The organism is Vibrio sp. SCSIO 43153, from assembly GCF_023716625.1.
GTDB lineage: Bacteria > Pseudomonadota > Gammaproteobacteria > Enterobacterales > Vibrionaceae > Vibrio > Vibrio rotiferianus.
Window position 1 is genome coordinate 1,553,967 of sequence record NZ_CP071856.1, and the last position, 56,671, is coordinate 1,610,637.

Sequence of the window (56,671 nt, forward strand, 5' to 3'; positions counted from 1 at the left end):
TGGCATGATCAGCGCACGACCGTTATAACGGCTAATATCGCGAACGGTATCTTTTAGAACTTCACCATCGCGTAAGTGAACGTGCCAATCGTCAGGACGAGTAATAGTCAGTGTTGTCATTAATTGCTCCCACCATTAAAAAGTTATGTTTGGAGCCTAAACGCTGCATTTACCTCAAGAGCAAACGCTTGCGCTTAGGCGACAGGATGATAGAGGAATTGCAGCTCTATTTCACCCCATTTTTCACATTTCTTTACGGTAGGAGCTCAGTTGGTTACTTCATCGTCAACCAAAGCGCGTGGATTGTGCCGGGTAGGAAGAAGAAGAAAGTCAGGATTAGGTTGATGAAGAAGTCTTTCTCGAGACCTTTTTCCATGTAAACCGCCACTGGCGGAAGGAAGATACAAAGTAGAATTAGAATCAGTTTATTAGTATCCATGGTCTATGCTCCGGATAGATTATTTATAGTGTCAAAAAGTTGGCGAATTATGTGCTCTATATCACATCTTGGCAATCCTAGTTTCGTCAATACTATGCAAATTTATGGGACTCCATTCATAAAAAGAAGTTCTTCCACCTGCAAAGCAAGTGTCATATCGGGTGACTGACGAAGGTGCGGTTATAAATCGATATTTTATAGAGGCTTGGGTCATAACTGTTATAAGGATATGATAGTCCAATAATGAGAAAGTACCTGTAGGAAGAAGGCTATGTCGCAATCAGTTTTGTCCCAAATTAATGTTTTTCCAGTCAAATCCGTCGGAGGCGTTGCGTTATCTTCCGCTTGGGTAGAAAAACAAGGATTGAGTTTTGATCGTCGATTTATGATTGCGACGTCAGATGGCTCAATGGTGACAGCTCGAAAATTCCCTCAAATGGTGACCATCAAGTCCGCGCTGTTGCCAGACGGAGTGGTGTTTACCAGTCTTGGCGAAGAGCCACTAAAGATTTGCTATCAAGATTTCAAAATGCAGGAAGCACCTGCAACGGTTTGGAAAGACAGTTTTACGGCATATACCACAACTGACGAAGCAGATGATTGGTTTAGCAAAGTATTAGGTCTTCGCGTCGAGTTACTTTTTACTGGTGAGCAATCAAATCGCATAAGAGAGAAACTGGGTCACAACGTCAGCTTTGCCGATGGCTATCCAGTACTTGTCATCAGTGAGGCATCACTGGAAGAATTAAACCGCAGAAGCTCTGAGCTGCACTCAATGGATCAATTCCGAACCAACCTTGTGGTATCTGATACCAAGCCATTTGAAGAAGACTCATGGAAGCGTATTCGCATTGGCGAAGTGGAATTTGAATCAGTAAAACCATGTGAGCGATGTATTCTAACTACCGTTAATACTCAGCGAGGCACATTTCGAGAAAGCAAAGAACCACTGAAGACATTGCAAGAGTTTCGTGCAAACGAGCGTGGGGGCGTGTTCTTCGGTCAAAACCTTGTTGCTCTGAACGAAGGCATTATTCGTTCTGGTGACAAAGTTGAAGTGCTGGAATACAAAGAGCCAGAGTTCTATCCAGACAACTCTCCTCAGCGAATGACGCTAACTTGTGTCGAACGAGAAGAAATCGCACGCGACTTTGTCACCTTGTGGCTTGAGCCAAGCAAAGGTCAATTACCAACGTACTTACCGGGACAGCATTTACCTATTGAAGTGGATATAGACGGTAAGAAAGTAGGGCGTCGTTATACGCTGTCATCTAGCCCGTCTCGCCCGGGACGCTACGCAATTTCGGTGAAACGTGTTTCTGGTGGGCGCGTATCCAATGCTTTGCTTGACAACCTACAAGTGGGGGATGTTCTGGAAGCGGAAACGCCAGATGGTCAATTTCATCTAAAAGAGCATTCTGTTCAGCCTCTATTGCTGTTGTCTGCTGGTAGCGGCGTAACACCAATGCTGTCGATGGTTCGTTACTTGGCTGATCACAACCAACTCGATGATGTGGTGTTCTACCATCAGTGCAGCAGCGAGATTGATATTCCATGCAAAGATGAGTTAAACGAGTTAAAGCGCCAACACCCGGGGTTGGATGTAAAGATCTGCTTAACGCAACCTGCGATAGATTGGTTTGGTCTTAAGGGGCGAATCAGTCTATCTCATATAAAACAGATCAAAGATGTTGAACAGCGCCAAGTGTTTGTTTGTGGTCCTGACGGCTTTATGCAAAAGGCGAAAAACCTATTGCTTAAGAAGGGGCTCCCAGAAGGCAATTATCATCAAGAAGCATTTGGTGTTGCAGCGACAAAAGCTAAGCCAGAGAAAGGTGTTGAGATTGAATTCAACGGCTTTAAGTTGATGGGTAACAACCAACAAACGTTACTTGAACAAGTTGAGAATGCCGGTAAAAGTATTACCAATAGTTGTCGTGCGGGCTTGTGTGGTGCTTGTAAGGTTCAATTAGAATCAGGACAGGTAGAGCATCCTGACGTGCCTGCACTGAGCGCAGAAGAGCGCGCGATGGGGAAAGTGCTCGCGTGTTGTGCTATTCCGGAAACGGATGTGACGCTAACAGACTAACGTTGTTGAGCATAAACACTGCTTGTAACAAGCAAACAAAAACGCCGCTAAATTAGCGGCGTTTTTATCTATAGCAGAACGATTTAAAAACGAATCGTTGATGTGCACGATCGTGATTTAGTCGTAGATCGTTGGGATCGGCTGACGCTTGTGCTGAGTCATTTTGTAGATAGCCACAAGGCGATCGCTGACTTCTTGAGATACTGGCTTGCCTTCTAGGAAGTCATCGATTTGTTCGTAAGTTAAACTCAGAGCATCTTCATCAGCTTTTTGAGGATCAAGCTCTTCTAAGTCTGCCGTTGGTACTTTCTTCACGAGTTGCTCAGGCGCACCCAATGTTGCTGCAACTTCGCGAACTTGACGTTTGCTCAAGCCGAATAGTGGGGCCATATCGCACGCGCCATCACCGAACTTAGTGTAAAAACCAGTGATGTTTTCTGCTGAGTGATCAGTACCAAGAACCAAGCCACCAACGTAACCAGCGATTTCGTATTGAGCGACCATGCGTGCACGCGCTTTTACGTTACCCTTCACGAAGTCCACTTTTGCAGCATCCGTTGGAAGAAGGTCTGTTCCTTCAAGTGCGACGTGAGAAGCGGCATGGAGACCATCGACACCAGCTTTAATGTTTACTGATACAGAGTGCGTTGGTTGGATGAAAGAAAGTGCGAGCTGTGCTTCATCTTCGTCTTTCTGTTCGCCATAAGGCAAACGAACAGCGATAAACTGGTAGTTGTTGTCACCAGCTTCTTCGTTTAGTTGGTCTACAGCCAGTTGAGCCAAGCGACCACATGTCGTTGAGTCAACGCCACCGCTAATGCCAAGAACAAGAGACTTACAGCCTGCTTCTTGCAATTTACGCTTAATAAAAGCGACACGGCGTTCAATTTCGAAATGCGGATCGATAGAAGGGAGTACTCGCATTTCATCGCGGATGGATTGTTCCATTTAGGGTTCCTTTTCCTGCAAATATGTACGACACCAAGTGAGTGTGAATAAATTCATACTGTCGCAGGCGTTTATAGTTCACAAATGGCGATAAACCATGCAGTTGATGTCTATAAACGTCGCTTTAGTGTCAAAAAGCTCTAAAGATTAGTAGTATCATACCGAATTCATCGGATTAGAAAACTCTCTTCAACCAGGTAATCACCGGATATGAAAAAAATCGCCGTTTTTGGCAGCGCATTTAACCCACCAAGCTTAGGTCACAAGAGCGTGATCGAGTCACTGAGCCACTTTGATCTTGTGCTACTAGAACCAAGCATTGCACACGCTTGGGGCAAAAATATGTTGGATTACCCAATTCGGTGCAAACTGGTTGATGCCTTTATTAAAGACATGGGGCTTTCTAATGTTCAACGCTCAGACCTTGAGCAAACTTTGTACCAACCAGGACAAAGTGTGACGACTTTTGCGTTATTAGAAAAAATTCAAGAAATCCACACGCAAGCCGATATAACTTTTGTCATTGGTCCTGATAATTTCTTCAAATTTGCTAAATTTTACAAAGCAGAAGAAATTACGGAACGTTGGACTGTGATGGCTTGTCCAGAAAAGTTGAAAGTCCGAAGCACTGATATTCGAAATGCAATCAACCAAGGTGAAAGCATAGACCGTTATACGACGATTTCGGTCAAGCGCATGTTGATTGATGAAGGTTTATATAAGACAATGCCGTTCGGTAAATAAGAGGTCTTAGATCTATGTTCAGAGCGATTTTAGTGAGTACATGCTCCTTGCTTGTTATAAGCCAGGCGTATTCTGCATGTAACTACGAATCGGATCGCTCTGTTGTATTTGCCGATAATACGATGTCAGTGTGCGAAGAGCTCTTTGATAGTGTCGGCGTGTTAAGTTCCGATGCTCTGAGGTGGTATAAGCCGAAAGTCCTTTTGGATGAGCCTATAGAAAGTTATTGGGAACAATGGGCCATCAAGCCGGAAGATACTCCAATATTGACCCAAAGCTTGGAAAAGAACTACTTTGGGTTAGGTGTTTGGATGCCTGAAGAGCTGAGAGACTTTGAAAGAGACATGACGACAGAAGAATGGCTAAAAAGCCATGGGTTGATGTTTAGTGTCGGTTTTGGAGACAAAGGGGATGGAGAGCCTCGAATGAGATTTGATTATCGATGGCATGACTATTATGACGCCAATTGGATGATGCAAATCGAAGTCCCTTTCTGAACCAATAAAAAAGCGTGCCAAGTGCACGCTTTTGAATTTCTTTGGTTACAGTTTCTTGCCTAATAACAGTTCACTTAGCTGATCACATTGCTGCTCACTGCCGTCAAACAAATCCTCAACTACCTGCCTTTTCTTAATGCCAGAAAGCGTTCTCTTTCGAGCTTCTCGTACCAATAGAGCAAGATGGAGTTCCTTTAATGCCTGATCTTTACTCTGCGGGCTCCATTGCTTCAAGGCTTCGCTTACTTTAGATGTGATGATTTTCGGCTCAACGTCGAGCACTTCATGCTTGATAATGCGCAGTAGATCATTGTGAAGTGACGTTTCTGCGTCACATACTTGTATTTTCTCAAGTGCGGCTTGAAGCAGAAGAGAACGCTCAACAAAACCAGCCTGCGGAGCAAAGTTATCTCGCAAACGAACAGAGAAATCGCAACGAATAACAATACAGTTTGGAAAATAAGTGATGGAACTCAAACATCCTTGAGGAATCCAAAAAGAGTTACCCGGCTCAATGGCATACTCATGTTTACCTAATCTGATGGTTGCGAGCCCTTCAACAACGGTTAACAAGCTGTGTTTTAACGCCTTCTTTCGAGCTGTTGTGGTGAGAAGGGAGTATGATTCGTTGTGAAATTCAATCGCGTAGTTCATTAGAAAGACCTGAGTTTTCGGGGCGCTAAGGGTAACGCTAAACCCCCCAAATGCCAACCAGATATAAAGGCAAATTGGGGGATTATCTTGTGATGTTACTGGTATGACCATGTTAAAAGTATGGGGAGAAATGCTGCGGGCTTGCAAAACTCCGCGTAGAATGTGCCAGCTTTTTTTGAAATGTAGTGAACAATGACTTCTAATACAGATCCTTATTTTGAAATTCGTCCATACAATGACGAAGAAATTCCAGCAGCGCTGGACCGCCTGATCAAAGACGATGAGTTTATCAGCGCGATTTTAAACCACCGTTTTGCAGACAAAGCGGCGTGGTTCAAAACACTCATGAGTCCGATTATCCGTGTCTACTTAAAAGCGAAGTGGAGTAAACTGGATTCTGTGGAAGCCATTCAGCTAGAAGTAAAGAAATACCTTCAAGATACGTTGGATACAACGACTGATGGTGTCACCTTCTCTGGTTTGGATAAACTGGACAAAAACACATCTTACTTATTTGTTTCTAACCACCGTGATATTGCGATGGACCCTGCGCTCGTTAACTATGGTTTACATCAAACGGATCATCGTACTGTACGTATCGCGATTGGTGATAACCTGCTAAAGAAACCGTGTGCTACAGAGCTAATGAGACTGAATAAGAGCTTCATTGTTAAACGCTCAGCCAAAGCCCCGCGCGAAATGATGAAAGCACTTGGCCAGCTATCAGGCTACATCAAACACTCTCTAGATACTGGCAACTCTATTTGGATTGCCCAAAAAGAAGGCCGAGCTAAAGACGGTAATGATTTCACCGACCCAGCGATCTTAAAGATGTTTCATGTTGAAGGTCGTAAGCAAAAAATCAGCTTTGGTGAATACACTCGTTCATTGAAGATTGTGCCAGTATCAATTTCATATCAAAACGATCCTTGTGACATTGCGAAAGCCAAAGAGCTGTATGAAAAAGCAGAAAACGGTAGCTACGAAAAAGGTGAGTTTGAAGACATTGAAAGCATCATCCAAGGTATCGTGGGTTACAAAGGTAAAGTGCATGTCGCATTTGGTGATGTAATTGACCAAGAATTTGAGACGCCAGACGAGTTAGCAAACGAAATCGACCGCCAAATTCACAATAAATATCGAGTATTCCCTATCAACCTGCTTGCTGCAGGGTGTGAAGATGAGAGTGTTACAGATGACGTCAAGTCTCAACTAGCAGCAAAGCTTGAGATGTTACCAGTTGGTGCCCAGCGTTTTCTCGTAGCAAGTTACGCGAATCCGGTTAACAATAAAGAGGCTTAGTCGGTTAGCCGAAATTGACCAGTTCAGAGGAACGAGGTAAATAAGAACTTAACATAGGCGTGTTATCTATAGGTTCTTAGCTATAGGTTCTTAGCTCGTTCCTCACATCAAAGTCTAAAAACACCTCATGGTGCGACCGCGCCGCCTAAGTTAAGCGTCGTAGGCCATTTAGATATTCGATTACCACCTAAGAAAATATTACCCTTAACTGTCATAGTATCGGGAAACTCTCTTAGCGCAGACCCTCCAATATATAGGTTACCTTCCACGACTAAGCCTTCTGGTAATGATTCGATAGGCGTTCTGATTACGCTGAGGTCACCCTTAACTTTGAGCCTATTAGGCAATCGCTTTAGTGGTGTGTCGGTTAAGTTTAGGTAACCGCCTAATTTGACGCCTTTAGGCCAACTCTCAATTTGACTGCCTAGTAGGTTGGCATAGCCCTTAATGGATACGCCGGGCATCACTTTCTTCAAACTACTGTTTGTCGCTTCTAAGCTTCCCCCAACGTCGAGGCCTTTGGGAAGTTTAGTTATAGCGGTTTTAGATATGTTCAAGTTGCCTTTGACAACAAGGCCACTTGGCAAAGATGAATATGGCTTGTTTCTTAAGTCGATATTGCCATAGTTATCAACGTGATTGAGCTTACTGTATGAATCGAGTTCATAGGAATTTGCTGCCAATGGACATAGTAGGCAAATTGTGAGAAGAAAGCCGCGAAACATATTATTTGAACCAAGTGGCAACAACATACTTGAAAGAATAACTAAATCACGAGATATCTGCTAGAACGTTATATCTATTTAACTGAAATAGCGACGTTAAGAAATGCGCATCACCAATTATATTACTTATTAAGTTTCATAGGTTGTTTAGCAATTTATAATATTCGGTAACTTGATGTTCTTTCCGGTTTGTGGCCCTAAATAATGATAAAGTCTATAAATAGAACAACACCTCTAAGCATCTTCTTACTGGGCGGAAACAATATGAATTACTTAACACCATTATTCGCTATTGCGTTTTCGGGGATATTATTAGTCACTGATGATGCGCATGCGAAAACATATACAACATCCGACATAAAGCCAGTGATTGTTGCAGATGGAAGTATCGGTAAACGTGTTTGCTATTATGAGGACAAGGCATACAGTATTGGCGCTGTACTTAAAATCGATAGTGTCTTAATCCAATGCGCACCGGAGAAAGATTTTGAGCTCAATGGTGCTTTAAAATGGGTTGTGTTTGAAAGCAATAACTAAAAAAAGCGAGCATAAGGCTCGCTTTATGTAGAGGGAGTGACCTTTGATTAACGAGCTAGAGAGCGGGTCTTTAGTTCAAAGATTAGCTTTTCAGCACTTACATCAAACTTGAAGCGAGCTTTTAACTCTTTCGATTCTTCAGTAAGTTCAGATGTGTTGTACTCAACGTCTGCGCATACTGCTTTTGCTAGCTCTAGGTATTTTGCAAACTCTGCTTCTAATGCCGCTTTAGACTCAGCAAAAATCGTTACGTCAGCAACATCGTCACCTTCTTTGATGATGAAGCCGATTTCACCAGCGCAGCCACAAGCTTCACATACTTGGTTTTCTTCTAATTCGACACTCATAACGAATCCTCTTGTAAAAACTATGGGTATTCTATCAGGTATTTGATCTGTATCTACAAAAATGAATGAATTTGGATAAAAAAGGCTCGGTATGCTATGTTGTTAATCGAAGGTTAATGCTGATGAAACGCTACAATTTGATTGATAAATGTGATGTGTATCAATATTTAAGAGTAATTGATGAATTGTGCAGTCAGTTTTTTGTCAGGTGAGTTGAACTAAGTATTAATTTATAAGACTATTTCCTGATTGATTATTTTTACATAATTATCATTCTTGGCAAAAGCATATTCATGATGAATAGTCTGGCATTGGTTTTTATTGGATTGAACTAAGTGCCATATTTTTAATCACAGATATTGATAAAAAGGTCAATGTAAACCACGATTTACGCCGCGTGGTTTCGAGTTGATTGAGCTTATATTGAAGAAAAAGCTCATCAATAGATAATGCTGAGATGATTTTCATTCTGGCCTCATTTAACTGTGAGTTAGATGGATTTAAAAAGAGAAGAGCTTAAAATATGCCAAAGCGTAGTAAAGAAGATACCGAAATCACTATCCAAAAAATAATGGATGCTGTTGTTGATCAGTTGCTTAGACTTGGTTATGACAAAATGTCATATACAACGTTGAGCCAGCAAACAGGTGTATCGCGTACAGGTATTAGCCACCATTTTCCGAAGAAAACGGATTTTACCGCAGCACTAGATGGTCGAATTTTTAAGATGTTTGTTGAACATCTAGAATTTGACAAAGGTGTTGATGCGTTCTCTCAAAGCTGGGTTAAGGCCTTAGAAGACAAAGAATTCTTAGCAATTCTACGTTTATTATTCCATCATATTGTTACTTCAGAAAGCGCACACGAGTTTGCTTCAAACGGCATTGATCGTTTGTACAAAATGGCAGAAAGCCAGTTTGGCGCTGGTAGTGACAGAGAGCTAGAGTGGTTAATAGGTAAGTCTCTAATTCAAATGAGCAAATAACACGAATCAAATAAAAAACCCGCTATTGAGCGGGTTTTTTTGTTTCTTGGAGTACTTTGCTGTGGTCGTAGCACAGGCGCTCTGTTTAAGCCGCTGAGTGGACTTGCGGGAAATCCATGCTTGGGTGCTTCGTTACGATAGAACGATAGCCATAGACACGTTCAATGCGTTCTGGTGTCAGGGCGTTCCAAGGTGTGTCATCACAAACCAGCTTTCCATCATGCAACAGCACTAATCTGTCGGCATATTGAGAGGCTAAGTTAAGATCGTGCAATACGATAACAACGGCGGCGTTGTTTGCTTTCGCAGCCTTGCGAGCGATCTTGAGTGTGTTGTGCTGGTGGGCAAGATCGAGCGCTGAAGTTGGTTCGTCTAACATTAAGATTTTCTTATCACCGGACAGGTGAAGCTGCGTTAATACACGAGCTAAGTGTAAGCGCTGTTTTTCACCGCCAGAAAGAGCAGGGTAGAGGTTATCTGCTAAATGCAAAACATCGGTTTGCTTCATGTATTGCAAAGCAAGTTCCGTAGTCTCTTTATTTGAAATCGATAGAGGAATCGCACCTAGCTCGACGACTTCTCTTGCTAAGAACGGAAACGTCAGCGTGCTGTGTTGAGGTAGCATGGCAACGTGTTTTGCACTTTCAGAGGGCTCCCAGTCATTTTTTTGTTTGCCAAAGAACTGGATGTCACTCTGAGAGGGAATTTCACCACACAATAGCTTGAGCAGCGTACTTTTACCCGCGCCATTTGGCCCCAACAATGCGGTGACCTCACCTGCACGAATATCAATACTGATGTCGTCTAGTACCACTCGGCTCCCATATCTCATGGAGATGTTTCTGCCAGACAGAACGATGTCATTCATTACAGAATCTTCCCTTTTTGTTGGAACAGTAAGTAGATAAAGAATGGCGCACCAATCAATGCGGTTACAATGCCTACAGGCAACTCTGCGGGTGCAACAACAACTCGTGCAAACATATCAGCAGCGGTAAGAAGTAGTGCGCCCATAAGCGCTGAAATAGGCAGCAGCGTGCGATGGTCTGGACCGGCAAGCATACGACCTAAATGCGGAATTACCAGACCGATAAATCCAATTGCACCACAGATACTCACCGTAATACCCACACCAACTGCAGACAACAGGATAAGTTGGCGTTTGAGCTTCTGTACTGGCACACCTAGGTGTTTGGCTTCTGATTCTCCCAAAAGCAACGCATTTAATGACATGGCTTTTCTCTGGAACCAGAACATCAAGATGATGAGAGTCACAGCAGCTAAACCAATCCCTGACCAGTTTGCCCCAGCCAGCGATCCCATCGACCAAAGAGTTAAGTCTCGCAGCATTTGATCATCGGCGATGAAGTTCATAAAACCAATCGCAGCGCCCGAGAGTGCGCTGATAGCAACCCCCGCAAGCAACATGATGGTGACTGACGTACCAAACTTATTCGTACCTAACCAGTAAACTAATACCGTGGTAATTGCACCGCCGAGGAAGGCGAAAAATGGCAAGGCAGCTAAGTTCATTAGTGTCGGGTAGTTTTGACTGAAATCGGCAAATACGACGATTGCAAATGCGCCACCAAGCGCCGCGCCAGCGGAAACACCGATGATGCCTGGCTCGGCTAGAGGATTTCGGAATAACCCCTGCATCACAACACCACAGATAGCGAGGATCGCACCAATAAACATACAAAGAATGGTGCGAGGAAGGCGGATTTCGTTGATGACTAACTGAATATGAGGAGCAAGGTCTGAACCTGCTCCTGTTAAGCTTCTCAGACTGTCTGAGAAGCTAATATTCATTGGACCTACTGTAATGGACGCCACTGCGATAAAAGCTAAAATGCCAGATAACGCGAGTAGGGTAGTAGATAAAGGAATTCGTCTTAACAGCATTGAATCTCTCTACGGGTAAAGCAGCTCGTTTAGGCGCTTCGCCTCTGAAAGGCTCTTAAGTCCTAAACCACCAACAAGCGCATGACCGTCAATTGTCACGATGTTTTTGTTCATACCTGCTGGAGTCGCGGCAAGGAGAGGCATTGCTTTCAGAATGGCATCTGCACCGCCCATTGTTTGATAGCTACGCCCACTCACAAGAATCACGTCTGGTTGCATCTCGACCATAGCTTCTGTTGATAGTGGCTTGTATGAAGAGAGTTTGCTTGCTGCTGGGTTTTCTCCACCTGCAAGTTGAATGATTGCATCTGGTGTTGTTTCTGACCCCGCTACGTTTGCTGGGCGACCTTCGTGAATCAGTAGGAAAAGTACTTTCTTTTTGTCAGCTTTTGCTGGTTGGTTGCCTTCCAGTGCTTTCACTTGTGCTTCAACTTCAGTTTTTAGCGCTGTCGCTTGAGCTTCGCGATGCATGATGGTCGCAATTTGGTCGATACGATCAACCAAACCTTCCACGTTTGCTTCTGTATTGACGACTTCAACATCAACACCTGCTGATTTCAATTGGTCTAGCGTGGTGTTTGGTCCCATTTCATCTGATCCAATCAATTTAGTCGGGCTTAATCCCAGTAGACCTTCAGCAGAAAGACGACGGTGGTAACCAACTTTTGGTAACTCCATACCTTCCGGTAGTTGGCTTGTTACGTCGACAGCAACAAGGCTATCTTTTGCATCAAGAGCAAGCATCAGTTCAGTGACAGCGCTGCCGGCACTGACCACGCGTTCATTTGATGGAGCTTCGTTGGCAAATAGGCTCGCACTAGCAAGCATAGTAATGGCTGCAGTCAATGCGGTACGAACGGGCGAAAGTGTTTTATTCATTAGTGTGTTCTCAATCTTGTGTTCTTCTATTGCGACTCTTCAGTGAGCAGTTGAGTCGCTTGAATTCCGTTTTCTTGTAAAAAGCCAAGAAGCTTAACCAGTGACTGAATGTCTGCGGTTTTTTCCGCACCAATCACAATAGGTTTGTCGGTTGATTTGCTCTCTTCTAACAGAGCCATCGTAAAGTTTTCCCAATCGATGTACGCCTTACCGTTGATCGCCCAGTGTGGCTCTTCTTTAAGGATGTTCACCGTGATTGATTGTTTGTCCACCTCAGCCACAGCTTGGGAATCGGTGCTTGGTAGGTTCACATCTAGGGAATCTAACTTCACTGCTGCAGTGAGCATCAAAAACACCATTACGATGAAAATGATGTCGAGCAGTGGCGTTAAGTCTGGTGTTAAGCCATGACTGTTGTTGTCTTGTGGTGCCTTAATCATGAATTTCTCGCTTCAACATGATTTGCAACAGTCGCGACTTCTTTGCTGTTTTCCGGAGATACATACTGTAGAGAAATGCCTTCGAGCCACAGATTTACATAGTTCAGAGTGTGTTCAAGCTTAGCGATAACACGATCTGCCCAAAGACCAATCAGTTGCGCGCCAGAAATAGCAGGTAACGCAATGATCAAACCAGCTGCAGTCGTACGCATCGCAAGACCCAAGCCATCTGCCAAGTCGTTTGGCGTAATGTTACCGGTAGAAGAAGCAATACCTTTAAACATGTCGATAAGACCAAGAACTGTACCTAATAGACCAATCAGGGGGCTGATCACGCCAATCAAGGTCAACAGACGCAGACCTGAGTGCAACTGATGACGTTTTTCTTGAAGCCAAATACCAGCCGCATCTTCACGCAGTGATTTAGAAAAAGAGTGATGCGCAAGCAGCATTGCAACACCACGATATAAAAGAGGTCGTTTACCCGAAAACTCATCCGCTAGTGCTTCGATGTCTTTGTTGTTGGTTGGGTCAAGCTTGGTCAGCTTTTGGCGAATCGCGCGTTTACCGACTCCTAGGCTAATGAATACTTGAAAGAGTCTTTCCGCAATGATCATGACTGTAAGTGCAGAGCAAATAACTAAAGGCCAAGTCATAAGACCAAATTGGGTTTGTAAATGTTGTAGCTGTTCCATTATCCATCCAACTTAAAACGAACTGGGATTTGAACTCGGTGAGCGACTTTGTGCCCGCCAGAAATATGAGGTGAAAACTGCCATTGTTTAATGGCACGTAGAGCAGAAAGATCGAGCATTTCTGCACCAGATGATTCGATAAGTACTTGTTTAATCTGGTTGCCGTTTTCGTCAAGCCAAATTTCATACAGCGCAACCCCTTCAATACCACGCTTTTGCGCTGAACGTGGGTAACGAGGTTGTACTGGTTGAGAAACAAACGTCGGTTGGTCAATCATCACAGGCTGTGATGTCGCCCCTTTCGATTGATCAGTAGGAGCCGCTTGTTGTGGTTGAGGTTCTTTTGCGACTTTCTCTTCCACTTTTTCTTTTGGTTGCGGATCTTTCTTTGCAACGGTTTTTGGTGGTTGAGGTTTTTTAACTGGTTCAGGTTTCTTTTGAACTGGTTTTTTCTTCACCGCTTCTTTTTTTACGATCGGCTTTTCTACCGTCTTTTTAATCGGCTCAGGCTTTGGTTTTGGCTTCGGAGGCTCAGGTTGTTTCTTTGGCTCCGGGTGCTTCTCTTCCACCACTTCTTGTGGCGTAGGAGCCGCTTGTACCGGTTTTGGCGCTGAGACTAAATTCAAGCTTACCGAGCTGGTGGGATTGCCTGCTGGCATTGCAAACACTTTTGTCTCTTGGGAGACAAAAAGAAGCGCTGCGTGCACCACTAAAGAGGCACCACCGGCAATGGCATATCTTTTTACGTTCACGGGTAAATCTCGGTAGTAGGAATCATTATCAAGTGGGAAGATTATTGCCCGAAAAGGAAATAAGATCAATTATCAATTGCATTATCATTACGTGCAAATTATGATCTTTACAGTTTTTTTGAAATGAGCCTCAATCCTTTGTGTGGTGGGCTTTAAGTGAGTAAATATGAGCGTCGACATTTATAAATTTGACGAATCAATTCTCGGGAGTGACAGCCCCGATCCGCTGCGTTTTGCGTTTGTGAAAAAACACTCTGCGCACGCGGGTGGTAGCAGTATGCCTGTGCCACCGCCACAACAAGGTGAAATCCTGTCACGGATCACTTCTGAAACAACGCAAAAGAACAATAAGCGTTGCCTGTACATTCATGTGCCATTTTGTCGTGTGCGCTGCACTTTTTGTAACTTCTTCCAAAACGCCGCGAGCCGTAAGCTTGTTGATGAGTACTTTGAAGCGCTGATGAAAGAGCTGAAAGAGAAAGCAGCACTGCCATGGACACAAAGTGGCATTTTTCATGCGGTCTATATCGGTGGGGGCACGCCTACAGATTTATCTGCAGATCAGGTTCGTATTCTTGGTCAGGCAATTCATGACTATTTCCCTTTAGCCGCCGATTGTGAAATTACCCTAGAAGGACGTATTAACCGATTCTCGGACGAGCTGTATCAGGGAGCGCTAGACGGAGGTTTCAACCGTTTTTCATTTGGTGTGCAAAGCTTCAATACCAAAGTACGTCGTAGTGCTAAGCGTTTAGATGATCGTGAAGATGTCTTGAACCGCGTTGCTGAGCTCGCTAAAGAAGACAAAATTCCCGTCATTATAGATCTGCTATATGGCTTGCCTTATCAGACAAAGGAAGTGCTCGAACAAGATTTGCACGACTTTATGTCTACTGGCGCGCACGGTTTGGACCTATATCAACTGGTTGTTGGTGGGACAGCCCCAATGTTGAACCTAGTTGAGAAGGGTAAGATGCCGCCACCGGCAACCGCGCCTGAAAAAGCTGGTATGTACGAGCTCGGTGCGAAATTCATGTCGAAACACCATATGAAGCAGCTCAGTGTAAACCATTGGGCGATCGATAACCGTGAACGCAGCTTATACAACAGCTTAGCGAAAACGTATGCAGAAGTGCTTCCGGTTGGTTGTGGTGCCGGCGGTAACATCGGTGGTTACGGCATGATGCAACATCGCACGCTAGACACTTATGTCAAAGCCGTCAATGAAGGGCAAAGCACCATCGCGATGATGATGAAACAGAGCCCGCTAGAGCCACTCTTTGCTGCGCTAAAGTCAGGTTTCGACTGTGGCATTGTTCAAGGGAACAAACTGCCAAACTTCATGGGTGAAGACACCTTTAACTTCCTAATGCCGTTGTTCAAAGTATGGCACGACAAGGGCTTGGTCGAGCTTCAAGAGCGTAGCTTAGTGCTAACCCTTGCAGGGAGCTTCTGGGCTGTTTCTCTCGCACAGGCATGTATTCAGGTACTAACGTCGGAAATGAACGAAAACGTACCAAAAGTATCTAACATCTAAAAGAAATGGAAAAACCAATGGAATCAATTAAGCAACAGGTTGAAAGCCTACTAGAACAAGAACCGCAACTGCTACCTGCGGCGATGGCAGAGCGCCTTGGCGTATCGGAATTTGATGTGGTTGCAGCACTACCTCAAGAAATGGTAGCGGTGGCTCCGGGAGAGCAAGCTCAAAGCATTTTAGAAGGTCTTGTAGGCTTTGGTCCTGTAACGACGATTGTTCATTCTTTCGGCTCAATCTTTGAAGTGAAAGCACCGTTCCCGAAAGGCAAAGTGGCACGTGGTTACTACAACTTAATGGGCAAAGAAGGGGAGCTTCACGGTCACCTTAAACTGGATAACGTGAAAAACATCGCGCTAGTAAGTAAGCCGTTTATGGGACGCGAAAGCCATTACTTTGGTTTCTTCTCTGAGTGTGGCAGCAACATCTTTAAGATTTACCTAGGCCGCAATGAGAAGCGTGAGCTAATCGAAGATCAAGTAACAGCATTCCGTGCAATGCAAGCAGAGTTCAACAAGTAGTCTCGAATGAGCATGACACTGCACTAATTCGTTAGCGCAGTGTCATTTTATTAAAGAATAACCGAGTTAAAACTCGGAACAACAAACAAGTAAAGTTAGGTATCAAAATGGATCAGCAAGTTAAACAAGAGCGTTTACAAGGTCGTCTAGGACCAGAAATCAAGGAATTTCGTCAGGAGCGTCGTACTATTCAATTGGCAACCGTTGATGCGGAAGGCCGTCCAAACGTAAGTTACGCACCATTCGTTCAAAACCAGGAAGGTTACTTCGTTCTTATTTCTCAGATTGCTCGTCACGCACGCAACCTACTAGAGAATCCAAACGTATCTTTGATGATGATTGAAGATGAAGACTCGTCGAAGCAGTTGTTCGCTCGCAAGCGTCTAACGTTCGATGCGGTTGCAACCGTTGTTGAGCGTGATACTGAAATGTGGCAACAAGTAGTTGGCCAAATGAAAGATCGTTTTGGTGAGATCATCGATGGTCTGAGCCAACTAGAAGACTTCGTTCTGTTCAACCTAAAAGCAGAACAAGGTCTGTTCGTGAAAGGTTTTGGTCAAGCTTACCAAGTATCAGGCGATGATCTGGTTGATTTCGTTCACCTTCAAGAAGGTCACAAGAAAATCGAAAACGCATAAGCCGATTTTCTAACTTATTATCGTCTAAACGGATGTGAATGCCCAAAGGGAGTTAGGTTATACTAACTCCCTTTTTTATTAGAACCAAAGCACAGAGAAAGAGCATGAGACCTGTAAGTAAGGAACTTGGCGAGATTTGTTACCCATTCATTTATGAAGACAGCCCGGTCTGCGATTTTGAAATTACGGCAGACGAGTTGTGCAGTCGAATTGGGCTTGTGCTATCGATGGAGTTGGATGATTTTAGCCGCGACGTCCTAACTCGCATGCAGCCAAACGTGTACCATGTTAATGGTTCTATCCGCGGCAAGCTAGCAATTACAGAAGCGGAAGTTGATGAGCTAAAAGCCGATTACGACGCAATCAAAGCGCGCATTGACGGCGGCTTTAAGGGGTTTGTCCTTCCTGGTGGTCACCCAACTTCTAGCCAATTGCATTTGTGTCGCTGCCAAGCCAAGAAGGTCGTTCGTGCATTGGTTGCGGTAGAGCATTCGGGTAAGAAGCAACCCGCACCAATTTTGTTCCGCTATTCAAACCTGCTAGCTAACGTGCTTTACAGCTTGGCTTCCTATATCAATCACATTTATCAAGTGGAAGAAACGGAGTTTGTGTCTCGCAGCTACACAATGCCAAACAAGTAGATAAAAAATCATCTAATAGTTTGAATCTAATGACTTTAAGCTATCCGTCGCAGATGCCTATACGAGTACTGCGATTACCTTTCCTTACCTTACTGCCTTTGTTTGAATAACAAGTAACATTAATTCAAAGGAAAGATACGATGGGATTAGTTATTGGGGTTCCTTTATTAGCTTGGGTGATTTGCCTGATTTTGTCTATAAGGGCTGGATTTGTATTGTTTGCAGGACAGCCTGTTTCAAGCGTCACCGCTGCCATGGTTTTAGCTGCGGGTGTAGTAGTTGCTATTGTTTCCTACAACTGGTATTCGATCGCTAAAAGGGAGGAAGTCTACTTTTTCTCCCTTGCAATGGAATTGCTGTGTCGCTCGGTATTAGTTTCACCAACGCTTGTCGCGATAGGGCTGTATTTCTTCGGTGGAGAGTTATTACTCAACAGTCACATAAAGACGTTCGTCTTTGTTACGCTATTTTCATGTTCGTTAGCGAGTATCACTAGCTTGTTCACCGCTGGAAAAATCATTGATAAATATGAGATAAAGCAGACGTACTAGGTTTAACTATGAAGCCATTACTTTTGCTTCTAGCTCTTTTGCACCGCGCAGCATTGCTTCAATCAGTTCGCCAGCATTGAACTTCTCTAACGCTTCATGCGCGCCAACTTGGTGAGCTCGGTCGACACAAATCTCGCTAGAGAGTGATGTGTGAAGAATACGGTAAGAATTGTTCAGCGAAGCATCATTTTGAACTTCAAACGCAAGTTCGTAACCGTCCAATCCTGGCATTTCAATATCACTCACCAGAAGGTCAATAGGGCGGTTGGCTTCAGCTTCTCGTTTCATTAAGTCGAGCGCGTCAGTACCGTTCTTACAAATCTGATAAGGGATGTTGATGCGGTCTAATGCATCGCTTAACTGCTTACGTGCAATAGAAGAATCATCCACTAAAAGGATGCTTAGGGCTTTCAGGCGTTCACGTTCGATGTCAGTCAGCATTGGAATCTTGGTGTTTTCGTATTGAGGGTAGATCTTCGAAAGCAAAAGCTCCACATCCAGCATTTGAACTATTTTCTCTTCATAACGAGTAATGCCAGTTACAAAGATGTTGTGACCTGCACTTTCTGGTGGCGTTTCAATAGCTTTCCAATCACATTCAATGATTTTCTCAATACTTCGAACCATGAACGCAACTACCGTACGTAAGCAGTCGGTCACGATTAAATAGCAATTCTGGTATTCCTCTTCTTGAATAGGACGGAATCCAATCGCTGCAGCCATATCGATAACGGGTACAGTTAAATCGCGAATTGTTACGGTTCCAATCACATGGTGATGTGAATAAGGGATCTTGGTCGTTGGCATGTAAGGAACAATTTCACGGACTTTAAGTGTGCCAATTGCGAAGTTCTGTTGCAGGGTGAGTTTAAACACCAACATGCCTTGAGATTGGTTCGCTTTGCTTGCGACTTTTGCCATGAAATAACCTTATCAATGTTACTGATTTATGTAGTATATCTTATCTTATAATCCTTACTCTTCAACTATTGGCTGAAGAAAGTTGAGCTCTTAACGAAATATCGCAAATCTCATTTGACTTTTATTTTCATACAAAAGTGTACTAACGCTTGAGCGTAAGTGGATACATTGGTTAAACTTGCGCCCCCACAAATAGTGAGAGACAGACAAATGGCAAACACAGCAGCTGCATTGCATATTCTTGTAAAGCACAAAGAACAAGCTGAAGACATCATTAAGCAACTTAAGAAAGGTGCTAAATTCCAGGCATTGGCAAAGAAATACTCCACTTGCCCATCTGGTAAACGTGGTGGCGATCTAGGTGAATTTCGCCGTGGTCAAATGGTGCCGCAGTTCGATAAAGTTTGTTTTTCAGGAGAGGTACTAACCCCACACCTAGTGAAAACCAAATTCGGTTGGCACGTTGTGAAGGTGTTGTACCGCACTTAAAAAGTAGCGCGTTTATCGCGCTATTTTTGTATCCAGCGTTCTTATTTTGTCCCCCTCTCGCCATCTTTTTGAGTCTTTCTCTTCTTTTCTATCAATTTATAAACCGCACCAACTGTGACATAAGCTACAGTTTCGCCTTCTTAAATATTTGTTACATATTGAATTTGTGCCTCTACTTAGAAGAAGTGCTCAAGGAAAGGCGTAATAGCGATATCATTATTTTCCGATTTTTATTTTAAAAGTACTTTTAAAACAATTACTTATGATTGCCCCTGAGTCGTTCTGGTGTTTGTTTTTAGTGAACATTGTATTCAAGTACTCCTTTAAGCCGTACCCAAGGCGGAGCTACGCCTCGTTTTTCCCCCTAGCACAAACATATTAGGGGGGAGGGAGAGGCGCCAATAGTTCTTATAATTTCGGCTATTGGATTCGCTCACGACGAATTCGAGCAATAAATGGGTGAGCGAACGCGACGAGGAGAGAAACATGAGTGGCTTACAAGACACACAATCGACGGGTGCAAATGTAATCTTGCATGCTTTTGATTGGAAGTATGCTGATATTGGCCAACGTGCAGCGGAGATTAGCGAGCTAGGTTATGGCTCGGTTTTGGTTTCTCCACCAATGAAAAGTGCACAAGACGAACGCTGGTGGCAGCGTTACCAACCTCAAGATTACCGTGTTATCGATAATGCACTTGGAGACACCACAGATTTCAAAAACATGGTTGAAGCTCTCGACCGTGTAGGTGTATTAGTTTATGCCGACGTAGTATTTAACCATATGGCTAATGAAGCCCATCTCCGCGCGGATTTGCAGTACCCGCGCCAAGTTGTGATGGACGAGTACCAGCAAAATGCAGATAAGTATCAAGACCTCGTTCTATTTGGGGACTTATCTGAGCCGCTGTTTGATGAAAATGATTTTGTCGAAGCTTTTGGTATCAAAGATTGGAAAGATAAGTGGCAAGTACAAAATGGCCGTATCACAGGGGGGCCGACCGATCCGGGTTTACCTACGTTACGAGTGTGTGAGCATGTTGTCGCTCAGCAGAGACAGTATCTTCAAGCGTTGAAACAGCTTGGCGTGAAGGGGTTCCGTATTGATGCAGCAAAGCACATGACGCTAGAGCACTTGAAGCAGGTTTGGACTGAGGATATCACGCATGATGTCCACATTTTTGGTGAAATAATTACTGATGGTGGCGCGACTGAAGAAGAATATGAGTTGTTTCTTGAACCTTATTTGAAAGAAACACGACTCGGTGCGTATGATTTTCCGCTGTTTTCAACAATCTCGAAAGCGCTTAAGAAAAGTGGTAGCTTCAAGTCACTCATCGACCCGTATTGCTTTGGGCAGGCGTTATCCAATGGCCGAGCTATCACCTTCGCCATTACTCACGATATCCCAAACAATGATGTATTTTTAGAGCATGTAATGGGTGAGGAAGAAGAATGGTTAGCGTATGCGTATATCATGGGGCGCGACGGAGGAGTCCCTTTGGTGTATACCGATCTTGACCCAAGTGGTATCAAAGATCGTCTTGGAAATCCTCGTTGGCAAAACTCATGGCGTGATCCTCGAATGGCGAAGATGATCGCATTTCACAACCTAACGCATGGTGAGCCGATGAGAATGGTAGAAGGTAATGATGATATGCTTGTGCTGCAGCGAGGTGATAAGGGGATTTTGGTTCTTAATAAGTCTCTACGCTCCCAGACGTTAGAGCTACCTGGCGATGCATTAGTTACGGATCTACTCTCAGGTGAACAGTTTGAACTTGGCCACCTCATTAAGGTACCAGCTCTTAACGCTATGATGCTGGTAAACTGCTAGATCGATTTAAATACTCTTCTCCTCATAGTGGAGAAGGGTATTTATATGAAAATAGGATTTATTTACAGCTAAGTTACAGATATTTAAGAAAAATATTGTGTGAACAATGTCACGTTATTGATTGCCCAAATTTGTTAGATAGGCCGCAGCGAGTTGTTCAGTCATGAGATCACGGTATCTCCGGTAACTATCTTTAAATTCTGATAAATATTTATAATATCATTGCGTTAGTTGAGATATAGATAGATTTACACTCAATAAACATCTTTACTTCCCCGCCTTGTACACTTTAAATGATATAGTGTTGTTCATGTAATTTCATAATCCGTTCGTACTTCATTCATATCACGACATTCTCCATTCACACCTGTTAGATACAATTTCCCTTCCTACCTTATTTAAATATTAATCCAGCTACTAGCCTGTTGGAGAAACAAGTATGTTTAACAGTATACGAACAAGAATTGCAGTGAGCGCCGGTGGTGCAATGGCTTTCACTTTATTGATTGCGATGGGGATGACAACCAGTGCCTTCACTGAAGTAAATCAACAGATTACAACACAAGTAAAAAACCAACTGACAAATGCGACCACCTCTGATCTAAGAAATGCCGCTCTACAGCAGGAGCTTAGTATTTCAAATCAGTTGGAGCCAGTGCTTGCCAACCTGAAACAAGTGCGATCAATTCTCGAATTAAGTGCAGAGTCTAGTGCTACACCACAGGCGGTGGTAAAACAGTTCATCGCTTCTTTGGAGGCTCAGAATAAAGCTGTATTTGCTGGATATATGGTGTGGCAAGACATGTCTTGGCCTAGTGAAACAGCATTTGACATAAAAGACGGCTTCAATACCAAAGGCTATTTGGCACCATTCTTCTCTCCTAATTCCAAAAATAGCTTTGATGTTGTTGCAATGGAAAGCTTCAGCAACACTGAACTCAATAGTAGTGGTGAGCGTAAAGATGATTGGCATTTGAAACCATATGAAACGGGTAAAACGTTTGTTATGGAGCCGTACATGTATCCGGTTCGTGGTCGAGAAGAGCTAATTACTACAATCAGCCAGCCAATCAAAATGAATGGCGAGATTATTGGTTCTGTCGGCTTTGATTTATCACTAAATGAGTTACAAGGACAAAGTGAGAATCTAGCGAGCGGTTTATTCGAGGGCCAAGGTAAGATTCTAATTTCCTCTTGGAAGGGCGCCGTTCTTGCGAACAGTGATGATTCTGCTTCTGTAGGGATGAAAGTACCTTCCGAATTACTATCACAGTGGAAAAATATCCAATCGTTAGCGACACAAAAAGAGATCGGAATTATTTCGTTTGATGGCAATGAGTACGCCATAACTTCGATTGATACCAATGATGCACCATGGGTCGTGATTGTTTCGGTTCCTAGTAGCCACCTAACAAAAAGTGTGGCTGACTATGAGCAATGGAGCGACGAGCAGAACCAGTCAGCCATAGAAAAAGGTGTTTGGGCTGGTGGGATTGCTGCACTTGTCGGTATTTTGGCAATGGCATTCATCGCTAACTCGTTAGGCAAAGTACTAACGAACTTAGTCGAGCGTTTTAAAGATGCGGCACAAGGAGAAGGCGATCTTACCTATCGAATTGAGGTCAAAGGGAAAGATGAAACGGCTCAATTAGCGCATTGGTTCAATTCGTTCCTAGCCCGCATACAGGAAATGCTGTTAACGGTCACTGAAACGGCTGATCAAGTTGACAAAAGCGCAACTGAAGGCCAAACGCGTGCTGATATTTCGAAAGAGCAGTTAAACGCTCAAGTTAATGAGGTGAACTCCCTCGCTACAGCCATCAATGAAATGAGTGCAACCGCTCATGAAGTGGCAAACTCTGCGGTTCAAGCAGCAGCAGCTGCGAGCCAAGTGCAAAGCAATAGTGTGAATGGCATGGCTAGGATGGACAACGCAGCCAACGCGGTGGCACATCTTGCTAGTCAAGTGAGTGATGCACAGAGCCAAACGCAAAACCTTGTTGCGTCAAGCACCGCCATCCAAGGTATCTTGACTGAAATCGGCGGTATTGCGGAGCAAACAAATTTACTTGCTTTAAATGCTGCCATTGAGGCGGCTCGAGCAGGAGAGGCTGGTAGAGGCTTTGCGGTTGTGGCAGATGAAGTGCGTAATTTGGCAACAAGGACTCAAGGCTCTACTGAAGAAATTCGTACTATGCTGGCTCGTTTAGAGCAAGAGACTCAATCAATAGTTGTTTTGATGGAGCAAAGTCAGCAACAAGCTGTCGATACTCGAGATGAAACTCAAGCTGCGCAACAAGCGCTTTCTGAAATCAATCATGCTATCGAAGTAATTAATGATATGAACAATCAGATTGCTTCGGCTGCTGAGGAGCAAAGCTCGGTGTCGGAAGAAATTAATCGCAACGTTGTCACTATCAACGATACAGCAATGGATGTGATGGACTCGATGACATCTTCTGTTGAAATCAGTAATGAGCTAACGCGAAAGGCTACCGAGTTACATGGTGAACTAAGCAAGTTCAAATTATCCTAGTTGCAATATAAGACGATTGTTGAAGTTGGGCAGGGTTGTCATTAGGCACCTTGCCTTTTTTATACTCAAATAACCTCGCCCTTCGGGAGCGTGTCACTGAAGCACGTTCTTTGCTAACTAAATAGCTTCGTCAAACAATTTGAAAAGAGCTAGCTATTCCGCTTCGTTGTTTTCATCGCTCACTTTCGGTAAACCGGGAATCAGTGACAACGCTCTGAACCCTGTATCTTGAAGTCACTTGAATATATATCTTCAATAGGAGAACAGGACGCGTGTAAATAGATGTAGCAGGGTGCTGGAAAGGATAGGCTTAGCCAGAGAAAAAATAGCAAGAAGAATAAAAATGCTGGGGAACCAAACCCAGCATTCGGAACACTCATTTACCTATATTTTCGAACCGTAAATCAGTGTTTAGAGGTATGTGAACCGAAACGTGTCGGTACGGAGCGAATAATAACGATATTGCTGAATCTAGGCTATGTTCCGGGTTTCTAACACCTCTCAACAAAGTGTACATTTTCATGTACACCTCAAAAATTGAGCGTCAAAGCTCACTTCTTAAGCTTTATAACAACAAAAGGCTAAATAATCGGCGGTTTTACAACATATCTGTTGCATCAACTGATAGTTGTTAAAATATATGGCTATAAGATGGAGCTTTTGCTTTTCAATCGTCCTATTTATGCCTTACAATCCTTTCGAACCAAATCCATTCAGCAGAGAATGGGATTGACGAAAAAGGATGCGCTGATTTTGCTTCGAACCCAAAGTTAGACATTCCGTTAATCGAACTCTGCCCGGAAATGATTCCCTACATCCCCAATGTACTCAGACAGGATAGATCCATCTTGAGTCTAGGCTTTTTGCATCCTGAATTGCTGTTTAGCATCGAATTCATTGGCTGCAAAGTAGGGCGTTTCCGTAGATCGTGCTTCGAACCAAAAGCATGATAAGTCAAAACAAAACGGATTAAATTTAGAGGTATTAACCGTGAACCTAAAACTTGTCGGCAGCTCCCTGATCGTTGCAGGTACTGCTCTTGGCGCTGGTATGCTTGCTATACCAATGGTGCTTGCTCAATTCGGCCTCCTTTGGGGCACTCTTCTTATGCTGTTCATCTGGGCGGGTACAACTTACGCTGCACTTCTTCTATTGGAAGCAAGCTGTAAAGTCGGTGGTGGCGTTAGCATGAACGCGATTGCTCGTGAAACCCTTGGTAAAGGCGGTCAGCTTGTTACTAACGGTCTTTTGTACGCATTGCTTGTTTGCTTATTGATGGCCTACATCATCGGTGCTGGTGACTTGGTACAAAAAGTGACCACGTCATTGGGCCTACCACTTTCTACTATTTCTAGCCAAGTTGGCTTTACCGTTTTGGTTGGTCTTATCGTATCGGCTGGTACAGGTGTGGTTGATAAGCTAAACCGTGGCTTGTTCATCGGTATGATTGTCGCGCTTGTTCTAACGCTGCTCTCTCTTGCGCCAAATGTATCGTTTGAAGGCCTAAGTGAAGTAGTGAACGCAGACAAAATGGCACTGATCAAACAAAGCTCAGTTCTGTTCACAAGCTTTGGCTTCATGGTGGTGATTCCTTCTTTGGTGACTTACAACAAAGAAGCGAGCAAGACCCAACTGCGCAACATGATCATTGTTGGCTCGACGATCCCTCTTGTGTGTTACCTACTGTGGTTGTTTGCAGTCGTGGGTAACTTGCCACCACACGAACTTATCCAGTTCTCAAACGTGTCTGAGTTGATCTCTGTTCTTGGTCAACAGTACACAGGTCTTGAGTTCATTCTGTCTATGTTTACGGGTTTGGCACTGCTGACGTCTTTCTTGGGTGTGGCAATGGCGCTTTACGACCAAAATGCAGACCTTCTAAAAGCAAGTAAGCCAGTGGTATTCGTAACTACGTTTATTCTGCCGTTGCTTGGCGCGGTATTTGCTCCAGAGCACTTCCTAGCGATCCTTAGCTACGCAGGCATCATCCTTGTATTCCTAGCGGTGTTTGTTCCACTATCGATGACCATGAAAGTGCGTCGTGTACCTGTAGAAGACAGCAGCGTGTACGAAGCGGGTGGCGGTGCGATGGGTATGAGCATGATCTTCCTATTCGGTTGTTTCTTGCTGTTCGCTCAAGCGGTATAAATCGACTTTACGAACACACAAATTGAATCTAGAAAGCCGCTTGTCCATAACTGGGCAAGCGGCTTTTTTGTGCAGAATTGTTAGTGCTGCATCAGCGGCGTGTATGGCCTGACCGTTGCCTGATAAATCGTGATGATATTTGACGTTAATGTGAAACTGTCTCGCCAAAGGCTGACATGACTTGCTGTTACTCTCTTTATGATGACGAACAAGTTATAAAATAAAGGGGAACCGAGTGTCGAAGCGATTTTCTTTCACAGTCGTTGGAGTAGTGCTTTCTTTCTATAAGTAGAAAAACAGCGAGCACATGGGCTCGCTGTTTGCTTGCGTGTCGGTTAAAAAAGAGAAGTATCTAAACCGTAAAGCGGTTTAGAATTTCATCTTGTTTACGAACGTTTTCATTTTGTTTCTGCATAGCTTCATCGGCAAGGTCAGCTGAGTGAGATACTTGTGTCGACAAATCTTTAATATTGACCGTGTTATTGTTGATTTCTTCAGCAACCAAGCTTTGCTCTTCTGCAGCAGAGGCAATTTGCAAGTTCATATCAGAGATCTGCTGAATTGAATCACGGATTCGTTGCAGAGCGCCGTTTGCTTGTTCCGCTTTATCAACCGCCTCAACGGCACTATTTTTACTTTGGTGCATCGCACTCGCCACAGAAGATGCGCCGGATTGAAGTTGTTCAATCATGCTGCGAATTTCCGTCGTAGATTCTTGCGTACGCTGTGCTAGGGTACGAACTTCATCAGCTACAACGGCAAATCCTCGACCGGATTCGCCTGCGCGAGCAGCTTCGATGGCTGCATTCAGTGCTAGTAAGTTAGTTTGATCAGCAATATCGTTAATTACTTTCAAGATTGTCTCAATATTCGCTGTTGCAGACTCAAGGCCTTGAACTTCCTCAACTGCTTGGTCGATGTTGTTTGAAAGTAGGTTAATCGTTGCAGTTGATTCATTAACTACATTGGAACCTTGTATGGTGGCCTCGTCCGCTTCTTTCGCTGCACTTGCTGCGCCTTGAGCATTATTCGCAACTTCTGTCGCCGTGACAGACATCTCGTGCATAGCTGTTGCTAATTGCTCAAGCTCTTGCAGCTGAGTTTGCATCGCGGAAGCAGATCCTTTCGCCCCTTCTGCAGTTAACTGAGTTCCCGTTAAGATCTCATCAGAGATTTGCTTGGACTCGATGATTTGATGCTGAAGGTTCTCCATAAAGGTATTGAAGCCATGTGCTAACTCGGAAAACTCTTTATCAGTCTCTGTAGACAAGCGTTGAGTTAGATCTCCCTTACCGGAAGCAACACCTTGAATAGCGGAATTCAGCTCATCTAATGGTCGCATCAAGAATCGAATCAACATAGTAAGCGCAGCAATTGAAAATACTACGGCAATAAGTGAGTAAATGATTGCGCTGGTACGTAACTTATCTACGGCTGCGTAAGCGATACTCTCATCAACAATTGCACCTACGTACCAATTCTCGCTTTTAATGTGAGATAAGCTCACCATAAAGCTTTGGCCATTGACTTCGATATGTTGCTCACGTTTACCTAAGTCAATCTGTGGTAAATAGCTAGACAGCTTTTTGCCATTGTTTGCAGCTTCTGGGTGCGCGATAGTTGTACCGTCGTTGGTTACAAGGAATAAGTATCCCGCATCAAATACATCTACCTGGTTTACCAATTCAGCCAGCTTAGTAAGCTCTAAGTCGTAGAACATACCTGCAATGAATCGACCATTCTCTTTTACTGGGGTGCCGATAGAGATAATGACATTTTTTGAGGAGGCATCGACATAAGGGTCAGTAACGACAAGGCTACCTTGATTCTTTGCAGCTTGGAACCACGGACGTTGGCGAGGGTCATAATCAGAACCAGCTTCCCAGTTGTCATCATTTTCGATGACCGAACCGTCAGCCTGGTAACCGAAACCTATCGCAAGAAAGCTTGACTTAGGCTTGGGTTGCTCAAGAATGTCCTTTACATACTGTCGGTCTTTAGGAGCTAACTCAATTACTTCTGTTAGAGATTGTGCCAGTGCTTTTTTTGCATCCATTTGAGACTCAACGGTGTTCCCAACACTCGTTAGAATCTCCCCTAGTGATTCATTGATATGATCTTCGATTTCTGAACGTACCGTCATTACCTGTTGAATAGACAGAAGCGAAACTGTCACTAACAATAAAATCGAGGACGCGGTTACTACTTTATGACTGAATTTCATAGATTTTCCTCAAATCTCCCTGTTTACACTATCTCTGATTCATCTCTTATTGGGGGGATGATTTACGACAACAGATAGCAAAAAACGTGTTGTTGTTATTTTGTTATCGACAGTTTTATCAGATTCCTGAATGGATTTTTCATGTTTTTTAACTTTCACAGCAACATTGAGCTAAATGTGTGAGTTTGGTCATCTTGATAAAGTTTGATAATAAAAGTGTCAAAAAACGAAATATTTGTCGCTTGCTGTCAATCGAAATGGGATGGTGTGATGTTTATAAAATCAATCTTATTGGGGAATTGAATCGATTAAATGTGATTTGTGTGTTTCACTTATGAGACTAAGTGGGAGAGATATTAGCTAGAACTCTATTTTATTGTGTTTGCTTTTTATGCTGATCTCAGGGTTGGGCGTAATAAAAAGCCCTGCAAAAGCAGGGCTTTAGGAAAAAGAACTTTAGAAAATCAAATGCGCTACACCTGCAATTACAGGCAGTGTAATTAGTGTTCGCAGGATGAAGATAACAAATAGCTCGACAATATTTACCGGAATCTTGCTACCTAGTAGTAGAGCACCAACTTCAGACATGTAGATAAGCTGGGTTACTGACATTGCAGCAACGACAAAACGCGTCATTTCATTGTCAATTGAGGCAGCAAGAATTGCAGGGATAAACATGTCTGCAAAGCCAACAACGATAGTTTGAGATGCAGCCGCCGCTTCCGGTACTTGTAGAAGCTCTAGATACGGGATAAATGGTTGACCTAGGATTTCAAATACGGATGTGTATTCGGCAATTACTAAAGCCACGGTACCAAGACCCATTACAACAGGCAGTACACCAAACACCATATCGATAGCGTTATGTACGCCTTCTTTAAATACCGACTGTACAGAAGTCACTTGACCAGCGCGTTTTAGCGCAAGATCCATGCCCCAAGAGAATGTTGTGTGACCTGCTGGAACTGCATCAGCGTCTTTCTTTGGTTCACTTCCGTCTATGTAACGATCTTTCTTCAGGCTTAATGGTGGTAAGCGAGGAATAATGATCGCGGCGATGACTCCTGCCAAACAGATTGCACCGTAGAAAGGTAGGAACAGGTGTTCTAGCTGAACTTGAGCAAGAACAACCAAACTGAAAGTGATGGATACTGCGGAGAAGGTAGTACCAACAACCGCCGCTTCACGTTGAGTGTAGAAGTTGTTTTCGTATTGCTTACTGGTTAGCAGGATACCAACGCTGCCGTCACCTAGCCAAGAAGCCATACAGTCAATCGCACTACGGCCAGGTAGGTTAAACACTGGACGCATTACTTTACTGAGTAGTGCTCCAAATAGTTCAAGTAGACCGAAGTTCAATAGCAGTGGCAGTAGAAGACCCGCAAAAATGAACACTGCAAATAGTGTCGGTAGAAGACCAGTTAAAACAAGACCACCAGTATTCTCTTCCCAGATTGCTTTGGGACCTACTTGGAAGAATGTCATCAATACTGCCGCAGCACCAATGAGACGAACAAACAACCAGAGAGGTGATGGGTTAAACAAACCGTTTAAGAAACTGTTACGCAGGATTGCTGCAGGCTTGAAAATTTTGCAAAGAACAGAAGCGACAGCCATAAAAGCAATAATAGCGGTTACAATAGCAATTAATGTATCGCCAAGAACTGCAGGAATGACTTTTGCCATTACTGCAACTGGAATTGTCAGGCCACCATCGTAAGAGATAGGAGCCATGAAGAGTAGAAGACCAATAAGGGATGGGATGAAGAACATCCAGAAATTGCCCTTAGGCGCTTCAGCAGCATTAGTGTTGTTATGCATATTTGTCTCGTGTTACTACTAGTCAATACTCGCCATATTCCATGACATAAATATTCACTAAACATCCGTATTTAATCACAGTGTGCGGAGATTACCCGCAAACTGCACCCTTTGCAATACTATTCATTAAATACATCTAGTTATTCAGCCGTTTTTTCGGCTAATTTAATCAAAACTAGAATCTTGTATATGAAATTGTTGCTCGTGTTAGAAAATTGTAGCACGCAAACTGCTCGTTGCATTCGGCTAGACAACACAATGTGACTAGAGCAATAAAAAGCATAGTAAATGTGATTCGGATCTCAAGGGCGCCTCAGGAGCTTCTCATCCTGGTGGCACTAATTGTAAGGAGTCAGATCAGACTTTGATAAACATGTTTGGAAACGAGCACAAGAAGTAGGGAAGGACGGCCTAGGTGTATTACTTAAACCGTCATTGAAATTAGATCAGAGATAGGTGCTATGCGGCCTGTTTTCGGCTGAGCAAGTAAAGGTAGCCCCAGTAAGCGATAGCAATAACAAATGCCAATAATGCAGGAAACACCAAAGCATAAAGCTCATAGACGTTAAAAAGCGCAGCTCCCGCTGTACCACCAAGTAAAAAACCTAAGAAGATAAAGATAAATAGTTTTGCTTTTCTTCTATCAAACTGGCGTCCACGTAAACTTTCGCCAATCATTATCCCAAGATCAGTGATAATCCCCGTCATGTGTGTTGTTCGCACTACGGCACCGCTAAACGTTGTAATCATTGCGTTTTGTAAGCCACAAGCCGCCGAAGCGAGATATTGGCCGTATACGTCGCCCTGCACTAAGAAGCCCAAACTTAGAAGTAGTAAGCTTCCTTCAATACAAAGCGCTACACCGTAGCGGCGTCCTAGTTTTAGCGCGCTACTTTCAATAAAGAAGCCACTAAATGCTGAGCCAATTAAAAAGCTGAATACAATGAGTAGTAGGTGGATGGTACTGTCCACACCGACTAAAAGGCTGTTCCCTAGCTGAGTTACCGTTCCGGAAAGATGTGTTATCGCTTGATGTTGAAAGCCGAGTAGTCCTACGGCATTGACGCAACCAGCCAGAAGAGCCAGCAGAAACGCGCCATATTCCACCCAACGAGGAAGTCTGGAAATCACAATGAAGCCTCACCAAATGTTAGGAGCAGATTATAGCGCTTACAAGTTATAACGAAAGCCTTTCACACGATACTCGGTTGATCATTCTCAATAAAATTTCAACTATTGTTGAGCGGATTCAAATATTATGGCCTGCGACCTTACACACTTTTCTATTCGATATGCTCCATAGTACATTCAAAATGCACCCATCCATGCTTCCTTTGCTCATAAATAGAGATAGTAGGCTGTGGGAACTCATTGTTATTAAACAAACCTACCGGAACGACGACAAAGTCAGTCGAATCTGACAATAATAAACGCATTGTGGTGCCGCAAGCTGGACAAAACTCATATTGTACTTGGTTGCCAGAATCACATAATCGCGTATAACTCGTCACGTCACCGTCTAAGATCACTTGCTCTTTATTGAACTTGGCTTGCACGCCAAAGACGCTTCCAGTGCGTTTCTGACACTCGAAGCAATGACAAATTGAAGTCCTAATGGGTTCTGCCATACAACGTAGTTGAACCAAACCACAGGCACACTCGCATGTGTGGGTGATTGTTGTCATTGTTATTACCTATTGGATGTCAGTTATTGTGATTGAAGTGATGTTGTAGTGCTGGGAGCAACTAGGCTGCTAGCGAATCACTTGAGTATAGTTTAGTTTAACTTTGAAACACTTGAGTCAAAATCGTACTGCGGTCTTAACGATTGAATTGGTATATACTCAGCGCAGAATTATGACAACAAACACAAGGAAGCCCGCATGACTCGTAAGAGAATTCTACCTATTCCACTTATACTTCTTATCCCTGTGCTGTTGTTGGCCATTGTGGTGATTGCTGGTATTTACCGTTTTAGCCTTTCCGATGAAGACATCATGGAGAAGTTTCCTCAAACTCAGTCCCAAGCTAATTCAATCGTAGCGGAAGTACTTGGGATTCAGTCACGAAATCCGTGGACGGTTCAAGTCCCTGAACAAGGTGCGGTGACGTTTTTAGATGAATGGGACAAAGAACATGGCTTATTGAAAGGTCAATACGATGCGGGCGCGACCAAGGGTGAAGTGCTGGTTCCTACCGAGTTTATTGCTCAACGAGACATCAATGGTACACCTTGGATTATTGCGCCAGTGATTGTAACAACACAGGGTTCAGGCGCATTTTATTATCTCGGATTGTTCAAGTTTGATGCAGTGCCAAGTCGAGTAGTGTTGCTCAATAGTGTTTTTCTTGGAGACCGCATCAAAATATCATCGCTGGAATGGGTGAGTGATACGAAAGTTTCGCTTTCTTATCTTGAACATGGCAAAGAACAAGCGCTCGCGGAGCAACCAAATCAATTGATCTCAGCGACAATTCTTCGTGTAGGTAATAGCTTGAGTATGCAACAGTGATTATTTTTTTTTGCTTCTGTAAAAAATAGGCATTTTCTGCGCTAGATCTCGTAATTTGCTAGTGATTTCTGATTCGGGAATGCATAAGCTATGAGCCTTATTAATAAGGAGATAGTAATTCCCGTGTCTGAAAATGTGTCAACAAAGCGGTTTCCTAGCTTCACAAGCCGTAAAGCGTTACTGCTGTACTCCTTACCTGTGTTTGTTGCGATTGGTGTTTCTCACTCGATCAACGAATCTTCTCTTACCAAAACGATCGCCCTCAATTTACCTGAATCACAGGTTGTAGAAAGAATTCTAGATGCTAAAACGGCATCTCTGGCTGTGACCACGCCTCCAAGTTTTGAGTATCAAATTCAAGCTGGTGATAATCTAAGTTCAATTTTTAGCCAGCTTGGCTTTGGTTATAGCTCTTTAATGAAGGTCATGGAAACAGACCTCAACTTCTTAGCACTCGATACACTAAAGCCTGGTAATACACTTCGCTTTTGGCGAAATGAAGAAACGGGTGACCTAGAAAAAATGGAGCTTCAGTTCTCCATTGCTGATAAAGCGGTGTATCAAAGAAACAATGACGGTAGCTATGACTTCAAAGACGTATCTATTCCTGGTGTGTGGCATCAACAACCTTTAGTTGGTGTTATAAATGGTAGTTTTTCATCTTCTGCCAACCGATTAGGTTTGACGACAGTTGAAATAGGTCAAGTCGTCAATTTGCTTAAAGAGCAAGTCAATTTTGGAAAGGACCTGCGCGCAGGTGATCGTTTTGAAGTGGTTCGCCGTTCTCAAACGATTGATGGTACTGCTACAGGTAAGAATGAAATTGAAGCGATCAAGATTTACAATCGTGGTCGTGAGATTTCTGCATACCTTCATACCGATGGTCAGTTCTATAATGCTAAGGGCGAGAGTCTTCAACGCGCATTCCAACGTTACCCAGTAAGTCGTAGTTGGCGTATAAGCTCAAGCTTTAACCCAAAACGTCTTCACCCTGTAACTGGGCGTGTTGCGCCGCATAATGGTACAGACTGGGCAGTGCCTATTGGTACTCCTGTCGAGGCTACGGGGGATGGCACAGTGATTATGACCCGTAAACACCCTTATGCTGGTAACTATGTTGTGATTGAACACGGAAGTAAATATAAGACGCGCTACTTACACTTGAGCAAAATTCTAGTGAAGAAAGGGCAGAAAGTATCTCGTGGTCAACGAATTGGTTTGTCGGGTAAAACTGGTCGCGTAACTGGACCGCACCTTCATTACGAGTTAATTGAATATGGGCGCCCGGTGAATGCAATGCGAGCGAATATACCAATGGCGAGCTCGGTACCTAAGAAAGATATGGCTGCGTTTATTGCGAAACGAGATGAAATGGATCGTTTGCTGCATAAACAAGAATTAGCATCTCTTTAATCTGAAAAAGGCCAAACAGTGTTTGGCCTTTTTTATGCGCTTTTAATATCTCTTTCATTTATGATGCAGACCATTTCTGATACTTCCATTGGTTTAGAGAAGTGATAGCCTTGTATTTGATGGCAGCCAATATCTATAAGTTTATTGAGTGCAATATCGTCTTCGACCCCTTCTGCGACCAAATCGACACCAAGCAATTGTGCTAGTTGAGTGATGAGCTTAACCACTTGCTCTGACGTTTGATTGGTTAGCATATTTCGAATAAATGTTGCGTCTATTTTTATGCTATCAATTGGGTAACTATGGATATAGTTTAAGCTTGAGTAACCAGTACCAAAATCATCTAGAGCGACTTTGAACCCGAGGTAGCGAAGTGAGTCAAGAACCAGTCTTTCCTGCCCTGACTGAGCAAGCAATACTGTCTCAGTTAACTCGATAACGAAATCGCTAGGCTGATGCCCGTATTTTTCGATTGTATCAGTCAGATGGTTAATATAGCGTTTTGAGTTGAGTAGCTCATAGGCGGAACAGTTCACGCTAAGTTTGATCGGATAGCCAAGTTGAGATTCCAATTGCTGTTTTGCTTGACAAGCGAGCTCAATGATCCGTTCACCGAGTTCTACGATGAGACCAGATTGCTCTGCTGCTCCAATAAATTCCATCGGCGATATTGGGCCGAAATTTCTACTGTTCCAACGTGCAAGAACTTCAAAGTAATCCCATCGTTCTTGAGTGATATCGACAATAGGCTGCACGACGACATATAGCTCATCATTTTCAGAAGTTGGATGGCGTAAAATATCTCTAAGCGCTTCAATAAGCTGAGTTTGTTTATGGTATATCGCGCTCAGATGCGTGTCATAATGTTGAATTGAAATGTCTCGATGCTTCTTACAGTCTTTTAAGGCAAGGCTGGCATTCAAGATTAACTCATCGCTGTTTGTCAGACTTGTACTTGCTTTCGCCAATCCTATACTGACGGTAAAGTTGATTCGATTAGCGTTGTCTTGATATCCGGACTCAATTTTATCGAGTATTTCTTGGCAGATTGTCACGGGGTCTTTTTCAAAACTGATAAAAGCAAATTCATCACCGGCGACTCTGAATGCGCTATTTTGACCCCCCAAAGTTTGCTGAATGACATTGGCGGTAAACTTAATGATTTGATCGCCGATGTAGTTGCCGTTGATATCGTTGATGGATTTGAAATTGTCGATATCAAGGTAGGCAAGGTGAAAGGGCTTTGTTGATTGCTGCGTTAGCACTTCTAGTGAGTCAGCCAAACAACTACGGTTGAGAAGGCCAGTCAAATTATCGTGGGAAACTTCATAACTGAGCTGATTGAGCAATTTATCAGATCGTTCGCTGATCCACTTTTCTCTTAAACTATGGACGATTAAGCTCGCATAGAATTGATGATGCCGGATTATTTCTCTGGCTTCTTCATCGAGTATTGGCCGTTGATATGTGGAATGAATAATGCCCAGAACATCACCATTGTGGTTCTTTAGCGGTAGCCCAATGTAAGCCTGTATTCCTACGTCTTGTAACAGAGCGTCTTCTGGAAAGAGTTTGTAGACTTCATCCTGATAGAATACTTGTTTGCCTATATCCGCACATACCTGTTCGCAAGGCGTTTTTTCAAGTCCGTAGGTGCTGTTGTCAATAATTTGATTGTTCTCAGCGAACGATAGGGTGACGGCATGGTGGTACAAATGCGCCACTTCCACCACACATGTGCAATAGCTATCAAACCTCTGATGTAGGTCTAATGTCGTTTTATTTAGTAAGTCGAGTCCATCAAGGCTTAACGTTTCTTCTAGATCCGAGACGCTGATGTGTGACTCATCTAGTGAATACTTCATCTGACGTTATCTCTTTGTTCGTGATTTTGATATTTTTGTTACACGCTAAATCTCAAATTATTTCGATATGCATCACGTTAAATATCGGTGAAAACTAAATATTTTTCAAATTCAACTTATCTCAATGTTGAGAAAATATCTAAAAGAATATCCTTATCACTGGGTATCAATCGGTATGAGCATCGGCACTACGATGAATTACAATGCAAGCAGCTCATTTTTTTCATCTTCTAAGCGTTTCCTTAGGTAGTCTAGAAATAATTTAGTACGAGTGTGTTGGTAGTCTAGCTTGGGGTAGTATGCATACACAGTCGCTTCGTCTGCTGTAATTTCCGGCAATACAGGGACAAGGTTGCCTTGCTTCAACTCTTCTCTGATCATGACATTGTTAGTCAGTATAATTCCCATTCCTCTCTTAGCGCCGTGAAATAAGGCTTCAGGATTAGTGGTAGAGAAGTTGCCAGATATAGTAAACCGATGGCCATGAATGGTCTTAACGTCTCTAGATGGTTTTTCACCCCAAATAAGTACGTTGTGGGTGCTTAGCTCTTCTATTGAGCGAGGGGACCCGTATTTCTCTAAGTACTTGGGTGCCGCATAAAACTGGGCTTTGTGCTCGAAAAGGGGCGTTGCTTTGAAACTAAGTGAATTGAGCTGTTCCAGTTCTCGGCTAATAAATAAATCCAAACTTAGTTCTGGAAGTTGCCCTGGTAACGTTGTAAACAACTGAAGTTTAATGTCTGGGTATTGATCGAGAAAATCATCCAGATAATGCACTAGAAACTTTGATCCTACCGCAAGAGTGGCTCCGATTTTAAGTAAACCTGCAGGGGACTGGTTTACTGAGCGTGTTTCATCTAACACCGACTGCCAAGAATCGAGCTGTACCTTAGCGCGCTCATAAAAAAGCGCACCAGCTTCGGTTTGGCTTATTGACCGTGTTGTTCTTTTTAGCAATTGCACGCCAATCTTGTCTTCTAGCCATTGAATACGCTTACTAATCGCCGAACTGGTCGTGTTGAGCTTTCTAGCCGCCGCATTGAAGCTTCCTTCTTCTACCACACGAATGTAACTGTGCACGCTCTGAATCCAATCCATACTATTCTATCCTGATAGGAAATAATGCCTTTCCATTTTAGTTTATTATCATCTTTGAGTATCAAATATACACTGTCTGTCGTGAAACTGTCATGTTGTTAGGAGGGTATATTGCGTAAAACACCATTATTGTTAGCTATGATGATCATCGCGACCGGTCAAGTTGGCGTCAGCATTTATCTTCCCTCTTTACCACTTATTGGTCATGACCTTAACCTTCAGCAGCACGAGATACAAAACCTCGTCACACTATTCCTCGTTGGGTTTGGTGTCTCTCAATTGTTCTATGGTCCATTATCGGACTCAATAGGGCGTAGACCAGTGTTTATTATCGGTCAAAGTGTCTATTTGATTGGGACGGTAATCTGTATTGCATTTGCAGACCATATCGCAGCGCTAGAAGTAGGGCGATTATTGCAAGGTTTGGGGGCAGGAAGCGCTTCTGTGCTTGGGCGCTCGGTATTACGAGACAGTTATGATGGGGCACAGTTGACCAAAGCACTTTCTTATATCTCTGTGACCGCTTCTGTAATGCCGATTGTTGCGCCGTTATTTGGTGGATGGATTGCCTATCACATCAGTTGGCATGCGGTTTTTGTGTTCGTTCTCCTTTATCTTGCGGCGATTTTTACCCTTGGTTTTGCGGTGCTACCAGAAACACTACCGTATCCCAAGCGACGCTTTGAGCCAAAGCGAGTGATACTAAGTTACTTTGACTTACTGACTAATAAGCAAGTAATTGGTAGTGCCAGTTACAACTGGCTGAGCTATCTATCTGCTTTGGTGACCTTGTCTTTGTATCCTTTTTTGATGCAACAAGGACTTGGTCTTACAGCGGCAGACTATGGCACTTTGATGATTGTGCCTTCGGCTGGGTTATTAATGGGAAGCTTGGTTCTCAACTTTATTAATGCTCGGTATAAAGAGCAGCAAATATTGTTAATGAGCTTTGTGATAGTAGCTTTTTCTGGGGCAATGCTTCTCCTACTGCCGTTTACAGTGACTTCACTATTGATTGCGTTTACTTGTTTGAGCTTTGCACAAGGCATGTCATTCCCTGTCTCGATAAGTTTATTGCTGTCGCCGCACAAGAAACAAGCAGGAGCGGTTTCTGCATTGTCGGGGTCGATACAAATGTGTATCGCAGGTTTGTTGGGAGGTTATTTGGTAGAACATTGGGTAACCAGTCAACAGCAATTAGGTTTCTTTTACATGTTGATTGCACTGCTATGTTGTCTAGTTTTGCTACTGAGTCAGATTCGGAAGCCTTATCATCGCTTTGTCGAACCAGAGAGCTCACGTTGAATCTGCTTGCAAGCTTACAATCTCCTTTCTAAAATGCGCCGTAAGTTACGCTAGCTTTGCGTTGACTCATAAAGGGGTCGCGTGAGCAAGATACCAGTTAATCGTTAGGTGAAACCATGCAACAGAACGAATTTGAAGCACTACTAAAAGAAATCGGTGAAAAAGAGAATCTACCTCAAGCCCTTGAACTGCTAAAAGCATCTGATGAAGAAGAGATCGCACAAGCTGCAGAATCACTTACAGGTCAATTTGGTCTTGCTGAAGTCGATGGTGAAAAACGTATTTACCATATCACGATCCAAGCTGATGAGTCTGGTGAAGAAAAAGAGTTTGTCGAGCATGTTATGAATGAAGGCGATCACTTGATAAAGTTTGCTGCTTGGTTCTTTGAAACTTTCTTTGAAATCAAACAGAAAGATACATATAAAGCTGCGGGTAAAACTTACCAACAGCCTAAACGTTGATAATCAAAATTTATCGCTAAGGTTAGAAGTTCTTGTAATTTAATTACAGAAAAGTGTGATCTGAGTCTTGTAATTGCGGTTTTTAGGTGTAAAATTACAACATAAACCAGTCAATTATATCTTAGGAGAAGGTCATGGGTAACGAACTAGGTGGCGCTTACATTGGCCAAATGATAGCTAAAGACGCAATGCATAAAGCGCTTAACGGTAAAGCAAAGAAGAAAAAACCTTCGATGTTTACTCGCCTAATGAAAAAACTAGCGAATTAATAAGAAAAGCCCTGATGTGATATCAGGGCTTTTTGCTTTTATGTATGTATTATTTTTTCGATGAGTGATATTTATGCGCTTTGACTAGGGATCTCAACCACGTTATCTGGCACGCTATCTAACCCTTTCTCTGCTAACCACTTTTCCAAGTTATCGGCACCCCCGATGTACTCACCATCTAACCAAATCTGCGGTACAGTTACCGGTGTTTTCTCTCCTATGATCGCTTTCACTTCAGGGATCATTCGATAAAGTGCTGCGCTGTCTTTTACTACGTCGTGGTATTTGTACTCGACCCCCGCGTCATCAAGCAGCTTTTTGGCTTTTACACAGTAAGGGCAAGTCGCTTTCCCGTAAACGATGTTCCCTTTCAGCTGGTCTCGTTTAGTCCATTCAGCAATAACAGATTGAACAAGCACGCCTCGGTTTAGCGCTTCCCCTTGGCTGACGACTTTACCTTCAACGACGAGTATCGGGGCGTGCCATGCTCCAAGTTTTAATGGCTCCCACCAGTGAGACAACCAATCTTTCACTTCTAGCTCAACTGGTACATCTGCGAGTTCATTTTCAAATGTGTCAGCAAGAATATCTTTGGTTAATGTGCATTCTCCACATGGGATATTTACTTTGAATGGTCCCCAGCTTCCGCCCCAACGATATAGTGTCATTTTGATTGGCTGTGTCATACATTGCTCCTCATTTCTTTCCTGAAAATATAGAACCTAAAACTTGAATATTTCTTTCAACTTACTTTCTTTTTTTTGCTTCCCAATGGGTAATGAAAGCAATTGAGCCGACAATAATGGCAGCGCCAAGCCATAACCGACCAGGTGGCACCCAGTTAAATACTAGCCAACCTGCGAAGACGTTTAGAGGCAATTTTGCATGGTCAAATGGTTGTACAAATGATGCGTCAGCGACCGCGTAAGCTTTGACTACAGCCCATTGCGCTAAAGCAGTGAGCACGCCTGCGGCAACTAAAATGCCCCAGATACTCCAACCTTCTGGCATCGCAAAAGTAGGAATCGCTAATAAAATATTAAATGGTGTAATCAGTAAAAGCAGATATACCACCATGGTTGACGGTGGATCATTCACTGATAGCTTCTTTACCAATAAAGAATAGGATGCCCAGAAAAAAGCAGCACCGACAGGCAGTAGCGTTGCCCATGTAAATGAGTCTGACCATGGTTCGAGAATAATCATGGCACCGATAAAACCTGTAAGTGTCGCAATCCACCGAGCGACGCCAACTTTCTCTTTAAGGATTAAACCTGAGCCAACCGTCGCAAATAAAGGGGAGGTCATCAGCAGTGCGATACCTTGCCAAATTGGGACGGGGTAAGCGAGAGCCCATAGCCATAGTTGGATGCCAATGACTGCTAGGAAAATGCGTAATGCGTGCCACCCAAAGTGGTTAGTGCGTAAAGATTGACGAATGCCTAATGTGCGCAGGTACGGCAAGATTGCAAAAAATGCGATAGCGTATTGGAAGAGTGCAAATGTTGTGGATGACACACCAAAGTGAATACTTGCGATTTGAGCAAAGCTATTAACGATGGCAAAAGCCAAGCCTGCGGTAAGCATCCAAGATGCTCCTTGGACAGGATGATGATTCAATTGGATATTTCCGGTTTTAAACAATGGGAAGGATCATACGTTCTATTGATGGGGGAGCCAATAAAAAAATGCCTCCCGGAGGGAGGCGACATTACCAATTCAAAGGACGTGCCTACCTAAGTAGGTACAAAGAACGAGAAGCACAAACGCTGCCATGCATTTGCTCGATTTTACTGTTGCAGCTAGCGTGCCAACTTTGAATTTATTGATTTTAAAGGGCTAGAGCGGTCTTGCTCTGGAGGAACTAGAGAAAATGCACTAACTTCGGGATTCGGTGCATTAAAATGGAGCAGTGTTAAAGTGTCAGAGGAAATAAAAGAGGCTAGCATCAAATGCTAGCCGTCTGATTATTATTGAACTGGCCAACTCGTTTAGAAGTCGTAGCGAATACCTGCTTGTAACTCGTCATCACCCGAGTCGATTTGCTGGAACTTGTATCCTGCATATGTACGTAGGTGACCATTGAACTTATAAACGGCTTCGATAGCAAATTCATCTACGGTGTCTTCTTTAGAGCTTGCTTTTGGATCCACTTCTTGGAAGTTATAAACACCAACTAGCGATAGGTTTTTCATTGGTTTGTAGATAGCTGACAACTCGTAACCTGTGTAATCATCGTCCGCAATTGTGCCGATAGTAAAGAGGGCACCTAGAGTGAACGCATCCATTGAGTATTGGCCGACGAGGTTAAATTGGTCGTCATCATTGTCACCATTACTTTGAGATACGTAACCTGCACCGATATCAAACGCGCCAAAGTTGTATAGGCCAGCAAGACCAAAGCTATCTTTGTCTTTGGCATCAGAAGCGATGAAGTTTGCCTTAATAGTCAGTGCGTCAAACTCACCAGAGTAAAGGAAGTTGTTTTCACGTTTGTCTTTGTTGCCAGCAACGATATCCGCCGCTTCAGCACCAAATGTTGCCATTGTATCCGTAATATCTGTAAGCATTACCTGAGCAGAGTCTTGCTTACCGTAAGAAAACTCACCGATAGAGGTGCCCAAGCCTGCGAAGAAGTAACGGTTTGTGATGTCTGAGCTATCATCAAACTCCGCTTCGTATTTACCAAAGCCATATATGTCGTCAGAGATTTGAGACTTGCCCTTTAAGTTAACACGAGCTCGTGATTTGTCTTTGAAAGAGCTGTTACCGTCTTTTTCATGTTTGTCAGAAACATTAAAACGCGCTTCTGCACGGCCGCCAACTTTTAAAGTTGTTCCTTCGTTATCGTAAACAGTTGCTGCGAATGATGGTGCCGATACCAATGCTGTTAAAACTGCAGTAGAGAGTGCTGCCTTTTTCATTTTCTTATTACCCTAGTTGTAATCGATGGGCTTACTTGCCCGATGAATTGATGACGCTAAGGTAAATCGTGAAAATGAAAGATAGATTTCCGTTAAGTTATGATTTGGTTGCATTTTTATTTCAAATGCATGAGCCACATTCTATTCATGAAGGTAAAGGGATAAGGGGTTTTAGCTTTTTTGATGTTTCTGTTCTTTCTAATTGACAGGGTATTTTTAAAAAAGTTCCTAATCATATTTCTTACCTCAAAATGTAACATTAAGTTTCAAGTTCTGTTCATTGTTTTACCAATAAACAATCACTTATCTATTTATTGCTCGTTAAATGTAACGAAATGTTTCTTGAGTTTGATGCTCGTAGCCAAGTTTACATATGAAAAACAGGTAAACGTTTGCCCGTTTTCTTTTTTCTTACATCTTTTCACTCTGCTCTTGGGAACTTCTGAAATACATTGATTAGCAGTTGTTAAGCAAAAGTGACGCAACATTGGTGGAAGAGATGAGCCAGCCCGCTTTTGTATAAAAATGACTTATAAACTAATACATAAATACATGGATTTTATAATGAACAAGAAATTATTAGCAGCAGCGATCGCAGCAGCAACGTTCGGTACTCAAGCAGTAGCAGTGGAGCTTTACAACAACGACGGCACTACTTTCTCTATCGGTGGTCACGTTTCTGTTAATGTGAATGGTTCAGAGCAAGGTGACACTGATGTGGGTCAAAACTCACCTCGTATCAACTTCAATGCAACTCATGATATTGGTAATGGCTTCACTGCCGATGCTCGTGGTGAATGGGCTCTAAACTATCTAGAAGGTGGCGAAAACTCTTTTACTACTCGTCTTGGCTACCTAGGTCTTACCCATGAAGCATATGGCCGTGCAGTAGCTGGTACTCAGTGGGCACCTTACTACGATATCGCTGGCGTTGCTGATATGCCAATCGCGTTTGCGAACGACTTTATTTACGACAACCACGGTAACCTAGGTACTGGTCGTGCAGAAAAAATGCTTTCTTACCGTAATGCGATTGAGCTGGGTGAAGCCGGTGCTATTAACTTCGGTTTAGGTTGGCAAGGCAGCAACAGTGATGCATCGTCAGCTTGGGAAATTGTAGGTGAAGCTAATGGTGAGCCAGTATATGAGAAAACATACTCAGGTGCTGATTACGATGATCGCTACCAACTAGCGCTTTCATACACTGTTTTCGGCGCGCAGCTTGGCTACACATACAACACTGGTGATTTCACAAGCTCTGGTGCAGGCAAAAAAGAAACAGCTGAATCTCACCTAATCTCTGCGGCTTACGGTTCTTACGGTCAAGGCTTATACGTAGCAGGTGTATACGCTTCTAACGAAAACATGAACTCAGGCCTTGAAGAGAGCAAAGCGTACGAAGCTCTAATTGCCTACGCATTGCCAAGCAGCCTAAACCTAAGCTTGAACTACGAGATGGTTGAAGGCGAAGCGACTAAGGGTGACAAGACAGAAACAACTCGTGAAGAGATGGCGGTACAAGCAGAGTACAACTTCACTTCTAAGTTTGTAGGTTTTGCTGGTTACCAATTCGATCTTAATAACGAAAATAACCGCAAAACAGACGACAAATGGGCAATCGGTGCTCGTTACTACCTATAATAGTAACCTGTCCTAGTTACTATAAAAGCCAGCCTCGTGCTGGCTTTTTTCATACTCGCCATTGTAAGAATTGGGGTAACCCGATTAAGTTTATACTCTCTCAAAACGGGCTGAATGTCTTGTTTTTAACATCTCGAAAAGATAACTAGTGTCAACAACGTAACGTGTTGGATTATTATGCGTTTTTTGTTTTGCAGGGAAGAGCAATGAGCGTCATTCAGGTTGAAGAGAAGAAAGTCAAAGTCGGTAAAGTTCTTTGTGTTGGGCGTAATTACGTTGAGCACATAAAAGAGCTGGATAATGCCATGCCTGAGCAAATGGTGGTATTCAATAAACCTGCGACTTCTGTTTCAACCAAACTCATCGCATTCCATCAAGAGCCTTTGCATTACGAAGCAGAAATCTGCTTTCTGATCAAAGATGGTCAATACAGTGCGGTTGGACTCGGTCTGGATCTGACCAAACGCGGTTTACAATCTACCCTCAAAGAAAAAGGATTACCTTGGGAGCGCGCCAAAGCGTTTGATGGAGCTGCAGTGTTCAGTCGTTTCCGTTCCCTCCAAGGTGTCAATATAGATGACCTCAGCTTAGAGCTTTTGATTAACTGTGTTCATGTTCAAAAAGGGCATGTTAAACAGATGCTTTACCCACCAATGAAAATCCTCGACGAACTGAAGAGCTACACAACGCTAGAAGATGGCGATGTTGTGATGACAGGCACACCAAAAGGCGTGGGAGAAGTACATCAAGGCGATGTCTTCCTTGGGCGTTTGAAGTGTGGAGACATCACCTTGTTAGAGATTGAATGGTTAGCGGGTTAGTAACCCCCCTACAACCAAATTCGAAGTAGTAAAAACGCCACCATACTCACAATGGTGGTGAGCAATACATTCTTAGTGAGGTATGCAATCACAGCGGCTAATAGCGCAGCCAATAGAAATGGGTTTTGCCAACTGACGCTCAGTTCACCTTCTGGTAGAAAAACAATTGGAGCCCAAATAGCAGTGAGTACTGCAGGGCTTGCATAGCTCAAGACTTTCTGAGTTCTAACCCCTAACTTAAGCGGCAATTTTGGTTCTAGAAATAGATAACGGCTAGTGAATACCAAGGCTGTCATGGCTAAGATAGATAAAAAGATCATTGGCGTTTCTCCGAGGTATACCCAAGGTTTGGTGCTTTCGTCGTCAATGGTTCCACAAAATAGCCCGTCAACATGGCGAGAACACTCGCGAACATCAAGCTTCCTTCCACTTGGAAATAATTCAGCGCCACTGAGCTGACTAACGCCACCAGCACACTAAACAACACGGGCATACTTTTGATCGTTGGCACTACAATCGCGATAAAGGTTGCAGCAACGGCAAATTCCAACCCGAGCTCATTCAATTCAGGTATCAAACTGCCAGCGACTATGCCTGCTAGCGTTGCGAAGTTCCAAAATAAGTAGAAGCTTAATCCAGCGCCAAGGGCGTACCATCGATCAAACTGTTTATCGGATTGATGCCCGACGATGGCAAACAGCTCGTCAGTGAGTAAGAAGCCAAGTGAAAGACGCCACTTTAATGGCAAAGGCGAAATTTTACTGCGCATCGAAACACTATAAAGAAAATGTCGAGACGTAATGAAAAAGGTCGTCAGCAACATGGTAGTCAAGCCCGCGCCTGCTTTAATCATCCCCATGGCCACAAGCTGTGCGGAGCCTGCAAACAGAATGGCGGAAAGTGCCTGACCTTCCAAAGGGTGTAAGCCGGTATCAATGGCAAATGAGCCCGCGAGTAACCCCCAAGGCAATACAGCGATGCTCAGTGGCATCATTGCGATGGTGCCTTGTAAAAAGAGCGAGGTTTTTGAGTCTTGATGCGTTGGCAAAGTAGTATCCATAACTTCAACTTGAATAGAAAAAACATGCTGTTAAGGTAGGCTGACCTCAGCATGTTGCCTTGTACAAAATTGCTAACAATGCTTGATGTACTGCCCGGGTGTTACTCCCATGGCTTTTTTAAAGTGACGATGCAAATGGCTTTGGTCGTGAAAGCCGCATTCTTGAGCAACATCGGAAATCTTTTGCCCTAGCTTGAGTAGCTTTTTCGCCATTCTTAGTCTTTGTTGAATTTGAAACGCGTGCGGCGGAAAGCCAAACTGCTTTTGAAACTCACGCAACAGGTGAAAAGGGCTCAAGCCCGCCAATTTGGCAAGTTCTTCTAAAGAGACATCGGTTTGAGGAAAGTCTTCAAGAAACTCTTTGACCAACTGTACTTGCCTTTGTGCTTTTGTTGCGTCTTGAAGCGGAGCTCGATGTGTACTGTGCTTGCTGGCAAGTTTGACTAGCGTACCGTAGACAAGTGTCTCTCTTAGTAAGCGGTTATCGGACTTCTCTAGAGTATCGAATACCAACCGCAGTTGGTTTGCGAGTTCTGGATCGTAAACAACGGGTTGGGGGAAGTATGGCTGAGCTACATTAGGTGCGCCGAGTTCTTCACCGAGTGTTTGAAATTGCTCTGGCACGGGGTACATGGCCTTGTATTCCCAGCCACCCTCTGACGCTGAATGCCCGTTATGTACTTCGTCTGCATTCACCAGAATGATGCTGTCTTGCGGCGCAATATGGTTGCCGCCAGTGCGAAAGAACTGTTGTGCGCCTTTTTCGATTACGCCAATGGTGTAGCCTTCATGACTATGGCGAGAGAAGTTTTGCTTTTCGTATTTTGCATCGAGCAGCTCCAAGCCACCCAGCTCTTGAGCAATTTTAAAAGTCGCGATTTCCTTATTCTTTTCTTTCATCTCTTTTTGTTTTGCTCAAGTGTCAGGCTTGTTGCTTTGAAGTCTACCGGATACATCCTGCTTATTTTTGTACAAAATTGCTATCGGTATTAAAAATAAACATAAAAAAGGTTAATTGTTTTTAAATTGAGCATAAAAACTTTTGTATTTTCTGATTTTATCTTGTGGCAAAGGTATTTGGTCTGGTTGTTATCTATTCATTGGTATAAGATCCGCCGCCTGTTTTTGAATAGCTAGTTCCACCATGATCGATTTATCTGTACTTCCTGTTTATCTCACCGCTGTTATTGCACTTCTTCTATTGCCTGGGCCAGACATGCTGCTAATAGCCAGCTCTAGCATGAGTTATGGCAAGAAAGTCGGTTTGTTCGCAAGTTTAGGCAATGCAACATCAGGCGTAATCTTAACCTTGCTGGCAGCAATGGGCGTATCGACCTTAATTGCGATGAGTCCAATCGCGTTAAAAGTGCTTCATCTACTTGGTGGCGCGTACTTACTAAAAATGGGATGGGACTGCTTACGAGCGGACGCTTCAGCTGCACCAGAGCTAGATCAGAAGAACAAAATGGCGTCGACTTACTATCAGCGTGCATTGATGAGTAACCTGCTGAACCCTAAAGCCTTAGTGTTCTTCGTGATGTTTTTGCCACAGTTTGTATCTAGCAACATTACCGCATCCTCGGGTGAGCAGATGCTTGCGCTTGGTTTGCTTTTAAACGTATTGGGATTGCTATTCAACATCTTGTTGGTTGCGCTGGCGGGTACATTAGGCAAAGGGTTACTGGAAAATGAAAAATTCCGCATGTACCAAGGCAAGTTAATGGGCTTGGTTTTCGTTATCCTTGCGGTATGGATGCTCAGTAGCTTCGCGATGTAATGTGTAGGAACAATCAGATTTTTAAACAAAAGCCAGCACTCGCTGGCTTTTTGTTTTAGTATCACACTGATTTCCAAGGAGTGGCTGTATGAAACTTGAATTTAAACTCAATCCAGAACAAAACGATCTCGACTTTATCCGTGATGGCATCCGTGCTTATAACAACATGCACCTTCCGGATGGGGATGTAGACGCTGTTGGTTGTTTTGCTCGTAATGACGAGGGCAAGATTGTTGGCGGGCTCACGGGTGAAATGTTCAATAGCACTGTGTTCGTTGAATACCTTTGGGTTGATGCAGAGGCGCGCACGTCGGGGGTAGGAAGCAAGCTGATTGCTTTACTAGAAGAGCAAGTGAAGCCACACGGGGTGACGCATTTGTATCTCGATACTTATAGCTTCCAAGCGCTCGACTTTTACTTGAAACTGGGCTTTGAAAAAGTCGGTCAGTATTCGGGTTACCCTGCCGCGGGTATCGATAAACACTTCTTGCAAAAGCAGATTGTTTGATTCGTTTTGAATAGAACAAAAAAGAGGCGCTCGATGCGCCTCTTTTGCTATTTACTGTTGTCACAGAGTCGATGCTTCAAGCTTGGATTACAAACTTTGTTGATGTGCTTCGATCAGGGCATTCATCTTCGCTTCTGCTGCTTGGCTCGCTTGGGCGTAATCCATCTCTGCTGGGAAGTCGCTGATAACTTCGTAGTAACACTTCAACTTAGGCTCCGTACCTGAAGGGCGAACAATCACACGTGATTTGTCTTCTAGGTGATAAACCAGTACGTCACTCGCTGGTAAGTTGATGGCTTCTGTTGGACCGTCGGTTACGAAGCGTAGTGATGACTTTAGATCCTCAATGACTTCAATACGCTTACCGGCGATCTCTTTCGGTGGATTTGCGCGAAGCTTGTCACCGATTGGTGGTGATTTAGGATCAAGAGCAATGCTGCGCTGTGCGTTAAAGTAGAAACCGTGTTGGCGGTATAACTCTTCTAACTTATCCCAAAGCGTTTTGCCTTGTGCTTTTAGCTTACCTGTCAATTGAGAGAAAGCGACCAGTGCTGACAAGCCATCTTTATCCCATACTTTGTTCCCTACGGTGTAGCCAAGCGCTTCTTCGTAAGCGAATAGGAATGGATTAGCTTCTGTCTCTTGCGTCATTGCTACGTTGGTTAGCCATTTAAAGCCCGTTAGCGTTTGGTAGTATTCTGCACCGTGTGCTTTGGCAATGCTGCTCAATAGGCGAGAAGACACAATTGTATTACCAACGAGCGCGTTTGGTTGACCTTGCAGTAAGTAATCACCAAACAATGAACCCACTTGGTCACCCGTCAGCATTTGGTATTCGCCATCTGGGCGTTTTACTGCCACCGCAAAGCGGTCTGCGTCAGGGTCGTTTGCACAGGCAATATCGGCATCGACAGATTTACCTAGCGCCATCACCATGTCCATCGCGCCTGCTTCTTCCGGGTTCGGGAAGTTTACGGTAGGGAATGTGCCATCTGGTTCACGCTGTTCCGAAACACTTGCCACTTTCTCAAAGCCAGCATCTGCAAGTAACGTTTCTGCCATTTCCGCTCCGACACCATGCATTGCCGTGTAAACGATCGAGATATCTGTGTTGTTATCTGGCGTAAGCAGTGCGTTGTCATTCATTGATTTGCGGTACGTTTGGTAGTACTTGTCTTCAAGCCAAACCAACAATCCTTTTTGCTTTGCATCATCTAGAGACATCAGAGGAAGCGGTTTAGTTGTTGCATCATCAATTTTTGCAGCAATACCAGAATCGTGCGGTGGAATAATCTGTGCGCCATTTTCCCAGTAGACTTTAAAGCCATTGTACTCAGGCGGGTTATGGCTTGCGGTAACGACGACAGCAGCTGCTGCATTCAGTTCACGGACACCAAAAGCAACAATCGGCGTCGCCGCTACTTTATAGGTCAGGTAGACCTTGATGCCCAAAGCAGTCAGTACGGAAGCTGTATCGTGTGCGAACTGTTTAGAATCCGGACGCCCATCATAGCCGATAACAACACCGCGAGACGATGCATCTTTCACTTGTTCAATCAGGTAGTGGCCGAGACCTGTCGCGGTTTCTTGAATCACTAAGCGGTTCATGCGATTTGGGCCCGCGCCCACTTTGCCACGTAGGCCTGCAGTACCAAAAGCTAGGCGTGATCCGAATCGATCTGTCAGTTCCAGTTCGTTGTTAGCATCGACGAGCTGCTGAAGCTCTTCGCGAGTTTTAGGGTCAGGGTCTCGTGCTAGCCATTGGGTAATTTGTGCTGTCATATTCGTCTTTCCTTAGCAGGGGGAGCCTACTTGTTTAGACACTTTTATCTAGAAAGTGTCTCAATGTTTTCTATTTACTAATGTAAATGGTTATCAATTACATTTCAAAGAGGGCAATCGATAAACCGAATTTATTTTTTCAACCTGTACAGAATTTATTCATAGTTAATTTCTTGAAGAACTATTGAACTATAACTAGCCTTTTAACATAAATATAACAAAGAGTGCTGAAATCGTAGTTTTTGTGATTTTTCGTAAATTTGTTCGATATTTGCATCGGGAAGCAAGGAAGCTCGCGTAAGCGCAGCGGCTGAGCAGAGGAGAGATCTTTTGAAAAGATTAGCAACTACTCTAGCCTTATTAACGAATGTGATTTTTATCACATTTTCTTCGTCAGGTTGGTCAGAGCAAAATGATTACAACATGACGCGGGGTGTTACGGGGATCAGTGAGCAAGTGTATGAATTACATATGCTGATCTTCTACATATGCTGCGCCATTGCCTTTGTTGTATTCGGTGTGATGTTCTATTCCATCTTCCGACACCGCAAGTCAAAAGGGGCAGTTGCGGCTAATTTCCACGAAAGCACCAAAGTGGAGATTATCTGGACTGTCATCCCCGTTATTATTCTTATCGCGATGGCGATTCCAGCAACCAAAACACTGGTGGCAATGGAAGATACTAGCCAATCTGACCTCACTATTAAGATCACAGGCTCTCAATGGAAGTGGCATTACAGCTACTTCGGCGAGGATGTCGAATTTTTTAGTTTGCTCGCAACCAGTCAAAAAGAAATTGATGGCATTGAAGCAAAAGGGGCGCACTACTTACTTGAAGTGGATAATCCGCTCGTTCTGCCTATCAATCGTAAAGTTCGCTTCTTAATGACCTCAGATGACGTTATTCATTCATGGTGGGTGCCTGACTTCGCGGTTAAGAAAGACACCATCCCGGGGTTTATCAATGAAGCGTGGACCAAGATTGATGAGCCGGGCGTCTATCGCGGTCAGTGTGCCGAGCTTTGTGGTCGAGCACATGGTTTTATGCCAGTAGTTGTTCATGCAATGGCAGAAGACGACTTTGACCAGTGGATGTCAGACAAGAAGCAAGAGCTTGCTTTACAAAAAGCGGCCGCACAAGAAGCGTTGACGCAAGATCTGTCGATGGAAGATTTGATGGGGCAAGGCGAGTCGATTTACACCGCGCGTTGTGCCGTGTGTCATCAAGCAAATGGTGAAGGCATTCCGGGCGCATTCCCGGCGATTAAAGGCAGCGAAATAGCTAAAGGCCCGGTTATGGCTCACATCGATGTACTAGTAAACGGTCGTGCAGGGACAGCGATGCAAGCTTTTGCTAACCAACTTAGCGACCAGGAAATTGCTGCTGTTATTACCTATCAACGAAATGCTTGGGGAAATGACACTGGCGATACCGTTCAAGCATCCGATGTTAACGCCTTTAAGGTACAAGACAGTGCCAAGGAGGAAATATGAGTAAGCCAATTGAAAAAGCGGTGAAGTCTGCTCCTGCAGAAGCGCAAACGACCGCAAATACCACCATTGCGATTGAAGACGATCACGACCATCATCACGCGCCGAAAGGACTAACGCGTTGGCTCTACTCCACCAGCCATAAAGACATCGGTACGCTTTACTTGTGGTTTAGCTTTGCCATGTTCCTTACAGGCGGAGCAATGGCGATGATCATTCGCGCTGAGCTATTCCAACCGGGTTTGCAATTGGTTGATCCTCAGTTCTTTAACCAGATGACTACCGTGCATGGGCTTGTAATGGTATTTGGTGCCGTGATGCCTGCGTTTACTGGCTTAGCCAACTGGATGATTCCAATGATGATTGGCGCACCGGACATGGCTTTGCCACGAATGAACAACTTGAGTTTTTGGATCTTACCTTTTGCGTTCCTCATTTTGATCGGCTCTTTGTTCTTACCGGGTGGTGGCCCTGATTTCGGCTGGACCTTCTACGCGCCGCTTTCTACAACTTATGGTCCTGACAGCACGGCGTTGTTTGTATTCTCAGTCCATATCATGGGTATCAGTTCCATCATGGGGGCCATCAACGTCATCGTGACGATTGTAAATATGCGTGCACCGGGCATGACTTGGTTCAAGCTACCTATGTTTGTCTGGACTTGGCTAATCACGGCGTTCTTGTTGATAGCTGTGATGCCCGTACTAGCCGGTGCGGTGACCATGGTACTGACCGATAAATACTTCGGTACCAGCTTCTTTGATGCCGCTGGTGGCGGTGACCCGGTGATGTTCCAACACATCTTCTGGTTCTTTGGTCACCCAGAGGTATACATCATGATCTTGCCTTCGTTTGGGATTATTTCGGCAATCATTCCGGCTTTCAGTGGTAAAAAACTGTTTGGTTACCATTCGATGGTTTACGCGACTTGTAGTATTGCGTTGCTTTCATTCCTAGTCTGGGCACACCATATGTTTACCACGGGGATGCCAGTATTCGCGGAACTCTTCTTTATGTACTGCACCATGTTGATTGCGGTGCCAACTGGGGTGAAAGTGTTTAACTGGGTGGCGACCATGTGGCGCGGAGCCATGACGTTTGAGACGCCGATGTTATTTGCGATCGCCTTTATTGTCTTATTCACGATAGGTGGTTTCTCCGGCTTGATGTTGGCCATTGTGCCAGCAGACTTCCAATACCACGACACGTACTTTGTTGTCGCTCACTTCCATTATGTCTTGGTATCAGGTGCGGTGTTCTCGATTATGGCAGCGGCGTATTACTGGCTACCGAAGTGGACGGGCAATATGTACGACCACAAGCTCAGTCTGTGGCATTTCTGGTGTTCCATCATCTCGGTCAACGTATTGTTCTTCCCAATGCACTTCTTGGGTTTAGCGGGGATGCCAAGACGTATTCCTGATTACGCCATCCAGTTTGCGGACATTAACCAAATCGTATCAATAGGTGGTTTCGCCTTTGGTTTGTCTCAACTTATCTTCCTGTGGCTAGTCATCAAATGTATTCGTGGTGGTGAAAAAGCAACAGCCAAACCGTGGGAACGTGCAGAAGGTTTAGAGTGGACGGTGCCAAGTCCTGCTCCTCATCATACGTTCACAACACCGCCAAAAGTTGATTAAGCAAGCGTGAGGTGAGTGAGATGCAAAGTACTTCATCCAATAAGAAACTCACTATCAAGTTGCTGTTAGCGACTGTGCTGATGTTTGGCTTCGGTTTTGCTCTTGTGCCACTCTACGACATCATGTGCGATGCGCTTGGCATTAACGGCAAAACCAGTGATGTGGCAGCGATTCAACCAACGGGCATGCAAGCAGATATCACCAGAACCATTCGCGTGGAATTTATGGCACACGTAAGCCCAGATATGCCTTGGGAATTCAAACCCAAGGTTGTATCCATGGACGTTCATCCGGGCGAAGTGATTCAAACTGAATATCTTGCATTTAATCAAAGTGGTGAAGACTTGGTAGGGCAAGCTGTACCATCCGTATCGCCGGGCACTGGTGCGGCTTACTTCAATAAAATCGAGTGTTTTTGCTTTAATCAACAACCATTGGAAGGTAAGCAACAAGCGAGTATGCCTCTGATTTTCTACATTGAACCGGATGTGCCGGATTCAATCCATACATTGACCTTGTCTTACACACTCTACAAATTTCCTCCTCAATCGGGCGAGTCGTCGGTAGTTAGCCTCTCAAGGAGCGAGCAACAGGCGGGTAAGCGTCTGTAAGGAGAGAACTTATGAGTAACAAGCCTGAGACCTATTATGTTCCTGCACAGAGCAGCTGGCCTATTGTTGGGGCATTTGCGTTATTCCTTGTTGCGGTCGGTGCTGGGATGACGGTACAAGGTACCCAAAGTGATGGTGCGGTTGGCACACTTGGCGGCATTATTCTCGCGGTTGGTATGCTGTTTCTGCTTTACATGCTAGCAGGGTGGTTCAGTAACGTTATCACGGAGTCCCTTACCGGAAAATATAGTGCGCAAATCACGCGTTCATTTAGACAAGGGATGAGTTGGTTCATCTTTTCAGAAGTGATGTTCTTTGGCGCGTTCTTTGGTGCCCTGTTTTACGCGAGAATGATTTCGGTACCTTGGTTAGGCGGTGCCGATAACAACTTCATGACCCATGAAGTGTTGTGGCCAAGTTTTGAGGCGATATGGCCGCTCACCACTACGCCAGGTGGGGAAACAACGCAAGCTATGCCATGGCAAGGGATTCCATTAACCAACACTATCTTGCTGTTATTGTCTTCGATTACCTTACATATGGCACACATCAGCTTAGAACAAGATAAACGAACTGCACTGATTGTTTGGTTGGAAATCACTATCGTCTTGGCGGGCTTCTTCCTTTATTACCAAGCCGTTGAGTATGCGCACGCTTATCAAGATATTGGACTAACGCTGCAATCCGGTATTTACGGAAACACCTTCTTTATGCTGACGGGCTTTCATGGATTGCACGTTTGTCTCGGCACCATTTTTCTCATTGTATTGCTGTTCCGCATCGCCAAAGACCATTTCTCGCCGAAAGACCATTTTGCATTCCAAGCGGGTAGTTGGTATTGGCACTTCGTTGATGTGGTTTGGCTATGCTTGTTTGTTTTCGTTTATGTGCTGTAAAGCTAGTAAGGGCGAGGGTTAGGGGCTATCCATCCAGCCCCTAGAGCAATCAGAAGGAGTATCACGACTAACGCAGAAAACATGACACGACGACCGAGGTAATGGCTCATTGGTTTACCTTTTTTCGATGAATCTTCAGGGTCTTCGCGAACCATTTCGATAAGCGCTTTTGCGAGGTTAAAGATGATGAAAAGCAGCAAAAGGACAAGCGTTAGTTTGAACAGAAATACGGTGGACATGGCACCTCCGGTTTCGTCGTCGATATTATCGAAATGGGTTTGGGTTGCTGTCTTTTTAACTGTGGCTGTGTTTTCTCTATTGGTCAAACTGGGCTATTGGCAATTGGAACGTGGCAATGAAAAGCAGTTTTTGGAGCAAGCGATTTTAGCAAGGGCAAATACCTCTTATCAGGACATATCTGAAGTATTGGAAATGAACGATTGGCGAGAAGAGAGTATTATAGGGGTTAAAGTAAAAGCGAATGTGACACCTGAACCACTCCCAATCATTTTATTAGATAACCAGACGTATCAGAGCGAAGTGGGTTACCTTGCGTTTCAAATCGTGTCGATGTCTCATGATCCTGCGACTCTGACGTTGCTTGAACTTGGGTTTGTGAAGGGAGAACGCTCCAGAGCCGTGTTACCGAAGGTTGAACATCTGACAGCGCCATATGGCATCACCGGGCGTTTGTATCGTAAATCAACTAATCCGCTAAGTTCAGACCTAATGGCTGAAATGGACGATACGATCAGAGTGCAAAACCTCAACATCAATCAACTTAGCCAACTACTTAACGTTGAGTTAATGCCAACGGTCATTCAACCCGACAATCTAACGCGATGGCCGTATTCATTTCCTTGGAACCCTTTACCTTTAACCAGTGCAAAGCACTTTGGTTATGCTTTTCAATGGTTCGCTATGGCTGGCGTATTTTTGCTTATCACAATCCTGATTTTTATTCGTTGGATTCGACAACCACGCTCACAAGGAGGTGAGAAATGACAAATGCAGTCACGAAAGGACGAATTGTATTGGTGTCTCTGATTTGTCTATTTGCCCTCCCCGCGATTATTGCCAAGGTTGTATTGAGTCAAGGTTGGTACGAAACGGGAGTAACCAATCGAGGTGAATTGGTTGAGCCATATATCACGTTCGAACAATTAGGTCAGCCATCGCCGTTAGACGAAAAAGGTTGGCAATTAGCCTATGTGTTGCCATCGGAGTGTAAAGAACAATGCCAGCAACAAATACACTTGATGCAGCAAAGCCATATTGCATTAGGTAAATATCAAGAGCGTGTTGTGCCTGTTATATGGACTTCGAAAGAGGCGAATGACGTTGACCAGAGCATTGTCGTGATGCAAATGAATGACGCGCTTTCATCGAGAGTGAAAGCAGGTCAGGTGTTGATCGTCGATCCGCTCGGGCAGCTTGTAATGTCCTATACGCCAGAAGCAAACGAGGATTTGGTGCGGTTAAGTAAGGACGTATTGGCGGACTTACGAAAACTATTGAAGTTGTCACGCGTAGGCTAGGGAGGGGGCAATATGACGTTAAGTGGTTTGGTTAGGTTCAGCCTGTGTCTTACTCTTGTGGTCATCATGTTAGGCGCATATACGCGACTGGCTGATGCAGGTTTGGGGTGTCCAGATTGGCCGGGTTGCTACGGTCAGTTATTCGTTCCTCAAACCGAAGCCGAAGTCACGAAGGCAAATGCGTTGTTTCCAGAGCGCGCAGTGGAGCAAGGGAAAGCATGGTTAGAGATGATTCATCGTTACTTCGCTGGAACTTTAGGCTTAGTCATTCTGATGATGGCAATCATGGCGGTGAGAGCAGAGCGAGTCGATCCGACGATTCCTGTCTTGCTTTGTATCCTTGTCCTTGGGCAAGCGGCATTAGGAATGTGGACAGTGACGTTAAAATTGATGCCAGTGATTGTGATGCTGCATCTACTGGGTGGCTTTACGCTGCTTGCACTGCAAGCGATATTCTATTGCCAATTACAAACTCGACACAGCGTTTACTTTTCTCCCTCCTCTAAAAATGTAAGAACCTTCTCCTTGCTGGCTTTTGGAGTGGTGCTGATGCAGGTTTTGCTTGGCGGTTGGACCTCATCAAACTATGCCGCTCTAATGTGCACTGCTTTACCAATATGTGAAGGGAACTGGACAAGCTATTTATCATGGAAAGAGGCGTTTTCGTTCTGGCAGACAGGGGTTGATAACTATGAATTTGGTGTATTAGATTATTCAGCTCGAATGACGATCCATGTCAGTCACCGCATTGGTGCGATTGTTACTGCGTTCGTTGTGTTGGCATATTGCATTCTACTACTAAAACAAGATTCACATCATTCTCAGCGCTTAGGTGTTTGGATTGGCTTAGCTTTGGTTTGCCAAATCCTATTAGGCGTTAGTAATGTTGTGTTCCAACTGCCTATCTATGTAGCGGTGGCGCACAATCTTGGTGCAGCCATCATGCTTACACTTATCTGCGTTAGTCAGTTCTATTTATGGCAGGGTAAGGCTCGTTGGAGTCATCAAGCGAAAGGAGTTCGCTATGAGTAAAGAAATCGCGTTACCTCTGGAAAGTGGTAAGAAAAAGATTGGTTCAACCTATTTAAAACTGACAAAGCCTAAAGTCGTCGCGCTTATGTTGATTACCGCCATTGTCGGAATGAGCTTAGCGCCGGTGGCCAGTTTTCCTTGGCTACAAGCGGCGATTGGCCTTATCGGGATTGGCTTAATGGCTGGCTCCGCGGCAGCGTTTAATCACCTCATCGATCGCCG

General features: G+C 44.0%; 59 protein-coding genes (2 of these 59 only partly in view). 32 read left to right on the forward strand and 27 right to left on the reverse strand.

Annotated elements, in window-relative coordinates:
* Together pyrC and J4N37_RS23250 are read right to left on the reverse strand one after the other, a co-directional pair.
* On the reverse strand, positions 1–120 hold the beginning of the coding sequence (pyrC, locus tag J4N37_RS23245; protein ID WP_005453436.1) for a dihydroorotase. The gene continues 909 nt to the left of window position 1, outside the view; only the first 120 of its 1,029 coding nucleotides appear in the window; it begins with the start codon at positions 118–120; the stop codon falls past the left edge of the window.
* A gap of 154 nt (positions 121–274) precedes the next feature.
* A complete protein-coding gene (locus J4N37_RS23250; RefSeq protein WP_005453437.1) occupies positions 275–439 on the reverse strand; it encodes a YqaE/Pmp3 family membrane protein in 165 nt (54 codons plus the stop codon).
* Positions 440–710: 271 nt separating this feature from the next.
* On the opposite strand from J4N37_RS23250, the gene J4N37_RS23255 reads away from it, so the two are divergent.
* The gene (locus J4N37_RS23255; RefSeq protein ID WP_252042517.1) at positions 711–2,528 is read left to right on the forward strand and encodes a hybrid-cluster NAD(P)-dependent oxidoreductase; all 1,818 of its coding nucleotides are present in this window, start codon (positions 711–713) and stop codon (positions 2,526–2,528) included.
* A 117-nt stretch (positions 2,529–2,645) separates the two neighbouring features.
* Here J4N37_RS23255 and nadE read toward each other — a convergent pair whose 3' ends face one another.
* Positions 2,646–3,476, reverse strand: a complete 831-nt coding sequence (gene nadE / locus J4N37_RS23260) for an NAD(+) synthase (protein ID WP_047515263.1) — start codon at positions 3,474–3,476, stop codon at positions 2,646–2,648.
* Between the two features lie 210 nt (positions 3,477–3,686).
* Between nadE and J4N37_RS23265 the strand changes: the two genes are divergently transcribed.
* Positions 3,687–4,220, forward strand: a complete 534-nt coding sequence (locus J4N37_RS23265; protein ID WP_252042518.1) for a nicotinate-nicotinamide nucleotide adenylyltransferase — start codon at positions 3,687–3,689, stop codon at positions 4,218–4,220.
* A 14-nt stretch (positions 4,221–4,234) separates the two neighbouring features.
* Positions 4,235–4,717 (forward strand): hypothetical protein, encoded by a 483-nt coding sequence (locus tag J4N37_RS23270; protein WP_010452671.1) that lies wholly within the window; start codon positions 4,235–4,237, stop codon positions 4,715–4,717.
* A gap of 45 nt (positions 4,718–4,762) precedes the next feature.
* On the opposite strand, the gene J4N37_RS23275 is transcribed toward J4N37_RS23270, so the two are convergent.
* Entirely contained in the window at positions 4,763–5,371 is a 609-nt protein-coding gene (locus J4N37_RS23275) for a cupin domain-containing protein (RefSeq protein WP_038882695.1), read from the reverse strand.
* A 192-nt stretch (positions 5,372–5,563) separates the two neighbouring features.
* Between J4N37_RS23275 and J4N37_RS23280 the strand changes: the two genes are divergently transcribed.
* Entirely contained in the window at positions 5,564–6,673 is a 1,110-nt protein-coding gene (locus J4N37_RS23280; RefSeq protein WP_010452667.1) for a 1-acyl-sn-glycerol-3-phosphate acyltransferase, read from the forward strand.
* 125 nt (positions 6,674–6,798) lie between these two features.
* Here J4N37_RS23280 and J4N37_RS23285 read toward each other — a convergent pair whose 3' ends face one another.
* Positions 6,799–7,398: a hypothetical protein gene (locus J4N37_RS23285; protein ID WP_010452665.1), complete on the reverse strand. Its 600-nt coding sequence runs from the start codon at positions 7,396–7,398 to the stop codon at positions 6,799–6,801.
* A gap of 264 nt (positions 7,399–7,662) precedes the next feature.
* Between J4N37_RS23285 and J4N37_RS23290 the strand changes: the two genes are divergently transcribed.
* On the forward strand, positions 7,663–7,935 hold the full coding sequence (locus J4N37_RS23290; protein ID WP_033009510.1) for a YnjH family protein: 273 nt from the start codon (positions 7,663–7,665) through the stop codon (positions 7,933–7,935).
* Positions 7,936–7,982: 47 nt separating this feature from the next.
* On the opposite strand, the gene J4N37_RS23295 is transcribed toward J4N37_RS23290, so the two are convergent.
* Complete coding sequence (locus tag J4N37_RS23295; RefSeq protein WP_010452661.1) at positions 7,983–8,282, reverse strand: YfcZ/YiiS family protein; 300 nt, start codon at positions 8,280–8,282, stop codon at positions 7,983–7,985.
* 523 nt (positions 8,283–8,805) lie between these two features.
* On the opposite strand from J4N37_RS23295, the gene J4N37_RS23300 reads away from it, so the two are divergent.
* Positions 8,806–9,267 (forward strand): TetR/AcrR family transcriptional regulator, encoded by a 462-nt coding sequence (locus tag J4N37_RS23300; RefSeq protein ID WP_010452658.1) that lies wholly within the window; start codon positions 8,806–8,808, stop codon positions 9,265–9,267.
* Positions 9,268–9,352: 85 nt separating this feature from the next.
* Here J4N37_RS23300 and J4N37_RS23305 read toward each other — a convergent pair whose 3' ends face one another.
* The 6 genes from J4N37_RS23305 to J4N37_RS23330 are packed head-to-tail and all read right to left on the reverse strand — an operon-like array spanning position 9,353 to position 13,938.
* Positions 9,353–10,135, reverse strand: coding sequence for a heme ABC transporter ATP-binding protein (locus tag J4N37_RS23305; RefSeq protein ID WP_045394578.1), 783 nt, complete (start codon positions 10,133–10,135; stop codon positions 9,353–9,355).
* Positions 10,135–11,172, reverse strand: coding sequence for a FecCD family ABC transporter permease (locus J4N37_RS23310; protein WP_009696421.1), 1,038 nt, complete (start codon positions 11,170–11,172; stop codon positions 10,135–10,137). The genes J4N37_RS23305 and J4N37_RS23310 overlap by 1 nt, the downstream gene beginning before the upstream one ends.
* 9 nt (positions 11,173–11,181) lie before the next feature.
* Positions 11,182–12,051 (reverse strand): heme/hemin ABC transporter substrate-binding protein, encoded by an 870-nt coding sequence (locus J4N37_RS23315; protein WP_252042519.1) that lies wholly within the window; start codon positions 12,049–12,051, stop codon positions 11,182–11,184.
* A gap of 26 nt (positions 12,052–12,077) precedes the next feature.
* Complete coding sequence (locus J4N37_RS23320) at positions 12,078–12,491, reverse strand: ExbD/TolR family protein (protein WP_005452533.1); 414 nt, start codon at positions 12,489–12,491, stop codon at positions 12,078–12,080.
* A complete protein-coding gene (locus tag J4N37_RS23325) occupies positions 12,488–13,186 on the reverse strand; it encodes a MotA/TolQ/ExbB proton channel family protein (protein WP_252042521.1) in 699 nt (232 codons plus the stop codon). Before J4N37_RS23325 ends, J4N37_RS23320 begins: the two co-directional genes overlap by 4 nt.
* Positions 13,186–13,938 (reverse strand): energy transducer TonB, encoded by a 753-nt coding sequence (locus J4N37_RS23330; protein ID WP_114320580.1) that lies wholly within the window; start codon positions 13,936–13,938, stop codon positions 13,186–13,188. The genes J4N37_RS23325 and J4N37_RS23330 overlap by 1 nt, the downstream gene beginning before the upstream one ends.
* 166 nt (positions 13,939–14,104) lie before the next feature.
* Here J4N37_RS23330 and hutW point away from each other — a divergent pair, with 166 nt between their 5' ends.
* The 5 genes from hutW (at position 14,105) to J4N37_RS23355 (ending at position 17,826) form a co-directional block, all read left to right on the forward strand.
* Positions 14,105–15,475, forward strand: coding sequence for a heme anaerobic degradation radical SAM methyltransferase ChuW/HutW (hutW, locus tag J4N37_RS23335; protein ID WP_252042522.1), 1,371 nt, complete (start codon positions 14,105–14,107; stop codon positions 15,473–15,475).
* A 17-nt stretch (positions 15,476–15,492) separates the two neighbouring features.
* Positions 15,493–15,996 carry a heme utilization cystosolic carrier protein HutX gene (hutX, locus tag J4N37_RS23340; protein WP_252042523.1) on the forward strand — a complete coding sequence of 168 codons (504 nt, stop codon included), beginning with the start codon at positions 15,493–15,495 and terminating at the stop codon, positions 15,994–15,996.
* A gap of 107 nt (positions 15,997–16,103) precedes the next feature.
* Positions 16,104–16,634, forward strand: coding sequence for a heme utilization protein HutZ (gene hutZ, locus J4N37_RS23345; protein WP_252042524.1), 531 nt, complete (start codon positions 16,104–16,106; stop codon positions 16,632–16,634).
* 104 nt (positions 16,635–16,738) lie between these two features.
* Entirely contained in the window at positions 16,739–17,275 is a 537-nt protein-coding gene (locus J4N37_RS23350) for an ATP:cob(I)alamin adenosyltransferase (protein WP_138941169.1), read from the forward strand.
* A 140-nt stretch (positions 17,276–17,415) separates the two neighbouring features.
* Positions 17,416–17,826, forward strand: a complete 411-nt coding sequence (locus J4N37_RS23355; protein ID WP_252042525.1) for a hypothetical protein — start codon at positions 17,416–17,418, stop codon at positions 17,824–17,826.
* Between the two features lie 6 nt (positions 17,827–17,832).
* Here J4N37_RS23355 and J4N37_RS23360 read toward each other — a convergent pair whose 3' ends face one another.
* Entirely contained in the window at positions 17,833–18,747 is a 915-nt protein-coding gene (locus J4N37_RS23360) for a chemotaxis protein (RefSeq protein WP_252042526.1), read from the reverse strand.
* Between the two features lie 210 nt (positions 18,748–18,957).
* On the opposite strand from J4N37_RS23360, the gene ppiC reads away from it, so the two are divergent.
* The 4 genes from ppiC to J4N37_RS23380 all read left to right on the forward strand — a co-directional run bounded on the left by ppiC (position 18,958) and on the right by J4N37_RS23380 (position 25,756).
* Positions 18,958–19,236 carry a peptidylprolyl isomerase PpiC gene (gene ppiC, locus J4N37_RS23365; protein ID WP_010452635.1) on the forward strand — a complete coding sequence of 93 codons (279 nt, stop codon included), beginning with the start codon at positions 18,958–18,960 and terminating at the stop codon, positions 19,234–19,236.
* Between the two features lie 486 nt (positions 19,237–19,722).
* Complete coding sequence (locus tag J4N37_RS23370) at positions 19,723–21,072, forward strand: alpha-amylase family protein (RefSeq protein WP_252042527.1); 1,350 nt, start codon at positions 19,723–19,725, stop codon at positions 21,070–21,072.
* A 439-nt stretch (positions 21,073–21,511) separates the two neighbouring features.
* Entirely contained in the window at positions 21,512–23,608 is a 2,097-nt protein-coding gene (locus tag J4N37_RS23375; RefSeq protein ID WP_010452630.1) for a methyl-accepting chemotaxis protein, read from the forward strand.
* Positions 23,609–24,598: 990 nt separating this feature from the next.
* A complete protein-coding gene (locus J4N37_RS23380; protein ID WP_252042528.1) occupies positions 24,599–25,756 on the forward strand; it encodes an amino acid permease in 1,158 nt (385 codons plus the stop codon).
* A gap of 352 nt (positions 25,757–26,108) precedes the next feature.
* Here J4N37_RS23380 and J4N37_RS23385 read toward each other — a convergent pair whose 3' ends face one another.
* The 4 genes from J4N37_RS23385 to J4N37_RS23400 form a co-directional block, all read right to left on the reverse strand.
* The gene (locus J4N37_RS23385; protein ID WP_252042529.1) at positions 26,109–27,980 is read right to left on the reverse strand and encodes a methyl-accepting chemotaxis protein; all 1,872 of its coding nucleotides are present in this window, start codon (positions 27,978–27,980) and stop codon (positions 26,109–26,111) included.
* Between the two features lie 456 nt (positions 27,981–28,436).
* Entirely contained in the window at positions 28,437–29,801 is a 1,365-nt protein-coding gene (locus J4N37_RS23390; protein WP_045394555.1) for a YjiH family protein, read from the reverse strand.
* 459 nt (positions 29,802–30,260) lie between these two features.
* A complete protein-coding gene (locus tag J4N37_RS23395; RefSeq protein ID WP_038882723.1) occupies positions 30,261–30,932 on the reverse strand; it encodes a YoaK family protein in 672 nt (223 codons plus the stop codon).
* 152 nt (positions 30,933–31,084) lie between these two features.
* Positions 31,085–31,486 carry a GFA family protein gene (locus J4N37_RS23400; RefSeq protein ID WP_045394554.1) on the reverse strand — a complete coding sequence of 134 codons (402 nt, stop codon included), beginning with the start codon at positions 31,484–31,486 and terminating at the stop codon, positions 31,085–31,087.
* A gap of 198 nt (positions 31,487–31,684) precedes the next feature.
* Here J4N37_RS23400 and J4N37_RS23405 point away from each other — a divergent pair, with 198 nt between their 5' ends.
* Positions 31,685–32,314: a hypothetical protein gene (locus tag J4N37_RS23405; RefSeq protein ID WP_045394551.1), complete on the forward strand. Its 630-nt coding sequence runs from the start codon at positions 31,685–31,687 to the stop codon at positions 32,312–32,314.
* Between the two features lie 123 nt (positions 32,315–32,437).
* Positions 32,438–33,727, forward strand: coding sequence for a peptidoglycan DD-endopeptidase ShyA (gene shyA, locus J4N37_RS23410; protein WP_252042530.1), 1,290 nt, complete (start codon positions 32,438–32,440; stop codon positions 33,725–33,727).
* A 32-nt stretch (positions 33,728–33,759) separates the two neighbouring features.
* On the opposite strand, the gene J4N37_RS23415 is transcribed toward shyA, so the two are convergent.
* Together J4N37_RS23415 and J4N37_RS23420 are read right to left on the reverse strand one after the other, a co-directional pair.
* Positions 33,760–35,592, reverse strand: coding sequence for a putative bifunctional diguanylate cyclase/phosphodiesterase (locus J4N37_RS23415; RefSeq protein ID WP_252042531.1), 1,833 nt, complete (start codon positions 35,590–35,592; stop codon positions 33,760–33,762).
* Between the two features lie 198 nt (positions 35,593–35,790).
* On the reverse strand, positions 35,791–36,690 hold the full coding sequence (locus J4N37_RS23420; protein WP_010452610.1) for a LysR family transcriptional regulator: 900 nt from the start codon (positions 36,688–36,690) through the stop codon (positions 35,791–35,793).
* A 111-nt stretch (positions 36,691–36,801) separates the two neighbouring features.
* On the opposite strand from J4N37_RS23420, the gene J4N37_RS23425 reads away from it, so the two are divergent.
* The 3 genes from J4N37_RS23425 (at position 36,802) to J4N37_RS25170 (ending at position 38,728) form a co-directional block, all read left to right on the forward strand.
* On the forward strand, positions 36,802–37,995 hold the full coding sequence (locus tag J4N37_RS23425; RefSeq protein WP_252042532.1) for a multidrug effflux MFS transporter: 1,194 nt from the start codon (positions 36,802–36,804) through the stop codon (positions 37,993–37,995).
* Positions 37,996–38,111: 116 nt separating this feature from the next.
* Complete coding sequence (locus J4N37_RS23430; protein ID WP_045394547.1) at positions 38,112–38,459, forward strand: hypothetical protein; 348 nt, start codon at positions 38,112–38,114, stop codon at positions 38,457–38,459.
* Positions 38,460–38,593: 134 nt separating this feature from the next.
* Positions 38,594–38,728, forward strand: coding sequence for a hypothetical protein (locus J4N37_RS25170; RefSeq protein ID WP_286036626.1), 135 nt, complete (start codon positions 38,594–38,596; stop codon positions 38,726–38,728).
* A gap of 71 nt (positions 38,729–38,799) precedes the next feature.
* Here the strand turns inward: J4N37_RS25170 and J4N37_RS23435 are convergent, their stop codons facing one another.
* The 3 genes from J4N37_RS23435 to J4N37_RS23445 all read right to left on the reverse strand — a co-directional run bounded on the left by J4N37_RS23435 (position 38,800) and on the right by J4N37_RS23445 (position 41,652).
* The gene (locus J4N37_RS23435) at positions 38,800–39,414 is read right to left on the reverse strand and encodes a glutaredoxin domain-containing protein (protein WP_252042533.1); all 615 of its coding nucleotides are present in this window, start codon (positions 39,412–39,414) and stop codon (positions 38,800–38,802) included.
* Between the two features lie 61 nt (positions 39,415–39,475).
* Complete coding sequence (locus J4N37_RS23440) at positions 39,476–40,315, reverse strand: DMT family transporter (RefSeq protein WP_252042534.1); 840 nt, start codon at positions 40,313–40,315, stop codon at positions 39,476–39,478.
* Between the two features lie 404 nt (positions 40,316–40,719).
* Complete coding sequence (locus J4N37_RS23445; protein ID WP_252042535.1) at positions 40,720–41,652, reverse strand: porin; 933 nt, start codon at positions 41,650–41,652, stop codon at positions 40,720–40,722.
* Positions 41,653–42,216: 564 nt separating this feature from the next.
* Here J4N37_RS23445 and J4N37_RS23450 point away from each other — a divergent pair.
* Both J4N37_RS23450 and J4N37_RS23455 read left to right on the forward strand, forming a co-directional pair.
* Positions 42,217–43,293: a porin gene (locus J4N37_RS23450; protein WP_045394543.1), complete on the forward strand. Its 1,077-nt coding sequence runs from the start codon at positions 42,217–42,219 to the stop codon at positions 43,291–43,293.
* A 206-nt stretch (positions 43,294–43,499) separates the two neighbouring features.
* Positions 43,500–44,114 (forward strand): fumarylacetoacetate hydrolase family protein, encoded by a 615-nt coding sequence (locus J4N37_RS23455; protein WP_252042536.1) that lies wholly within the window; start codon positions 43,500–43,502, stop codon positions 44,112–44,114.
* A gap of 8 nt (positions 44,115–44,122) precedes the next feature.
* Here J4N37_RS23455 and J4N37_RS23460 read toward each other — a convergent pair whose 3' ends face one another.
* The 3 genes from J4N37_RS23460 to J4N37_RS23470 form a co-directional block, all read right to left on the reverse strand.
* Positions 44,123–44,434, reverse strand: a complete 312-nt coding sequence (locus tag J4N37_RS23460; protein ID WP_010452587.1) for an AzlD domain-containing protein — start codon at positions 44,432–44,434, stop codon at positions 44,123–44,125.
* Entirely contained in the window at positions 44,431–45,174 is a 744-nt protein-coding gene (locus J4N37_RS23465; protein WP_252042537.1) for an AzlC family ABC transporter permease, read from the reverse strand. The genes J4N37_RS23460 and J4N37_RS23465 overlap by 4 nt, the downstream gene beginning before the upstream one ends.
* A gap of 72 nt (positions 45,175–45,246) precedes the next feature.
* Entirely contained in the window at positions 45,247–46,074 is an 828-nt protein-coding gene (locus J4N37_RS23470) for an AraC family transcriptional regulator (RefSeq protein ID WP_010452583.1), read from the reverse strand.
* A gap of 244 nt (positions 46,075–46,318) precedes the next feature.
* Here J4N37_RS23470 and J4N37_RS23475 point away from each other — a divergent pair, with 244 nt between their 5' ends.
* Both J4N37_RS23475 and J4N37_RS23480 read left to right on the forward strand, forming a co-directional pair.
* Positions 46,319–46,951, forward strand: coding sequence for a LysE family translocator (locus J4N37_RS23475; RefSeq protein WP_010452582.1), 633 nt, complete (start codon positions 46,319–46,321; stop codon positions 46,949–46,951).
* Positions 46,952–47,039: 88 nt separating this feature from the next.
* Positions 47,040–47,459 carry a GNAT family N-acetyltransferase gene (locus tag J4N37_RS23480; RefSeq protein ID WP_252042539.1) on the forward strand — a complete coding sequence of 140 codons (420 nt, stop codon included), beginning with the start codon at positions 47,040–47,042 and terminating at the stop codon, positions 47,457–47,459.
* Between the two features lie 87 nt (positions 47,460–47,546).
* On the opposite strand, the gene J4N37_RS23485 is transcribed toward J4N37_RS23480, so the two are convergent.
* Positions 47,547–49,241 carry a phospho-sugar mutase gene (locus J4N37_RS23485; protein WP_252042540.1) on the reverse strand — a complete coding sequence of 565 codons (1,695 nt, stop codon included), beginning with the start codon at positions 49,239–49,241 and terminating at the stop codon, positions 47,547–47,549.
* Between the two features lie 330 nt (positions 49,242–49,571).
* Between J4N37_RS23485 and coxB the strand changes: the two genes are divergently transcribed.
* The 4 genes from coxB to J4N37_RS23505 are packed head-to-tail and all read left to right on the forward strand — an operon-like array spanning position 49,572 to position 53,879.
* Complete coding sequence (gene coxB, locus J4N37_RS23490) at positions 49,572–50,735, forward strand: cytochrome c oxidase subunit II (protein WP_045394535.1); 1,164 nt, start codon at positions 49,572–49,574, stop codon at positions 50,733–50,735.
* On the forward strand, positions 50,732–52,372 hold the full coding sequence (gene ctaD, locus J4N37_RS23495; protein ID WP_182026782.1) for a cytochrome c oxidase subunit I: 1,641 nt from the start codon (positions 50,732–50,734) through the stop codon (positions 52,370–52,372). Before coxB ends, ctaD begins: the two co-directional genes overlap by 4 nt.
* A gap of 20 nt (positions 52,373–52,392) precedes the next feature.
* The gene (locus tag J4N37_RS23500) at positions 52,393–52,983 is read left to right on the forward strand and encodes a cytochrome c oxidase assembly protein (RefSeq protein WP_252042541.1); all 591 of its coding nucleotides are present in this window, start codon (positions 52,393–52,395) and stop codon (positions 52,981–52,983) included.
* Between the two features lie 11 nt (positions 52,984–52,994).
* Positions 52,995–53,879 (forward strand): cytochrome c oxidase subunit 3, encoded by an 885-nt coding sequence (locus J4N37_RS23505; RefSeq protein ID WP_010452572.1) that lies wholly within the window; start codon positions 52,995–52,997, stop codon positions 53,877–53,879.
* 2 nt (positions 53,880–53,881) lie between these two features.
* On the opposite strand, the gene J4N37_RS23510 is transcribed toward J4N37_RS23505, so the two are convergent.
* Positions 53,882–54,118: a DUF2909 family protein gene (locus J4N37_RS23510; RefSeq protein WP_005425979.1), complete on the reverse strand. Its 237-nt coding sequence runs from the start codon at positions 54,116–54,118 to the stop codon at positions 53,882–53,884.
* On the opposite strand from J4N37_RS23510, the gene J4N37_RS23515 reads away from it, so the two are divergent.
* The 4 genes in view from J4N37_RS23515 to cyoE are tightly spaced (at most 12 nt apart) and all read left to right on the forward strand, a layout consistent with a single transcriptional unit that may run on beyond the window.
* Positions 54,117–54,884: an SURF1 family protein gene (locus J4N37_RS23515; protein ID WP_252042542.1), complete on the forward strand. Its 768-nt coding sequence runs from the start codon at positions 54,117–54,119 to the stop codon at positions 54,882–54,884. The genes J4N37_RS23510 and J4N37_RS23515 overlap by 2 nt on opposite strands.
* Positions 54,881–55,417 (forward strand): redox-active disulfide-containing membrane protein, encoded by a 537-nt coding sequence (locus J4N37_RS23520; RefSeq protein WP_252042543.1) that lies wholly within the window; start codon positions 54,881–54,883, stop codon positions 55,415–55,417. Before J4N37_RS23515 ends, J4N37_RS23520 begins: the two co-directional genes overlap by 4 nt.
* Positions 55,418–55,429: 12 nt before the next feature.
* Entirely contained in the window at positions 55,430–56,449 is a 1,020-nt protein-coding gene (locus tag J4N37_RS23525; RefSeq protein WP_252042545.1) for a COX15/CtaA family protein, read from the forward strand.
* Positions 56,442–56,671, forward strand: partial view of a heme o synthase gene (cyoE, locus tag J4N37_RS23530; protein ID WP_252042546.1) — the beginning only. It continues 685 nt past the right edge of the window; 230 of the gene's 915 nt are visible here — the first part of the coding sequence; the start codon lies at positions 56,442–56,444; its stop codon lies off the right edge, out of view. The genes J4N37_RS23525 and cyoE overlap by 8 nt, the downstream gene beginning before the upstream one ends.

Excerpts from the sequence above, each read along its gene's own strand:
- J4N37_RS23250 (WP_005453437.1), bottom strand. The coding sequence starts at position 439 with ATGGATACTAATAAACTGATTCTAATTCTACTTTGTATCTTCCTTCCG.
- J4N37_RS23255 (WP_252042517.1), top strand. The coding sequence starts at position 711 with ATGTCGCAATCAGTTTTGTCCCAAATTAATGTTTTTCCAGTCAAATCC.
- nadE (WP_047515263.1), bottom strand. The coding sequence starts at position 3,476 with ATGGAACAATCCATCCGCGATGAAATGCGAGTACTCCCTTCTATCGAT.
- J4N37_RS23265 (WP_252042518.1), top strand. The coding sequence starts at position 3,687 with ATGAAAAAAATCGCCGTTTTTGGCAGCGCATTTAACCCACCAAGCTTA.
- J4N37_RS23270 (WP_010452671.1), top strand. The coding sequence starts at position 4,235 with ATGTTCAGAGCGATTTTAGTGAGTACATGCTCCTTGCTTGTTATAAGC.
- J4N37_RS23275 (WP_038882695.1), bottom strand. The coding sequence starts at position 5,371 with ATGAACTACGCGATTGAATTTCACAACGAATCATACTCCCTTCTCACC.
- J4N37_RS23280 (WP_010452667.1), top strand. The coding sequence starts at position 5,564 with ATGACTTCTAATACAGATCCTTATTTTGAAATTCGTCCATACAATGAC.
- J4N37_RS23285 (WP_010452665.1), bottom strand. The coding sequence starts at position 7,398 with ATGTTTCGCGGCTTTCTTCTCACAATTTGCCTACTATGTCCATTGGCA.
- J4N37_RS23290 (WP_033009510.1), top strand. The coding sequence starts at position 7,663 with ATGAATTACTTAACACCATTATTCGCTATTGCGTTTTCGGGGATATTA.
- J4N37_RS23295 (WP_010452661.1), bottom strand. The coding sequence starts at position 8,282 with ATGAGTGTCGAATTAGAAGAAAACCAAGTATGTGAAGCTTGTGGCTGC.
- J4N37_RS23300 (WP_010452658.1), top strand. The coding sequence starts at position 8,806 with ATGCCAAAGCGTAGTAAAGAAGATACCGAAATCACTATCCAAAAAATA.
- J4N37_RS23305 (WP_045394578.1), bottom strand. The coding sequence starts at position 10,135 with ATGAATGACATCGTTCTGTCTGGCAGAAACATCTCCATGAGATATGGG.
- J4N37_RS23310 (WP_009696421.1), bottom strand. The coding sequence starts at position 11,172 with ATGCTGTTAAGACGAATTCCTTTATCTACTACCCTACTCGCGTTATCT.
- J4N37_RS23315 (WP_252042519.1), bottom strand. The coding sequence starts at position 12,051 with ATGAATAAAACACTTTCGCCCGTTCGTACCGCATTGACTGCAGCCATT.
- J4N37_RS23320 (WP_005452533.1), bottom strand. The coding sequence starts at position 12,491 with ATGATTAAGGCACCACAAGACAACAACAGTCATGGCTTAACACCAGAC.
- J4N37_RS23325 (WP_252042521.1), bottom strand. The coding sequence starts at position 13,186 with ATGGAACAGCTACAACATTTACAAACCCAATTTGGTCTTATGACTTGG.
- hutW (WP_252042522.1), top strand. The coding sequence starts at position 14,105 with ATGAGCGTCGACATTTATAAATTTGACGAATCAATTCTCGGGAGTGAC.
- hutX (WP_252042523.1), top strand. The coding sequence starts at position 15,493 with ATGGAATCAATTAAGCAACAGGTTGAAAGCCTACTAGAACAAGAACCG.
- hutZ (WP_252042524.1), top strand. The coding sequence starts at position 16,104 with ATGGATCAGCAAGTTAAACAAGAGCGTTTACAAGGTCGTCTAGGACCA.
- J4N37_RS23350 (WP_138941169.1), top strand. The coding sequence starts at position 16,739 with ATGAGACCTGTAAGTAAGGAACTTGGCGAGATTTGTTACCCATTCATT.
- J4N37_RS23355 (WP_252042525.1), top strand. The coding sequence starts at position 17,416 with ATGGGATTAGTTATTGGGGTTCCTTTATTAGCTTGGGTGATTTGCCTG.
- J4N37_RS23360 (WP_252042526.1), bottom strand. The coding sequence starts at position 18,747 with ATGGCAAAAGTCGCAAGCAAAGCGAACCAATCTCAAGGCATGTTGGTG.
- ppiC (WP_010452635.1), top strand. The coding sequence starts at position 18,958 with ATGGCAAACACAGCAGCTGCATTGCATATTCTTGTAAAGCACAAAGAA.
- J4N37_RS23370 (WP_252042527.1), top strand. The coding sequence starts at position 19,723 with ATGAGTGGCTTACAAGACACACAATCGACGGGTGCAAATGTAATCTTG.
- J4N37_RS23375 (WP_010452630.1), top strand. The coding sequence starts at position 21,512 with ATGTTTAACAGTATACGAACAAGAATTGCAGTGAGCGCCGGTGGTGCA.
- J4N37_RS23385 (WP_252042529.1), bottom strand. The coding sequence starts at position 27,980 with ATGAAATTCAGTCATAAAGTAGTAACCGCGTCCTCGATTTTATTGTTA.
- J4N37_RS23390 (WP_045394555.1), bottom strand. The coding sequence starts at position 29,801 with ATGCATAACAACACTAATGCTGCTGAAGCGCCTAAGGGCAATTTCTGG.
- J4N37_RS23400 (WP_045394554.1), bottom strand. The coding sequence starts at position 31,486 with ATGACAACAATCACCCACACATGCGAGTGTGCCTGTGGTTTGGTTCAA.
- J4N37_RS23405 (WP_045394551.1), top strand. The coding sequence starts at position 31,685 with ATGACTCGTAAGAGAATTCTACCTATTCCACTTATACTTCTTATCCCT.
- J4N37_RS23415 (WP_252042531.1), bottom strand. The coding sequence starts at position 35,592 with ATGAAGTATTCACTAGATGAGTCACACATCAGCGTCTCGGATCTAGAA.
- J4N37_RS23420 (WP_010452610.1), bottom strand. The coding sequence starts at position 36,690 with ATGGATTGGATTCAGAGCGTGCACAGTTACATTCGTGTGGTAGAAGAA.
- J4N37_RS23430 (WP_045394547.1), top strand. The coding sequence starts at position 38,112 with ATGCAACAGAACGAATTTGAAGCACTACTAAAAGAAATCGGTGAAAAA.
- J4N37_RS25170 (WP_286036626.1), top strand. The coding sequence starts at position 38,594 with ATGGGTAACGAACTAGGTGGCGCTTACATTGGCCAAATGATAGCTAAA.
- J4N37_RS23435 (WP_252042533.1), bottom strand. The coding sequence starts at position 39,414 with ATGACACAGCCAATCAAAATGACACTATATCGTTGGGGCGGAAGCTGG.
- J4N37_RS23440 (WP_252042534.1), bottom strand. The coding sequence starts at position 40,315 with ATGCTTACCGCAGGCTTGGCTTTTGCCATCGTTAATAGCTTTGCTCAA.
- J4N37_RS23445 (WP_252042535.1), bottom strand. The coding sequence starts at position 41,652 with ATGAAAAAGGCAGCACTCTCTACTGCAGTTTTAACAGCATTGGTATCG.
- J4N37_RS23450 (WP_045394543.1), top strand. The coding sequence starts at position 42,217 with ATGAACAAGAAATTATTAGCAGCAGCGATCGCAGCAGCAACGTTCGGT.
- J4N37_RS23455 (WP_252042536.1), top strand. The coding sequence starts at position 43,500 with ATGAGCGTCATTCAGGTTGAAGAGAAGAAAGTCAAAGTCGGTAAAGTT.
- J4N37_RS23460 (WP_010452587.1), bottom strand. The coding sequence starts at position 44,434 with ATGATCTTTTTATCTATCTTAGCCATGACAGCCTTGGTATTCACTAGC.
- J4N37_RS23465 (WP_252042537.1), bottom strand. The coding sequence starts at position 45,174 with ATGGATACTACTTTGCCAACGCATCAAGACTCAAAAACCTCGCTCTTT.
- J4N37_RS23470 (WP_010452583.1), bottom strand. The coding sequence starts at position 46,074 with ATGAAAGAAAAGAATAAGGAAATCGCGACTTTTAAAATTGCTCAAGAG.
- J4N37_RS23475 (WP_010452582.1), top strand. The coding sequence starts at position 46,319 with ATGATCGATTTATCTGTACTTCCTGTTTATCTCACCGCTGTTATTGCA.
- J4N37_RS23480 (WP_252042539.1), top strand. The coding sequence starts at position 47,040 with ATGAAACTTGAATTTAAACTCAATCCAGAACAAAACGATCTCGACTTT.
- J4N37_RS23485 (WP_252042540.1), bottom strand. The coding sequence starts at position 49,241 with ATGACAGCACAAATTACCCAATGGCTAGCACGAGACCCTGACCCTAAA.
- ctaD (WP_182026782.1), top strand. The coding sequence starts at position 50,732 with ATGAGTAAGCCAATTGAAAAAGCGGTGAAGTCTGCTCCTGCAGAAGCG.
- J4N37_RS23500 (WP_252042541.1), top strand. The coding sequence starts at position 52,393 with ATGCAAAGTACTTCATCCAATAAGAAACTCACTATCAAGTTGCTGTTA.
- J4N37_RS23505 (WP_010452572.1), top strand. The coding sequence starts at position 52,995 with ATGAGTAACAAGCCTGAGACCTATTATGTTCCTGCACAGAGCAGCTGG.
- J4N37_RS23515 (WP_252042542.1), top strand. The coding sequence starts at position 54,117 with ATGGCACCTCCGGTTTCGTCGTCGATATTATCGAAATGGGTTTGGGTT.
- J4N37_RS23510 (WP_005425979.1), bottom strand. The coding sequence starts at position 54,118 with ATGTCCACCGTATTTCTGTTCAAACTAACGCTTGTCCTTTTGCTGCTT.
- J4N37_RS23520 (WP_252042543.1), top strand. The coding sequence starts at position 54,881 with ATGACAAATGCAGTCACGAAAGGACGAATTGTATTGGTGTCTCTGATT.
- J4N37_RS23525 (WP_252042545.1), top strand. The coding sequence starts at position 55,430 with ATGACGTTAAGTGGTTTGGTTAGGTTCAGCCTGTGTCTTACTCTTGTG.